The sequence below is a fragment of the Niveispirillum sp. FG148 genome, assembly GCF_057809655.1.
Map to the genome: position 1 here is coordinate 1 of NZ_JBMDKJ010000036.1, position 57,291 is coordinate 57,291.

Consider the following 57,291-nt stretch of genomic DNA (forward strand, 5'->3'; position numbering starts at 1 on the left):
CGGCATGTGCCGCGCGGCGGCCGTCGCCGCCGGATGGAAGGTCATTGATCATGACCTTCCATCTGATCTGCCCCCACTGCCTTTCCATCAACCGTCTGCCCGCCGACCGGCCGGCGGATGGGGCCAATTGCGGTGCCTGTCACAAGCCGCTGTTCACCGGCAAGCCGGTGGCCGTCGATGGCGCTGCCTTTGAAAAGCATCTGACCAAGGGCAATCTGCCCCTGCTGGTCGATCTGTGGGCGCCCTGGTGCGGGCCTTGCCGGCAGATGGCGCCGCAGTTCGAGATGGCGGCCCGCAAGCTGGAACCGGCCGTGCGCCTGCTGAAGCTGAATGTGGATGAGGAACCGGCCCTGTCCAGCCGGCTTTCCGTGCAGTCCATCCCCACCCTGATGCTGTTTGCGGGCGGCCGTGCGGTCGCGCGCCAATCGGGCCTGATGTCCGCCGACCAGATCGTCGGCTGGACCCAGACCCATCTGCCCCACCGGGCCTGACCCGGACAAAGTCACGAAAACGGAGCAACCATCATGAATATCGACAAAGCCGTCCTTTCCTTCGCCGGTGCCATGGTCCTGGTCAGCCTGGCGCTGGGTTATTTCATCAATCCGGCCTGGCTGCTGCTGACGGCGTTCGTGGGGCTGAACCTGCTGCAGGCGGGCGTCACCGGCTTCTGCCCGGCCGCCATCATCCTGAGCAAGCTGGGCCTGAAGCCGGGCTGCGCGTTCCGGTAAGCCACGGGAGGGGGGCCTCTCCGCCCCCCCCCCCCACACACAAGCGCCGTCAGCCCGGCACCAGCCAGTGGGCGAAGGCCAGCCAGGCCGGGGTCTGGAAGATCGCCAGCGGCAGGGCCAGCGTGACCACCGCCCAGAATCCGCCCCACAGGGACGCGGGATGCGGGCGGCCGCGCGTGCGCCAGTCCCAGATGATCTGGGCCAGCACCAGCAGCGTCGGCATCAGCACCATGCCCACCGGCCCCGCCAGAACGGGGATGCGGGCAAAGGCCGGCGCCATCATCACGCACATGCCCATCACCATCAGGCGCTTATGCGTCTGCGGGTCGCGGCGGCGGTGAAGGGCCAGCGCGAACAGCGGCACAAAGCCCAGCAGCGCCAACAGCGGCACGGCCAGAAAGGCGTGCGGATCGATGCCCGGCGGGCCCGACGCCCGGCCCACGCCACCCAGGGCGGAGATGGTCCCGGACACCAGCATGGCCGGCACCAGCACCGCGCCCAGCATGCCCAGACGCCGGTGCAGGTCGCGCCGTCCGCTGCGCACCAGGGCCACCTGCGCCGTGAACAGCGCCACCCAGGCCGCATAAAGCACACCATGCAGCAGCACCAGCGGTGTGATCGGCTTTACCCAGTCGGGCGACCCCAGCAGGGGGCGCAGGAAAAAGCTGGGGGCAAAGCCCACCAGCACGGCCACCATCATCACGGCAGCCATGGTGACGTAAAAACGCCGCTCCGCGGCGGCAGAGGGGGCGGAAACGCCCCGGTCGATCACTGTGCTCATGTCCGAAACCTGCAGGATTGCCCCTGTCTTCCGGGCGCCCCCGGAAACATGGTTAACAATTCCTATACAGACAGACCTGTGACCGGACCACCACGAAAGCGGACAGGTCCCTTCGGATTATTCGGCAGCGGCACCATCGGCCTGGCGGCGGTAGCGGGCGGCCAGCCAGGTGCAGACGATCAGCTGGATCTGGTGGAAGATCATCAGCGGCAGGATCATGGCCCCGACCTGGGCGGCCGGGAACAGCACGCCCGCCATGGGCACACCCGACACCAGGCTTTTCTTCGACCCGCAGAAGACCAGGGTGATGATGTCGGCCCGTGAGAAGCCCAGCGCCCGGCCGGCCAGGCCCGATGCCGTCAGCACCAGGGCCAGAATGGCGGCGCCGGCAATGATGATCACGGCCAGATCGCCGACATCGATCTTCTGCCACAGCCCTTCGACAATCGCGGCGCTGAAGGCGGCATAGACCACCAGCAGGATCGACCCGCGGTCGGTATAGCCGATCACCTGCTTGTGCCGGGCGACAAAGCCGCCGATCCAGGGCCGCAGGAAATGCCCGGCCAGGAACGGCACCAGCAATTGCAGCACGATGGAGCGGATGGCGCCGAGCGACACGCCCCCCTGCCCGTCCACATGCATGAACAGCCCCACCAGCACGGGCGTGATGAAGATGCCCAGGATGTTGGATGCCGATGCCGAACAGATGGCCGCCGGCACATTGCCACCCGCCATGGAGGTAAAGGCAATGGAGCTTTGCACTGTGGAGGGCAGCAGGGTCAGATAGAGGATGCCGGCCCCGATCGACGGGTGCAGCAGCCAGTCCGGCAGCAGGCCGAAGCCCAGCCCGATCAGCGGGAACAGCAGGAAGGTAAAGGACAGCACCGTCACATGCAGCCGCCAATGGCCGATGCCCGCCAGCACCGCGTCGCGCGACAGCTTCGCCCCGTGGAAGAAGAACAGCAGGGCAATGGCCGCGTCCGTGACATACCCGAACAGGCCCGCCGCCTGTCCCTGGATGGGCAGCAGGGCCGCCAGCCCCACGGTCCCCAGCAGCAGCAGCAGAAACGGATCGATCACGGCGGAAAGAAAACGGGGCATGGGACGGCACCGGCAATGTCGCACGGCCCCGATTTAACGGCAGCCCCCGCACTGCACACAAGCCATAGCGAAAGCCGGACGCGCAGGTCTGGCCTGTGCGGACCATGATGCCGGGAGCGGTGGAATATGGCTCCCGGCATCATGGCCCCTGCCGCGGCGATTACCCAATATTCAGGTTCAGATACTTGATCTCCAGATATTCATCGATGCCATAGCGGCTGCCTTCGCGGCCCAGGCCGCTTTCCTTGACACCGCCGAACGGAGCCACTTCGGTGGAGATCAGGCCTTCATTGATGCCGACCATGCCATATTCCAGCCCCTCGGCCACGCGCCAGACACGGCCGATATCGCGGCTGTAGAAATAGGCGGCCAGACCGAAGGGCGTGTCATTGGCCCGCGCGATCACTTCTTCTTCGCTGCTGAACCGCTGCACGGCGGCGACGGGGCCGAAAATCTCCTCATGCGCGATATCCATGTCGGACGCGATGCCGGTCAGGATCGTCGGCTCATAGAAGCAGCCGCCCAGCGCATGGCGCTGACCGCCAATGACCACGGTGGCGCCCTTGGACCGCGCGTCCTGGACCAGTTCTTCCACCTTGTTCACGGCCTTGTCGTTGATGAGCGGCCCCTGGTTGACGCCGGCATCACAGCCATTGCCGACCTTCAGCGCCTTTACCGCCGCCGTCAGCTTCTCCACGAACCGGTCATGGATGCCGTCCTGGACATAGAAGCGGTTGGCGCAGACGCAGGTCTGGCCGGAATTGCGGTATTTGGACCCCATGGCCCCGGCGATGGCCGCGTCGATATCGGCATCGTCGAACACGATGAAGGGCGCATTGCCGCCCAGTTCCAGCGACAGGCGCTTCACCGTGCCGGCGCACTGTTCCATCAGCAGCTTGCCGATCTCCGTCGACCCGGTGAAGGACAGCTTGCGCACGATCGACGATGCCGTCAGCGCCCCGCCGATGGCGGATGCCTTGCCGGTGATGATATTGATGACACCGGCCGGAATGCCCGCGCGTTCGGCCAGGACACCCAGTGCCAGGGCCGAATAGGGGGTTTCCGCCGCCGGCTTGACCACGGCCGTGCAGCCCGCGGCCAGGGCCGGGCCCAGCTTGCGCGTGATCATGGCGTTGGGGAAGTTCCAGGGCGTGATCGCGGCGATGACGCCCACGGGCTGCTTGATGGTCAGCAGGCGGGAATTGCCCTTATAGGTGGGGATGACATCGCCATAGGCGCGGCGGCCTTCTTCGGCGAACCAGCTGATGAAGCTGGCGCCATAGGTGATCTCCCCCTTGGCCTCGGCCAGCGACTTGCCCTGTTCCAGGGTCAGCAGCAGGGCCAGATCATCGGCGGCCGCCATCATCAGATCGTGCCAGCGCCACAGGCGCGTGGCGCGTTCCTTGGCCGTCAGCGCACGCCAGGCCGGCAGGGCGGCGGCCGCGGCGGCAATGGCGCGGTCGGTTTCGGCTGCCCCCATCTGCGGCACATGGCCCAGGACCGTGCCCGTGGCCGGATTGGACACAGGCGTAGCGGCGCCGCTGTCGGCATCCAGCCATTGCCCGCCGATCAGCGCCTGCTGGCGAAACAGCTCGGTATCGGAAAGCCCGGGCGGGCAGTGCGTCACAGTCATTTTCCATCCCTTTCCATGCCTTCATGGCTGGCCGGCATCCTATCGCAAAGCGATCCGTCGGGAAGGGCCATGATCGGATTGGCCGGATGGTGGACAGGCTTCGCACCGTCGGGCAATGACATGTGCCAGCGCAGCAATGCCGCTCCTGTTCGGAGAGCGGCCTTTCTTTCTTCCTATTTATCATATAAAATATCGACCTCTTTCGATCTTCTCCGACCCTTCCAAGCCAGCATCCATGCCCCCTCCCACCACCTTCATCGCCGGCGACTGGGGCACCAGTGCCCTGCGCCTGTGGCTCTGCCGTGACGGGGTGCCCGTCGACCGGGTGGACGGGCCGGGTGTGGCCGCCGCCGCCGGGCGGCTGGACCGGATTTTCCTGGCGGCCACCCTGCCCTGGCGGGAGGAGGAGGGGGAGTTGCCGGCCCTGCTCTGCGGCATGGTCGGGTCCAGCATCGGCTGGGTGGAAGCGGCCTATCAGCCCTGCCCCGCCGACCTGTCCAGCCTGGCGCGTGGACTGACGCGATTCCAGGCGGAAGGGGAGGATGTGGCCATCATCCCCGGCCTGTCCTGCACCAACCCGCTGGGCGCCCCCGATGTGATGCGGGGGGAAGAGACCCAGATCCTGGGCGCGCTGGCCCTGGACCCCGAACTGGCGCGCGGCCGCCGTCTGCTCTGCCTGCCCGGCACGCACAATAAATGGGTGCGGCTGGATCATGGCCGCGTGGTGGATTTCCAGACCAGCCTGTCGGGGGAGATGTTCGCCCTGCTGCGCCGGCACAGCGTGCTGGGCCGCGATACCGACGGGCTGTCGCCACAGACGGGACCGGCCTTCGCCCTGGGGGTGGAACGGGCCCTGACGGGGGCGCCCCTGACCCATCTGCTGTTCGAGGCGCGGTCGCGCCGCCTGCTGGAGGGGGTGTCGGCGCAGGATGCGCTGTCGTTCCTGTCCGGAATGGTGGTGGGCAGCGATGTCGCTGGCGCGGGGGTGCTGGCCGATGGCCTGCTGGACGGCCCCATCCTGCTGATCGGCAGCCCGGCCCTGACCGATGCCTATTGTATTGCGCTGGCCGTCGCCGGCCTGGACGCCGTTGCCCGCGATGGCGACGATCTGGTGCTGGCGGGGCTGTGCGCCCTGCACAACGCCCTGACCCGAACGAACTGATACCACATCATGCCCCATCCGCTTGCCCACCATCTGGACGCCCTGCCCCTGGTCGCCATCCTGCGCGGCCTGACACCGGCAGAGGCACCCGCCATCGGCGATGCCCTTTTCGACGCCGGCATCCGCGTCATGGAAGTGCCGCTGAACAGCCCCGACCCGCTGGACAGCATCGCCATCCTGGCCCGCCGCTTCGGCAATACAGCCCTGATCGGCGCCGGCACGGTGCTGCACAGCCACGGCGTGGATGATGTGGCGGCGGCCGGCGGGCGCCTGATCGTGACGCCCAATACCGACCCGGCCGTCATTGCCCGTGCCGTGGCGCGGGGCCTGCTGCCCATGCCGGGTTTCGCCACCGCGACGGAGGCCTTTGCCGCCATCGCCGCCGGGGCCACGCATCTGAAGCTGTTCCCGGCCAGCACCTATGGCGAGGGGCATATCAAGGCCCTGTCGGCGGTCATGCCGGCCGATGTCCGGCTTTATGCCGTGGGCGGGGTCGGGGCCGGCAATATGGGGCCGTGGCGGGCCGCGGGGGCCGCGGGCTTCGGCGTCGGCACCGACCTTTATCGCCCCGGCCGGCCAGCGGCGGAGGTGGCATCCCGGGCCCGCGATCTGGTGGCCGCCTGGAAGTCGGGAGCCTGACGGTGGGGCGCTGATAGCGCTAACTTGTCCGTGTGGAGGACAAGGCGGATATGATATCGATAAGCAGGGGACGGGAAGGAAGCGTCGAATAATGGCGGAACGGGGCGCAAACGGTCGAAAGGGCAGCGGACTGCGGAGCGATCCGGGCCGCAACTTCACCTATGGCATTCTGCAGCAGCTGGGCGTGGACATTGTCACCGGGGTCTATGGCCAGGCCAATCCCTTTCCAACGGAAGCCGAACTGTGCAAGCGGCTGGGCGCCAGCCGGTCGGTGCTGCGCGAAGCGGTGAAGATGCTGACGGCCAAGGGCCTGTTGAAGGCAAGGCCGCGCCAGGGCACCTGGATCGAGCCGGAGCGCAACTGGAACCTGATGGACCCGGATGTGCTGGGCTGGCTGCTGGAACGCAAATTCTCGCCCAGCCTGCTGCTGGAATTCACGCAAGTGCGGCTGGCGATCGAACCGGTGGCGGCCTCGCTGGCCGCGCGCGGCGCCACGGCGGAGGCCAAGCAGGCCATCGCAGCGGCACTGGCCCGCATGCAGGCGGCCGAACTGGGCGATGATGATCCGCTGACATCCGACATCGCCTTCCATGTCGCCGTGCTGGAGGCGACGGATAACCGCTTCTATATCCAGCTGCGCGACATTATCGATGCCGCCCTGCGCATCTCCATCCGCCTGACCAACCGGCGCAAGGGTGTGCGGCTGGCCAGCGTGGCCGACCATCAGAAGGTGGCTGACGCCATCTTTGCCGGCGACGCCGACGGGGCCGCCCTGGCCATGCGCCACCTGATCGAAGAAGCCATGGCCCTAATCGAAAGCGCCGTGCAGGAAGGGTGAGGGTGGTGCCCCCTATGCCGGCCGGTCCCGCTGTTCGATCAGGCTGATGCCCAGCGCCAGGCACGCAGCCAGCACGCGCGGGTCCCGCGGATAGATCGCCACGATCCGATCCACGCCGAACCGCGCCATCCAGTCCGGCAGCGGCGGCGCCCGCCCCTGATCATCCAGGGCCAGCCCGCCAATATCCAGTTTCAGGTAATCGACAGCCGACAGCGGCAGATATCCCGCATCGGCATGGCGCAGCGACAGATGGTCGATGGCGATGCGGCAGTCCCACAGGCGCAGCACATCCACCGCATCAGCCAGCCCCGCCTCCGTCAGGTCGGGATCGGTGGCCGCGATTTCCACAATCAGGTTGCGGCGCTGGTCATAGGTCAGGTCGGCGACGAATTCCTGGAACACCGGATCGACGATGGTCCGCCATTGCAGATTGATCGAATGCGGCCGATGCAGGCGGGTCGGTTCATACTGGAAATGGCGGATGGTGCGCCGGTCCAGAATGGGGGTGATCTGCTGCAACAGCCAGGGGTCGCGGCGCAGCGGCGTGCCCACGGCCCGTTCCAGATGGTCGATGGCGACCGTGACTTCGGAGAAATCCAGTTCCCAGCCCGTCTGTTCGCGCCAGCGCCACACAGGCGATTCCCGGATCAGCGCGGAGACGTCCGCCCCCACCAGCACCTGTTCATAGACGGCCAGCTTGTGCAGGCCGGCCAGCTGCTGCTGTTCCACGGGCGACAGGGCCGGCGGCGGTTCCTCCACCGCCGTGCCATCGGGGGCCAGCCGCTTCAGCAGGGCGGCCAGACGGGGGGCATCCTGGGGCAGATGAAAAATGCTGACGCGCGGGGCCGACACATGCTGATCGGCGAAATCGGCCGCTACGGCCTTCAGCTTATTAATGAAGGGATGGGCGTTGGTGTCCTGGAACAGGAAGGCCTGGGCATAGCGGCCGACATCCACCACTTCGGGCAGGAACTGCGCCGCAAACCGGTCCAGCAACTGCACGATCGATTGCCGGAACAGCGGATTTTCCGCATACGGCACCTCCCGCAGGTCCACGACCACGGCCGTTCCCCGGCTATCCCCACTGTTCAGCAGCCGCAATAGACCGCCTGCGCCCGTCAGCATCCAACCAACCCGTCATTGCCCCAGACTGTCTGCAACTCTAACAGAGTTGGCGGGGCGGACGGAATATGACGAAGGGTGATGGGACGGCGGCCGCATGCCGGCATGACATGGGTGCCGCCAAGGTCGGCGCGCCCCGTCAGTAGACATCCCGGCGATACCGGCCGTCGGCGGCCATTTCCTCCAGCATTTCCGCGCCCAGCATATCGGTCAGGGTGCGGTGGACGCCGGCCGCCATGCCGTCCAGGCTGCCGCAGACATAGATGGCGGCACCATCGGCGACCCATTCCGCCACCTGGTCCATGGATGCCGCCAGCAGATGCTGGACATAGACCGGCATGTCCTGATCGCGGGAAAAGGCCAGGTCCAGCCGCGACAGGTGACCCGACGCCGTCCAGGCCGACAATTCATCGGCGAACAGGCTGTCATAGAGGCGGGTGCGTTCGCCGAACAGCAGCCAGTTGCGCCCCTGGCCTGCCGCTTCCCGCGCCTTCAGATGCGCGCGCAGGCCGGCGACGCCCGTGCCATTGCCGATCAGGATCAGCGGCCTGTCGTCGGGCGGCGGATGGAATCCCGGATTGCGGCGCAGGCGCAACCGTACCTCCCCGCCCAATGCGGCATGTTTGGTCAGCCAGCCGGAACCCAGGCCCAGGCGCCCGTCCGGCCCCGCCATCTGCCGCACCACCAGATCCAGCGTGCCGTCGCCGGGCAGCGAGGCGATGGAATATTCGCGGTGCGGCAGGGGGTCCACCCCGTCGGGCAAGGCGCATTCGGCCAGCCAGCGCGACAAAGGCCGCGTCACGCCGCCCCGCGTTTCCGCACGGTCCCCGCCCCGCAGGACCAGCAGCGCCGCCACGTCCTTGGGCGGGTTGCAGGGGCCGATCTCGGCAATGTCGCCCGCCTGCCAGATGGGTTTCTCTCCCGCCGGCGGGGTCAGACGCAGGTGATAGACGGGGCCGCCAGGGCTGCCGGGGTTGAGCAGGCGACGGTCAGCCAGCAGCCAGCGCCCATAATCGGGCGCCGTCCAGTCCGGCAGATGCACATGGCCCGCCATCTGTCCCAGATGATATTGCCAATGGCGCAGCGCGCCCGCATCGCCATTATCGACCAGCACCGGGTCGAACAGGGGCGCCGCCCCCTGATGGCGCAGCCAGCCATCCAGGGCCAGGCCGAAGGCGCAGAAATGTGCGTAGGACCGGTCGCCAAGCGCCAGCACGGCATAGCGCAGGCCCGACAGGTCGGCCCCGCCGCCCATCACCTTGCGCACGAAGCCGGCCGCGTGGTCGGGCGCATCCCCCTCCCCCGTCGTCGACACGATGAACAGGGCCTGTGATGTGGCCGACAGGCGGGCGGCGTCCACCCGGTCCAGCCCGGCCAGGATGGCGGGACGGTCTGCCGCCACCAGCCCCTCCACCGTGCGTTCGGCCAATTGCCGGGCAAAGCCCGTCTGGCTGGCAAAGGCGACCAGGATCGCCCCGTCACCCATGTCGGCCGGCGGGCGGTTGCGCGCCCGGTGCCGGTGCCAGATGACAGCGCAGAAGGCCAGATAGGCCAGCAGCACGGCCAGCACCCACAGCCAGCGCTGAAGCACGGGGTCCATCTACACCATCTCCGCCAGAGCGGTCAGGGCGGGCGTGGCCTGTTCCCGGATCAGGCCGCCGTCGCGGGTGGCGAACAGGGCCATGATACCGCGGTCCGCCGCCCAGCAAGGTCCCGCCACCGGACCCAGCACGGTCAGCGCCGTGGCCAGGGCGTCGGCCATCATGCAGTCTTCATGCAGGACCGTGACGGATGCCATGGTGTCGGGCACAGGCCGCCCCGTGCGCGGGTCCAGACTATGCGACAGGATGCGGCCGTCCGGGGCGCGGATGGCGCGGTTGCGGTCACCGCTGGTCGCCACAGACAGACCGTGCAGGGCGATGCGGGTGACGGTGCCGCCCGCCCGCCCGTCATGCGTCAGGGGCGGTTCCAGATCCACCCACCAGGGGGTGGCATCATGCTTGATGCCCCAGCCGCGCAGTTCCCCGCCAATATCGACCAGATAAGACAGTGCCCCCCGGCCGGCCAGATGGTGGGCCACCCGGTCCACGGCGTAGCCCTTGGCGATTCCCGACAGGTCCAGGCGCACGCCGCCCGGCTGCCACAGCCGCCCGTCTTCCACCCTGATATCGGGCCAGCGCGGGCCGGACAGCAGGCGGGCGATGGTCGCCATGTCCGGCGGGACCGCCACCGGTCCCGGCGGGCCGAAGCCCCATTCATCGACCAGACCGCCGATGGCGGGGTCATAGGCACCATCACTGTCGGCCGCCACGGCCAGCCCCGCCGCAACCACCTGGGCCAGGGAAGGATCGACCGTGACCCAGCCGCGATCGGCGCGGTTGTACCGGCACAGGTCCGATCCCGGTTCCCAATGGCTCATCGCGGCGATGATGCCATCCAGGATATCCACCACCTCCCGCCGCAGAACCAGCGGCGGGGGTGCGGCGGGCGCAATCAGCGCCACGGTCCAGTAGGTACCCATACTCTGCCCCGACAGCCGCACGACCGGCGAACCGGGCGGCGGCAAGGCTGCCTCCGGCGCGTCGGCCGGCAGGATCAGGCGCAGGGGGGCGGGCTGAAGCGCCGGGATCACTGCGCCAGCACCTCGAACGTGGCGGTGTAGCTGGCGCTGCGCTTGGCGGCCTGCGGCACGCTGGTCTTGTTGTCCTCAACTTGTGCATTCAGCCAGTACTGGCCCGGTGCCGGCCAGGTGACGGTGAAGGCGCCATCCTTGCCCGTCTTCACCTTGATCTCGCCCAGATCATTGCGATAGCGGATGCCGCCGGGGATGATGGTGACATCGACATCGGCCGCCGGTTTGCCATCCAGCACCAGCTTGAAGCTGGCCTTCTCACCCGCAAACAGGTCGTTGGGATGGGTGACCGGGGCCAGTTCCAGGCCCTTGCCGGTGGGCTTCAGCACATTGTCGGTGGGCTTGCCGGCCGTGACGAAGAATTCCAGGCGGCGGCTGTTTTCCATGACCTGCAGCTTGTCGGCCTTGGCCGGCACTTCCTTGGCGAAATTCTCCGCCGTGCCGCGCCAGCGCTTGCGTTCCCCATTCTCTTCCCAGTTGGCGAACAGGCCGCCGCCGGCCTGGGCCACCTTATAGGTGCCGGGCTGGGTCAGATGAACGTCGAAGGTGGTGCGGAACCGACCCGTGGCCATGTTCTCCGCCGTGCCCTGGGTGCCGTCGGGCTGGGTTACGGTCAGCCCTTCCACGCGCAGCGGCTGATGTTCGAAATAGAACAGATCATTGGACACGGCGGCATCCACCGTGATCCACGGGTCCTGCCCCGACAGCACCGTGGCCGAGGGCAGCATCCAGGTGCGGTGGGCGGCGGCCGGCAGGGCCATGGCGGCAGACAGGGTGACGGCCAGGGCGGCGCGGGTCAGAAGCGATTTCATGAGCAGTGGCCTCCGGTGGGCGGGATGGATGGGTGCGATAGGGTGGACGGGTAACGGCGGGGCCTCAGCCCTTCACGTCCAGGGCGATGCGGCCCAGCTCGGTCTCGCCCTTGGCTTCAACCTTGCCGGTCTTCAGCGGCCAGTCGAAGGGCAGGCGGATCAGCTCGCGGCCCCCCACTTCCCGCGCGGCCTCCACCACCAGGGCGTAGGAGCCGGGCTTCAGGGTCGCCAGCGGGCCTTTGCCCGTGTCGAAAGCCAGCACATTTTCGCCCACGGGCAGGGTCGGGGCGGAGATGCCATCGACGGGCATGGTCAGGTCGCGGCCGGACTTGCGCCACCATTGGCGCATATCCTTCAGCCATTTCGTCCCCTCATTGTCGCGCTTCTTCACGTCGTAGCGGACGGTCAGATTGGTGACGAACTGCTGGTCGGCGGTTTCCACCCAGGCGGCCAGATAGGGGCGGTGATATTCCGCCACGTCCAGCTTGGGGATCTCCACCGTCACGGCCAGTTCGCCGGCCAGGGCCGGGGTGACCACGAGGCCGGTCAGGGAAAGCGACAGAAGCGTGCGCATGGGTTTAAATCCTGATTTCAGTGGATCAGAAGGATCAGCAGAATGACGGGTGCCACCAGCCCCAGCCCGACCAGCGGCCAGGTGGCGGGGCGGTTGCCGGCATGCAGATGCAGCAGGAAAAGACCGGTGATGCAGAAGACCAGGCAGGCGACGGCGAAGATGTCCAGGAACCAGGACCAGACAGCACCGGTCCCGCGCCCCTTGTGCAGGTCGTTCAGATAGGAGACCCAGCCGCGGTCGGTGCGTTCATACAGAACCGCGCCATCCTCACGGCTGATGGTGGCCCAGGCATCGCCGCCGGGCTGCGGCAGGCCGATATAAAGCTCGTCCGGCGACCATTCCGGCACGCCGGCCGTGGCATCGACCGCCATCTCCCCGCCCATCCAGGCGATGACCGCCGCCGGCACCGGCCCCTCGCCGGCCGTCAGCAGCGGGCGCAGATCGGCCGGCAGCGTGGCTTCCAGGGTCACGACCTTGGGCTTGGCCTCGATGATGCGGGCATTGTTCAGGGTGATGCCCGTGATGGCGAACAGCAGCATGCCAATCAGGCACAGGGCCGAGCTGACCCAATGCCATTGATGCAGATGCTTCAGCCAGAACGCCCGCCACCCCTGATCGATCCCCGATGCCATTCCCGAACCCGTCCCACTTTCCGGCAGGAAGGTATGCACGATTGCGAGTTATTCGCAATATCGAATCAGCGGGCGGGGTATTCACAAAAGCGGTGCAGGGTTTGGTTGGATGGGGCGTAGGGGGGTCAGGCCACGGCGGAAAGGCCGCGTCGCGCCACCAGGGACAACAGCTTCAAGGATGCGCCCTGGGGGTGCTTTTCCCCCCGCTCCCACTGGCTGACCAGGCCCACCGTCACATTCAGGTAGCGGGCGAAAACGGCCTGGCTTGCCCCCTCCCGTTCGCGCAGCGCCCTGATCTCCTCTCCGGTCAGAGATTGTACCGGCGTCAGGCAGGCCTCATCGAACTGGCGCATCGTCTGCTTGTCCATCAATCCGGACTGGCGCAACGCCTCGGCCGTCTCGTGAATCGAGGCCAGGACATCGCTTCGATACTGTTTAGCCATTGCCACACACCTCCGTGAACACGCCGGCCGCCAACGCAACCTCCAGTTCCTGGTCATTGAAGGCCAGGATATGGGCCGCCAGCATCTTGAAAGCCGCCAATTCATCCGGGCGGATATTGCCCAGATCGCTCTTGGCGAAACCATGCACAAAGAAGGCCCGCTCCCCCACGCGCAGCAGGATGATGGTGCGGAAGCCACCGGACCGGCCGGCGCCGGCGCGGGCAATCCTCTGCTTGATCACCCCACCGCCAAGATCGGCGTCCACCAACCCCGTTTCGGCGCGACAAACCGCCTCCCACAGGTCGGTGTCATCAATGTCCGCCTTTCGGGCGAAACGGGTGAACGCCTTGTTCTTGAAGACCCGCACATTGACCTGCCGTCACCTCTGCGCGCCAAAACTATAACACCAGGTATTATAGGAAGACAATCACCCCCGCACCCCCAACACCCTTTCCACCAGCCCTTCCAGGATGGCCGTGGCGTCGATCAGGTCGTCCAGCGGCACATATTCGTTGGCCTTGTGGCCCTGCCAGCCGGCACCGGGGCCGAAATTGACGATTTCGATGCCGTCATCGGCGAAATAGCGGCCGTCGCTGGCGCCGGTATCCTTCAGGAACCGGGCCTGCGCGCCCGTCACGGCCGCGATGGACGCGCACAGCGCCGTGACCAGCGGCCCGTCATGCGGCGCACGGAAGCCGTTGGTGCCGGTTAGCAGGCGGCAGGTCAGGTGGTCGGCCTCCGGATGGGCCTTCACCAGCGCCTCGATCTCAGCGAAGGCTTCTACGATCTTTTCTTCGGGCAGCAGGCGGCGGTCGATTTCCACGCGCGCGAAGTTGGGCACGACATTGGTGTTTTCACCGCCGCGGAAGATGCCGACATTGATCGTGGATTGCTGTTCGCCCACGCGGCGGTCCCGCAGCCTTTCGGCCATCACCGCGTCGATCTGGCTGACCAGACGCATCAGGCGCAGGATGGCATTGTCGCCAGCGGCCGGGTTGCCGGCATGGGCGGACTGGCCGCGCGCCGTCAGTTCCACCCACATCACCCCACGTTCGGCCGTGATCAACTGGTTTTCCGTCTGGGTGCCGACGACCAGCATGTCAGGCTTCACCGCCCCCACCTCCCGCAGGAAATAGGCGCCGTCAGGGCCCAGATTTTCCTCATCCCCGCAGAAGGTGAAGACCACGCGGCCCCGCGCCGGCCCGCCGCGTCTGGCCAGCCTTTCCGCCAGCCAGAGCTGTGCCGCCATCGACCCCTTGCAGTTGCCGGCCCCCAGCCCGTGCACCCGCCCGTCGATCAGCGTCGCCACCAGCGGGTCCGTCTCCCACGCCGCGCGTTCGCCGATGCCCACGGTGTCGGCATGGGCGTTGAACATCAGGGTGGGGCCGGGGGCGGCACCATCCCATTCGGCCACGACATTGGCAATCGCCGGCCGGTCCCGATGCAGGATGCGAACGCGATATCCGGCCCGGTCCAGCCGGTCGGCGGCATAGGCGGCAATCGCCGCCGTGTCACCCGGCGGAAAGGGTGACGGAATGGCGATCAGGTCGGTGAGGATGGCAAGGACGGGATGGGTCATGGGGGGTTCCTGGGGGATGGGGAAGGGCTACCATTTCCCCGTCATCCCGGCGAAAGCCGGGACCCAGGGGCCAGGCGCCCGACCCAAAGGCAGCTTTGATCTACACAGCGTCGACGGTTGAACTTGTGGCCCCTGGGTCCCGGCTTCCGCCGGGATGACGGAAGAGAGGACGAAACAGAGAGCCCCCCTACCGCGCCAGCCGGAACAAAGTTTCCGCCAGCGCGGCCGCCCCGGCATGGCAATGTTCGGGGCTGGCATATTCCACCTCATTATGGCTGATCCCATCCTTGCAGGGGATGAAGATCATGCCGGTGGGGCAGCGCGGTGCCATGAATTTGGCGTCGTGATTGGCGCCCGACGGCATGTCGCGGTGGCTGTAGCCCAGGCCGTGGGCCGCCGCGCGCACGGCGTCGATGACAGCCGGGTCGAAATCGACGGGTGCGGTGGTGGAGGTTTCCTTGACCACCGCCGAGCAGGGGGCGGCCAGCGACAGGATCAGCGGGGCCACGGCGTCGCCGCGCGCCTTGACCAAAGCCGCGTCGGGATGGCGGAAATCGATGGTGAAGATCACCTTACCCGGCACGGTGTTGGGGGAGCCGGGCAGCACCTCGAACCGGCCGAAGGTGCAGCGGATGATATCATCCGGATCGTGCATCAGATCGTTCAGGGCCGTGACCATGCGCAGCGCCGCCTGAAACGCATCTTTCCGCGCCCCGTGCGGTGTGGTGCCGGCATGCGCTTCCTGGCCCGTCACCTCCACCTGGAACCAGCGGCTGCCCTGGATGCCGGTGACCACGCCGATGGTCTTGCCCTCGGCTTCCAGGCGCGGGCCCTGTTCGATATGGGCTTCCACATAGGCCGCCGCCTCCTGCCCGAAGGCGCGCACGGGCATGGGCGGAGCCAGCGACAGGGTTTCGGCCAGGGCGTCGCGCACGGTAATGCCCTTGGGATCGGTACAGGCCAGGACCATGTCCAGATGCATCTTGCCCGCAAACAGCGCCGATCCCATGCAATAGGGCTGAAAGCGGGAGCCTTCCTCGTTGGTCCAGGCCACGACCTCCACCGGGTGTTTGGTCACCGCACCCGCATCCTCCAGCGCCTCCAGAACCTCAAACCCCGCCAGCACGCCATAGACGCCGTCATAGCGGCCGCCCGTGGGCTGGCTGTCCAGATGGCTGCCCGTCATCACCGGCGCCAGGGCATCGTCGCTGCCGGCGCGGCGGACATACAGGTTGCCGATCCCGTCCGTCGCCACGGTAAAGCCGCGATCCTGCGCCCAGGAGGTCAGCAGGGCGCGGGCCTGCCCGTCCTCCCGGCTCAAGGCCGGCCGGTTCACGCCCCCCTTCTCCGTCGCCCCGATGGCGGCCATGTCGGCCAGCCTTTGCGCCAGCCGGTCGCGGCTGACATAGGAGGCGATGGTGCCGAAGGCCGGCCCGGCGAGTTTTGTCATGCTGAAGTTCCCTGTTGTTCATCTTCTCAGCGCTGTCACGGCGCCGGGGGTCTTTTCGGCCCCCAAACAAAATGTTGCACCGCGTCATGCCCCTGTAAAGCGGCTTGACATGGGGCCGTTCCTGTTCTGCCATGCTTTCTTTTGGAACGACTGGATGAAGATGAGCGATCGCGTCCGCTTCGTACACCGGGGTCAAGTGGTGACCCTGTCCGATTTCCCGCCCACCCGCACCGTGCTGGATTACCTGCGCGAGGATCGGGGGCAGCGCGGAACCAAGGAAGGCTGCAACGAAGGGGATTGCGGCGCCTGCACCATCGTGCTGGGCCGGATGGAGGGGGACCGTCTGGCCTATCGCGCCGTCAATGCCTGCATCCTGTTCCTGACGGCCCTGGACGGGCAGGAACTGGTGACGGTGGAGGATCTGGCGAGACCGGATGGCAGCCTGCATCCGGTACAGCAGGCCATGGTCGATGCCCATGGCAGCCAATGCGGCTTCTGCACACCCGGCATCGTCATGTCACTGTTCGCGCTTTATCACAGCGGCGACGCGCCCGACCGGGCCCGCATCGACACGGCGCTGGCCGGCAATCTGTGCCGCTGCACCGGTTACCGCCCTATTGTGCAGGCGGCGCAAACCATGGGGAACGCGCCCGACGCGTTCAGCGCCAAGTCCCTGGAAACGCTGACTTTGCTGCGCAGCATTTCGCGTGACGACACGGCCTGTATTGGCGACGGCCGCGCCTTTGCCCCGACCAGCGCCGACCAGCTGGCGGCAATCCTTCTGGCCCATCCCGACGCCACCATCGTGGCCGGCGGCACCGATGTCGGCCTGTGGGTGACCAAGCAGATGCGCGATCTGGGTCCCATCATCCATATTGGCGGCGTGCGCGATCTGGCCCGGATCGAGCGAAGCGACGGGTTTGTGCAGATCGGGGCGACCGCGACGGTCAATCAGGCGGCCGACATGCTGGGCCCGCTTTACCCCGATCTGGCCGACCTGTTCGGGCGCTTTGCCAGTGAACAGGTGCGCAATTCCGCCACGCTGGGCGGCAATATCGCCAATGGTTCGCCCATCGGCGACAGCATGCCGGCGCTGATGGCGCTGGACACGCGGCTGGTCCTGCGTCGCGGCGACCGGGTGCGGGAAATGGCGCTGGAAGCTTTCTTTATCGCCTATCGCCGCACGGCCCTGGAAAAGGGAGAATTCATCGCCGCCATCCGCGTGCCCGACCCCAGCCCCGACCGGCGCTTTGCCTGCTACAAGATCTCCAAGCGCTTCGACCAGGATATCTCCGCTGTGATGGCCGGATTCAGCCTGACGCTGCGCGACGGGATCGTGGTGGACGCACGCCTGGCCTTCGGCGGCATGGCGGCTATCCCGAGGCGGGCCACAGCGGCGGAGGCGGCGCTGATCGGCCAGCCCTTTGATGCAGCGGCAGCCCGCGACGCAGCCGCTGCACTCACCCGCGATTTCCAGCCCCTGACCGACATGCGCGCCAGCGCCGAATACCGGCTGAATGTGGCCGGCAACCTGATCGTGAAATTCCAGATGGAGGGGGCGTTGCAAAGGACAGAAACCAGGATACACTCCCTAAAAGGAGTTTATTAGTGGGGTTGCGCCCGTGAACGAAATTATCTTGAGCCAGGAAGATGCAGACAAACTTCTGGCAATGCCCAAAACCTGCATAGACGATAAATTATATCGTGCGCCGGAGTTCGGCGGAAAGATAATAGTGCCACTTTCCTCATTGGATGGGCGCGAGCAGTTCACCCTGGATATTCACAGAAGCAGTATCAAGATCGAGAAGGGAACCTATCAGCATAGAGGGCGACGCACCATTATTCTGGCACGCTTGGATTTCGGCGGAGCACCGCATCGGAATCCGGATGGGGTTGAGATCGGCGTTCCTCACCTTCATCTCTATCGTGAAGGCTATGGCGACAAATGGGCCTTTCCAGTACCGGTCGATCCCTTTGCTGGTAACGTCGAGCCATGGCCCTTGCTGCTGAATTTTATGGCATACTGCCAGATCGTGAAGCCACCCAAACTTGATCGCGGATTATTCTCATGATGGAATTGAAAAACCTCATTGATGATTACCATAGGTGGCTTCGGGACAAGACCACCCTGAAGCCAATCCATGGCGATTGGAATGAAATCACTACGCCGTTCCTGGATCGGCATAATGATTATATCCAGATCTTTGCAAAATTGTCAGAAGACAATATTTTACTTACAGACGACGGATATACGCTTAATGATCTGGAGATTTCTGGCGTATCGATCGACAGTCCGAAACGTACTGAACTTCTGCGTATGGCGCTGAACGGGTTTGGTATCAAGCGTGAAGGCCAAGCATTGACAGTTCACGCGACGAAGGGGAATTTTCCCCTTCGCAAGCATAATCTCATTCAGGGAATGCTCGCCATCAATGACTTGTTCTACGTCGCCTCCCCTCATGTCAGCAGCTTGTTCTATGAAGATGTCGCCAACTGGCTGGATGATTCCGATATCCGGTATTTACCGCGCGTGAAGTTTGCCGGCACCACAGGGTACGATCACATGTTTGACTTCGTTATCCCGAAGTCGCGGCAAAAGCCGGAACGTGTGATCCGCGCCCTCAACAGCCCGACACGCGACAAGGCCGAGAGCTTTGCGTTCGCTTGGCATGACACGAAGGATGCCAGAGATGGTGCTGCAACAGCCGTGGCTATGGTGAATGACAATGAAAGGCCTATTCCCGGTTCCGTCCGGGAGGCTCTGTCGGCCTATGACATCACCGTAATTCCATGGAGCGAAAGGGCAAATATCCAACGGGAACTGGCGGCATGAGCCCCCGTCCGTCGCGCGCCCCGGCGCCCGTCCCCTTCCCTGCCACCCATCGCGGCATCCGCCATGACAGCGCACCGCTGCATGTCACGGGCGCGGCGCGCTATGTCGATGATATGCCGGATCCGGCGGGCCTGCTGCATGTGGCGCTGGGGCAGAGCGAGCGGGCCCATGCGCGCATCCTGTCCATGGATCTGTCTTCGGTGGCCGCATATCCCGGTGTTGTCGCCGTGCTGACGGCCCGCGATGTGCCGGGGATCAATGATGTCGGGCCGGTGGTGGCCGATGATCCCCTTTTCGCCGACGGGCTGGTCGAATATGTGGGCCAAAGCCTGTTCGCCGTCGCCGCTGAAACCCGGCTGGCCGCCCGCGCCGCGGCACGGCTGGCCAAGATCGTTTATGAAGACCTGCCCGCCATTATCACCATCGCCGATGCCCGCGCCGCCGACAGCCACATCCTGCCACCCAAGCGGGTTGAACGCGGCGACCCGGATGCGGCCATCGCCGCGGCCCCGCACAGCGTCAGCGGCCATATGACGTTGGGCGGGCAGGATCATTTCTATCTGGAAGGCCATATCTCGCTGGCCACACCGGGGGAGGAAGGGGACATGCACATCCTCTGTTCCACCCAGCATCCGTCGGAGGTGCAGCATCTGGTGGCCCGCGCGCTGGGCCGACCCGACAATCAGGTGACGGTGGAGGTGCGGCGCATGGGCGGCGCCTTTGGCGGCAAGGAGACGCAGTCCAGCCTGTTCGCCGCAGCCGCTTCCCTGGTCGCCGACCGCACGGGACGGCCGGCCAAACTGCGCCTGGACCGCGACGACGACATGGAGATGACGGGCAAGCGCCATGATTTCGAAATCGACTATCGCGTCGGCTTCGATGATGACGGGCGCATCCTGGGGCTGGACATGACGCTGGAAAGCCGCTGCGGCTATTCCACCGACCTGTCGGGCGCCATCAATGACCGCGCCGTGTTCCATTGCGACAATTGCTATTTCCTGCCCGCGGTCCGCATCACCTCCTACCGCTACAAGACCCATACCGTGTCCAACACAGCCTTTCGCGGCTTCGGCGGGCCGCAGGGCATGGTCGCCATCGAACAGGTGATGGATGACGTGGCCCGGCATCTGGGGCTGGACCCGCTGGCGGTGCGCCGCGCCAATCTTTATGGCGGGCCCGGCCGCAACGTGACGCCGTTCGGCATGGTGGTGGAGGATTTCATCGCCGACGATCTGATGGCAAATTTGGCCGACAGCGCCCGCTACCGCGAACGCCGGGCGGAGATCGCTGCCTTCAACGCGGCCAGCCCCGTGCTGAAACGCGGCATCGCCCTGACGCCGGTGAAGTTCGGCATCTCCTTCACCACCAGCTTTCTGAACCAGGCCGGGGCCCTGATCCATCTTTATGCCGATGGCTCGGTCATGCTGAACCATGGCGGCACGGAGATGGGCCAGGGCCTTTATACCAAGGTGACGCAGGTGGTGGCCGATGTCTTCGGCATCGGGCTGGACCGCGTGCGCATCACATCGACGCGGACCGACAAGGTGCCCAACACATCCGCCACCGCCGCATCGTCGGGTGCCGACATGAACGGCATGGCCGCCTTCAACGCCGCCCGCACCATCCGTGACCGGCTGGCCTTGTTCCTGGCCGGGCGCTGGGGCGTGGAACCCGCCGCCATCCAGTTCGCCCACGGCATGGCGGCGGCCGGCGACCACAGCATCGCGTTCGATGACCTGGCGCGTCAGGCCTATCTGGCGCGCCTGTCGCTGTCGGCCACGGGTTTCTATGCCACGCCCAAGATCGACGTGGACAAGGAAACCCTGATCGGCCGCCCCTTCTATTATTTTGCCTATGGTGCGGCCGTGTCAGAGGTGGCGATCGACACAATGACGGGCGAAACCCGGCTGCTGGCCGTGGATATCCTGCATGATTGCGGCACGTCGCTGAACCCCGTGCTGGATCGGGGACAGGTGGAAGGCGGTTTCGTCCAGGGCTATGGCTGGCTGACCATGGAGGAACTGGTGTTCGACGCGGCCGGCCGGCTGCGCACGCACGCGCCCAGCACCTACAAGATCCCCGGCTGCGGCGACGTTCCCGACCATTTCAATGTCACCCTGACCAACCAGCCCAATGGCGAGGAGACGATCCACCGGTCCAAGGCCGTGGGGGAGCCGCCGCTGATGCTGGCCATATCGGCCTTTCACGCCATCCGCGATGCGGTGGCAGGGGTGGGCGGGACAGGGCCGGTGATGCTGGACGCGCCGGCCACGCCGGAACGCATCCTGACAGCGGTGATGACGCGACGGGGGGCCTTGGCATGAGTGCCGACTGGATCCAGGCCCTGGCCGATTGCGACCGGGAAGGACGGGCCGCCGTGCTGGTCACTGTGCTGGACACGGCCGGCAGCACGCCGCGCGCCGCCGGGACCAAGATGCTGGTCACGGCCGATGATCTGGCCGGCAGCATCGGCGGCGGCGCCCTGGAATTCACCGCTATCGAGACGGCGCGCGCCCTGCTGGATGGCGATGTAACGGAATTACGCACCCAGACCTATCCGTTGGGCCCCAAACTGGGCCAGTGCTGCGGCGGGCGCGTCACCCTGCTGTTCGAACCCATCCACCCGCCGGCCCTGCGCATCGCCCTGTTCGGGGCCGGCCATGTGGCCCGCGCCCTGGTGACGCTGCTGGGCCAGTTGCCGGCGCGCGTCACCTGGATCGACAACCGGGCCGACGCGTTCCCCCCGTCCCTGCCCGGCAATGTCACGACCAGGATGCTGGAGGAACCGGCGGCGGCACTGGGGCCCGGCTTTTCCCATGTGCTGATCATGACCCATGACCATGCGCTGGATTACCGGCTGGCGGCCGCAGCCCTGGCCCTGCCTGATCGGCCCTTTGTCGGGGTTATCGGGTCGGACAGCAAACGCGCCCGGTTCCAGGGCCGGCTGGCGGCGGCGGGGCTGGAGTCCGGCCGGCTGGTCTGCCCCATCGGCCTGACCGCCATCCAGGGCAAGCATCCCGGCGAAATCGCCGTGTCGGTGGCGGCACAGATCCTGGCCGGCTCCACGGTCCCGGACCGGCCCCGGACAGTACCCACGGCGGCGGACAGCGCCGACCCTGCCTGTACCGCCTGCCCCAACCCCTGCACGGGTCATGAATAAATAGCGTTACACAAAATTGTTTCCACCGGAAATCACATGGCTTTAGCGCTGTACGTAGTGAAATTACCGCCTTAACCTGATCTCCATAAACCGATCGCCGGCCCCAGGGACCGGCGGCGGGAATGGGGGAAGCGAACGAGCAAGGCAACCCAGACGGCGGCACCGCCCCCGTCCAGCTTTGTGAGGATCGCGATGAAGAATTTTCGTTCCGGCTTGATCCTTTCCATCCTGGCCCTGCTGGCCACCGGCCCGGCGCTGGCCGATCTTTCCGCGCTCAACGCCGCCTGCGGCGGTGTGCCGGCCGCCCCCGCCACGGTGCCGGGCGACAAGGCCGACGAAGCGGCGATGCGGGCCTATGGCGCCGGCATGCGCGATTACACCAATAAGCTGATGGGTTACCTGACCTGCCTGGACAACAGCCCCGTCAGCAGCGCGGAACTGTCTTCGGCCAGCTATCGCCGCGAAGTGATCGCCCATCGCCGCACCTTGGCCGACCAGCTGGAATCCTCCGTCAACCGCTTCAACATCGAACTGCGCAGCTTCAAGGCAGCACATCCGCAACTGGCGGCGATGCAGTGACGGGCCTGGGGCGGAACCGGGCGTGGCCGCCCCGCTTCCGCCCCAACCCATGCGACAAGCGCATGGCTGAGAATCATGTCAACGGTGTCAGTTAACCATCAAACAGACTTCCATCGCATCGCAGCATAATTATACTGCAACGCACAAGAACAGGGTTCGGCACTGATCCGGACCGTACCGAAGGGAGCGAACGTACAAGGCCCGAAATGTCGGTGGCATCCCGCCCCGCTTCCAGCTTTGTGAGTATCGCTATGAAAAAGCTCTATTCCGCACTGATCCTCTCCGCCCTGGCTCTGCTGGCCGCCGGCCAGTCCCAGGCCGCCCATCCGATCATCAAGCGCGTCTGTGGCGAAGCCCCGGCCGCCCCCGATCTGGTCAAGGGTGCCACCGCCACCGAACAGTCGATGCGTCAGGTCGCCGGCACCGTCCGCGGCTTTGCCGACAAGTCGATGGAATATCTGACCTGCCTGGACAATCAGCCGGTCTCCACCGCCTATATGGCCCAGCCCTCTTTCCGGGCCCAGCTGGCAGCGCAGCGCGATCAGGTCGCCGATCGCCTGGAATATACGGTCAACGCCTATAATTCCGAACTGCGCAGCTTCAAGGCCCAGCAGCCCCAGGTCGCCCAGAAATAATCCGGGCACCGGCGGCAAGGCATGTGATCAGGGGGCGGGTGGCAACATCCGCCCCTTTTTCGTTCACGCCCCCAGCAGGAACCGCAGCGGAACGGGCACGCGTTTGCGCCAGGCCGATTCATTATGCGGTTCGCCGTCAAACAACCGCGTTATCCAATCCCGCCCCTGGACATAGCCCAGTTCCGGCAGGAAAGCGTCCACCTTGGCCTGATAGGGCGGATAGACACTGTCCAGTTCGGCATTGCCCAGATCGAAATAAAGCCGGTGCCGTCCGGCTCGCGGCAGATGGGCCCGTACATAGGCGATGAAGCTGTCGGCCACGATGCCCACCCGCGGATCACCCGATTTGATCCAGTCGAAATGGGTGACACAGGGCCAGTGGGTGGAGACGCACCCCGCCCCGCTGAAAACCGCCGGATAACGCAGCAGGGCGTAAAGGGAGATCAGTCCGCCCATGCTGGACCCCATGATGAACGTATCCGCCTGTCCGGACCGTGTCCGGTAGGTGGCGTCGATGAAGGGCTTCAGTTCCCTGACCAGGAAATCGACATAGAAATCGGACAATGCGCCACCGCCCAGGGTTGGGGCGTAGGCGGCCCGGATATCGGGCGGTACCTGCGCATAGGATGCCTGGGGCAGATATTCGCGCGACCGGTATTTCGTGTTCCACACGCCCACCACCATGGTAGGCGGCACCGCCCCGTCGGCGATCAGGCGCGACAGCGTCTCATCCACCCCCCATTCCCCAAAGGGGGTGGAGGCGGGATCGAACAGATTCTGCCCGTCCTGCATGTAAAGCACCCGCAGCCGGTCCGTCCCGCCCTCATATCCCGGCGGCAGCCAGACATCGACACGGCGTGGTTCCGTCAGTGCGGACGGCATCAGGTCATACCGCCACAGGCTGCCGGCCGATACGGACACCGGCAGCGGAGTCGGCGGGGTCACGGCGGCCAGGACCGGAAAGGGCAGCAGTGGCAGAGACAGCGCCGCCAGCACGGTGCGGCGGTCCGGACGCTTATTCATGGATCATCCCCCCTGGGTCCTGTTTGCCCCCAGGATCAACCCAACCGCGTCGGCGCCAACACTAAATACGTATGCGTCGCAGCGCAGCACGCCATCGCATACGTATGTGAAGCATACCCGTCGGCGGCGTGCAAAATTACGATAAGGGACCATAAGAAAAGCAAGGCCCCGGGGGGATCGAAATGACAATGACGGCGGATACGCGACAGGCCGACGGCCAGGCCGGGTCAGGCCAGCGGGCAACGCCGCCATGGTGGCAGGGCGCCACCATCTATCAGATCTATCCGCGCAGCTTCGCCGACAGCAATGGTGACGGGATCGGCGATCTGGCCGGCCTGCTGACCCATCTGGACCATGTGGCCGAATTGGGTGTCGATGCCATCTGGATATCGCCCTTCTTCAAGTCACCCATGGATGATTTCGGCTACGATATATCTGATCATTGCGATATCGATCCGATTTTCGGGACCATGGCGGACTGCGATGCCGTCATCGCACGGGCGCATGCGCTGGGGCTGAAGGTCATTATCGACCAGGTCTATTCCCATACTTCCATCGCCCATCGCTGGTTCCAGGAAAGCCGGCAGAGCCGGACCAATCCCAAGGCGGACTGGTATGTCTGGCACGATGCCAAGCCCGACGGCACCCCGCCCAACAACTGGCAATCCGTGTTCGGCGGCCCGGCCTGGACCTGGGACGCGCGGCGGCGCCAGTATTACATGCATAATTTCCTGGTCTCGCAGCCCGACCTGAACCTGCACCACCCGGAGGTGCAGGAGGCGATCAAGGATGTGGCCCGGTTCTGGATGGATCGGGGCGTGGATGGTCTGCGCGTCGATGCCGCCAATTTCTTCATGCATGACCGGTCTTTCCGCGACAATCCCATCAACCGGGAGGCCACGGCACCCAAGCGGCCGTACGAGTTCCAGCAGCAGATCCACAATATCTCCCAGCCGGAAAACCTGACATTCCTGGAGGATCTGCGCCGGGTGCTGGATGCCTATCCCGACCGGTTCATGGTGGCCGAACTGGGGGAGGCGCCGTTCGACATGGTCGCCGACTATACGGTGCCCGAAAAGCGCTGCCACACGGCCTATAATTTCTCCTTCCTGTATCAGAAGGCGGTGGATGCGGGGCTGCCGCGCCGCGTCATCGGCGGCTGGAACCAGGCGTCGGGCGGGGCCTGGCCGTCCTGGACCTTCTCCAATCACGACGCCCCGCGCGCCATTTCGCGCTGGGGCGGCGACACGCCGCCGCCGGCCCTGGCCCGCTGCCTGAACGCGCTGCTGCTGTCGCTGCCGGGTTCCGTGTTCCTGTATTACGGGGAGGAGTTGGGCCTGCCGCAGGCACGCGTGGCGTTCGAGGATCTGGTCGATCCCGAAGCCATTGCCAACTGGCCCCACACGCTGGGCCGCGACGGGGCCCGCACACCCATGCCCTGGGTCAAGGATGCCCCCAATGCCGGGTTCAGCACGGCCAAACCCTGGCTGCCCGTCGATCCGCGCCACCTGGACCTGGCCGTGGACGTACAGCGCCCCGATCCGGCCAGCACCCTGTCGGTGACCCGTCGCCTGCTGGCCCGCCGCCGCGCGGAACCGGCCCTGCGCCACGGCACCATCCATTTCCGCCCGCCGGCCGATCCGGTGCTGGCCTTTGAACGGATGCACCCGGCCGGTGACCTGCTCTGCGTGTTCAACCTGTCGGGCGAAGCACAGCCCCATGGTCTGACCGACATCACCGACTGGCAGGTGCTGGAGCGCATCAATGGTGCCGACCTGTCCGGTTCCATCCTGCCCCCCTATGGCGCCATCATTGCCCGCCGGGCATAAAGGCGATAACAGAATCTGCGCATTTTATGGCATACTGTCCCCATCCAACGGGATGGAGGACAGCATGAACGTGTCGATCGGCAAGCGCTGGGAAGCCTTTGTGGATGCCGCCGTGGAAAGCGGCCGCTACGGGTCCGCCAGCGAGGTCATCCGCGAGGGGCTGCGGCTGGTGGAGGAGCGGGAAGCCAAGCTGCAGGCCCTGCGCGACACCCTGAACGCCTCGATCGAGCGGGGTGGGCTTATTGAGGACCATGAACTGGACGCGATCTTTGATGCCGAGGAAGAGCGTTTACGTGGGGATGGTCATTGATGCGCCGGCTTGTTCTGCTGGCCTCCGCTGTCGATGACCTGCGGTCGACCATGGCCTATATCACACAGGAGAACGGGAGCAGGGCGACGGCCCGTGCCTTTGTTGAGGCGTTGCGCGGTCATTGCCGCAAATTGGCGCGACTGTCGGGAACCCTGGGCCGGGCCCGGCCTGAATTGCGGGCGGACATCCGCAGCACGCCCTATCGCGGCTATGTGATCTACTTCCGCTACACGGCGGATCGGCTGGAAATCATCAATATACTGGAAGGCCACCGCGACGCCGGCAGCCATCTGCCCGAAGACTGAGCTTCAGTCCTCCCACTTTCCGGAAAAGCGCTGCAGAATCGGGATCAGCCCCGGCTCGCTGATCAGGGTGATGGCCTCGGCCGACGACAACCAGCGCCGCTCCCGCTGCGTCTTTTCCGGCCAGTCCTGCAATTCCTCTGCAACTTCCAGGGCAAAGACGGTCACGTCGCAGGTGACCAGCGAACCGTCATCCATGCGCTTGTCATAGCGATACTCGCCCAGCGGCTTCTTCTTCACCTTGCCGCGGACGCCCGCTTCCTCAAACGCCTCCAGGGCGGCCATCTCCTGCGGGTCCAGCGCCTTCTTGGCCCAGCCCTTGGGGATGATCCAACGTCGCGTCTCCCGCGACGTCACCAGCAAAATCTGCAGGCCCGCCGGGCCCCGCCGGTACGGCAGGGCGGCGTGCTGCACGCTGTTCTTGCGTTCACTCATCAATGGAAATCACACCCCGAACGCGATGCCTGCCAGCTACCCGTTCTTGGAGGCGACGGATAATTGTCCAGTATCCCGGTATATTATGACCGTTTGGTGACATTGACATTACAAAAATCTGGCATTCAATGCTACATGATCGGCAACCGGGACTGTCTTCCGGTGCGCCTGACAATTCCTATCGGGAACCAAGATGCTGAGCCTGTTCCGGGCCCTGATGCCCCGTGAAGAGCGGTTTTTCGACCATTTCACCCAACATGCCCGCCTGACGCTGGCCGCCGCAGAGGCGCTGCGCGATCTGGTCAAGAACGGGGACGAGCTGGAGATGCGATTCCAGCGCATCCACCAGGCCGAAAACGACGCTGACAAGATCACCAAAGAGATCCAGGCGGCCGTCCACCGTTCCTTCATCGTCCCCTTCGACCGGTCCGACATCCAGGACCTGGCCAAGCGCATGGACGATATCATCGACCTGATCCAGGACGTGGCCCGTCACATGACGGAAGCCGGGCCCATGGAATATACGCCCGAGATGCACGCGCTGTCCGACCTGATCGTGCGCGCGGCCGCCATCCTGCCCGACCTGTTGCCCAAGATGCGCGACATCCCGCGTAATGTGGCCGATCTGACCCGCATGACGCGGGAGATTTCCGAGCTGGAAAGCGACAGCGACAAGATCCTGCGCGCCGGCAAGGCCCGGCTGCGGCGGGAAGGCGGCGGGCTGGATGCCCCCATCACCTACCGCCAGGCCCTGGCCCGCGAGATCCTGGAACTGATGGAGGCCGTGCTGGATGCCGGAGAGGATGTCGCCGACATCATCGACAGCATCATCGTGGACAATGTGTGAGTTGTTTTCTTGTGTTCCCTCAAGTGCCGGGCGCCCGCATAGGCGGGCTTGGCTTGACGAGCGCACGAGCGCCGGGCCGGCAGTCGCCGGCCTGGTTGAGTTGTCCGTCGGCGTCGGGCCTGGTGGCCGCGCTGGCGTCGTCCCCTGTCCCTGATCCCTTCCGGCCGATCCCTTCGGAACCCACCCCATGGAACTCATCTCCCTGCCTGTTCTGGTCGGCCTGATCGCGCTGGCGCTCGCGTTCGATTTCCTGAACGGGCTGCATGACGCGGCAAACTCCATCGCCACCGTCGTGTCGACGCGGGTGCTGTCGCCGCGCAACGCCGTCATCATGGCGGCCTTTTTCAACTTCATCGCCTTCGTTTTCTTCGGCACCCATGTCGCCAACACGATCGGCAAGGGCATCGTCGATGCCAGCATCATCGACGCGTCGGTGATCTTCGCGGCCCTGATGGGTGCCATCATCTGGAACATCGTCACCTGGCTGGGCGGCATCCCCTCCTCCTCCTCCCACGCGCTGGTCGGAGGATTGGTCGGGGCCGGTGTTGCCAAGGCGGGCACCGATGTGATCGGCAGCGGCCTGATCAAGACGGCGGTGGCCATCGTCGTGTCGCCCACGGTGGGCTTCATCCTGGCCATCATCATCATGGCCCTGGTCTCCTGGATCTTCCGCCGGCAGTCACCCTTCAAGGTGGACAAGCTGTTCCGCGGCCTGCAGCTGATTTCAGCCTCGCTCTACAGCCTGGGCCATGGCGGCAATGATGCGCAGAAGACCATGGGCATCATTGCCGTGCTGCTGTTCAGCCAGGGCTATATGGGCAGCGACTTCCATGTGCCCTTCTGGGTCGTCATCTCCTGCCAGACCTGCATGGGGCTGGGCACCTTGTTCGGCGGCTGGAAGATTGTGCGCACCATGGGCTCCCGCCTGACCGACCTGAAGCCGGTCCATGGCAGCTGTGCAGAGACGGCGGGCGCCATCACCCTGTTTGCGGCCACCTATCTGGGCGTGCCGGTCAGCACCACCCACACGATCACGGGCGCCATTGTCGGCGTGGGGTCCGCCCGCCGCGCCTCCTCGGTGCGCTGGGGTCTGGCCCAGGGCATCCTGGTGGCCTGGGTGCTGACCATGCCGGCCGCGGCGGCCGTGGGTGCGGGCTTCTACTGGTTGACGCGCATCCTCTGACAACGCCACCATGGCCGGCCTCCTCCCTTGGAAAGCCGGCCATGCCCCGTCTCGCTTGCGTGCTGTTCGCCCTGTCCGTCGCGCTTCTCGCCCTGCTGCCGGCACGGGCTGCCGATGACCCGCCGCTGCTGACCTATCGCCAGATGCTGGCCCGGCCCGTGGTGACGGGGGGTGTGCGTCTGGCCTATGGGCCGGAACCGCAGCAGTTCGGCGAATTGTGGGTTCCGGACGGGATCGGGCCGCACCCCGTGCTGGTCCTGATCCATGGCGGCTGCTGGCTGTCGGAATATGACGGCTTCAATCTGATGGGCGGCATGGCCAAGGCGCTGCGCAATGCCGGCATCGCCGTCTGGAACATCGAATATCGCCGCCTGGGCGAAGCCGGGGCGGGCTATCCCGGCACGTTCCAGGATGCAGGTGTGGCCATCGACCATCTGCGCGTGCTGGCCCTGACATATCCGCTGGACCTGCAACGGGTGGTGCTGTCGGGCCATTCGGCGGGCGGGCATCTGGCCCTGTGGGGGGCCAGCCGCAACGCCCTGGACAAGGCCAGCCCCGTGCGCGGCGCCGATCCGTTGCCGGTCCAGGGCGTTGTCAGCCTGGGCGGCATCGTCGATCTGCGCGATTACCGCGCAACCGGGCCCGACGCCTGTGACGGGCCGGAAACGATCGACCGGTTGACGGGGGCGGCGACGCGCACAGGCAATGTCTTTGCCGACACCTCGCCCGGCGACATCCCGGTCCGGGATGTGGCGGTGACGCTGGTTTCGGGCACGCGCGACGCCATCGTGCCGCCGCGCTTCGCCCAGCAATACGCCACCAGAGCCAATGCCGCCGGGCAGACCGACCTGCGCGAGCTGGAGATTGATGGGGCCGGCCATTTCGAGCTGATCGACGCGACCTCGGGTGCCTGGCCCGTGGTGCTGGCCGATATCCGCGACCGGCTGCGGCGTCAGAAAAATCCGTGAGCGTCGCGGATGAAATTCCGGACCCGCGCGTTCGTGGGTCAGAAGGCGTTGAGGCGCCGCCCAAGGACGCATCCGGGATGAGTGACGATCCGTTCCATCAGCAATTGACGGCGCAGCTGACGGCGCTGCGTCGTTATGCCTTCGTGCTGGCGCGCGGAAGCGAGGATGCGGAGGATCTGCTGCAGGATTGCCTGACCAAGGCGGTGGCCTCGGCCGACCAGTGGCAGCCCGGCAGCGACCTGCGGGCCTGGCTGTTCCGCATCCTTTACACCTGCCATATCAGCCGGCAGCGGCGCCGTCAGGTGCAGGCGCGCGTGATGACGGACATTGATGGTGCCGACACCGCCCAGCCGCCCGACCAGCTGGCACGGGTGGAGGCCGGACGCGTGCTGGCGGCGCTGGACAAGCTGCCGGACGCACAGCGTCAGGCCATCCTGTCCGTCGCGGTCGACGATCTGCGGTACGAGGAGGCGGCGGGGCGCCTGGGCATCCCCATCGGCACCTTCATGTCGCGCATTTCCCGGGGGCGGGAGGCGCTGCGCAAGGTGCTGGAAGGAACCGAGAAGCCGAAACTGCGGCTGGTCAAGGGGGGCGGCGATGGACGGTGAGGATCAGAACGGGATTGAGGAAAGCGACCTGCACGCCTTTCTGGACGGGGCGCTGGACCCCGGACGGGAGGCGCTGGTCCGCGACTGGCTGATCCGCCATCCCGACGCCATGGAGCGGGTGGCGCTTTATGCCGAACAGCAGCTGGCCCTGGTGGTGGCCAGGAACGAGCCGTCGCTGCCGCAGCTGCCGGCTCCGCTGGTGCGCGACCTGGAACGCGGCTTGCGCCGTGGCATCTGGCGGCAGCGCGCGACCCGCGCCGCGGCCATGGTGGTGATGGTCGGGGCCGGCTGGGTGGCCAACGAGCTGTTGCGCCAGCCCGTCTTTGCCGGCCTGCCCCTTTATGCGCAGGAAGCGGCGGACGCCCATGAGGTCTTCGCCAACGACCCCGCCCGGCCCGTGGAAATCCCTGGCACGAAGCCCGATGAGATCCGCCGCTGGCTGTCGGCCAAGCTGGGGGAGAATGTCGCCTTGCCGGAACTGCACCGCATCGGCCTGCGCCTGGTGGGGGCACGGGTGATGGGTGGCAATAACGGCGCCATCGGCCAGCTTCTGTATGAGGATGCGATGGGCCGGCGCATGACCCTGTCACTCAGCGCCGACGAAAACCTAGCCCCCAGCCATCCCATCCTGTCCGAATATGACGGGCTGGAAGTGGGGTGTTGGCGGAACGAGGAATTCGCGCTGGCCGTGGTGTCCATCGACCTGCCCATGGAACTGGAGCAGCTGGCCGGCACCATCGATATCGCCCTGCAGGAGCGGCCGGGAAAAAATCCGTTCTGAGGCAGGGATGAATTTCCAATCCGGCGCGTTGGTGGGGGATATGCGTCCTTCACCTGCGGCGTTTCAGCCGGATGGTGAGGACTGCGTGTCAATTCCGGTTTTCCACGCAGGCAACACCATGACCTTCCTTCTTTCCGATACCGACCGCCCCGGCATCGGAGAAATGCTGCCCCTGATCGTTGCCCCTTGCGGCACCAATCCGCAGTTCCAGCTGGGCAGTCTGGCCGGCCGGCATGTCGTCCTGTGCGTCGCCGGCACGCTTGCAGCGACAGCCACCGCCCTGGACCTGCTGAGCCGGGCCGCCGCGACCCTGCCCCTGGACCTGATTGCCTGCCTGGGCGTGGTGCCGGAAATGGACGCTGCCCGCTGGCATGCGGGACATCCGGATCTTCATCTGCTGCGGGATAGCAATGGTGGGCTGAGCCGTGCGCTGGGCTGCGGTGCCGCAGGCGGAGTCCTGCTGCTGGACCCGATACAGCGGGTGGCGATGCGGGGCGGACTGGCCGACCTTCCGGCCATCCTGGACCATGCGGCCACCCTGTGCCGGGCCGACACACAGCCGGGCATGGACGGGGTCGCCCCGGTGCTGGTCGTGCCCAATGTGTTCGAGCCGGCCTTCTGCCGTCAGCTGATCGAGATTTTTCACCGCCAGGGCAGCGTGGAATCGGGCTTCATGCGCGATATCGGCGGTCGCACGGTCGGCGTCATCGACCCCGGCTTCAAGCGCCGCCGCGACATGGAGAACATGCCCGAGGCGGAACGCATCGCCGCCCGCCAGCGCATCGAACGCCGGCTGATCCCCATCATCGGCCGGGGCCTGCAATTCCGGGTGACGCGCATGGAGCGTTACATCGTCGCCTGCTATGACGGGGCGGAGGGCGGTTTCTTCGGGCCCCACCGCGACAATACCACCCGCGCCACGGCCCATCGCCGTCTGGCCGTGACCATCAACCTGAACAGTGAAGAGTATGAGGGGGGCGACCTGCGCTTCCCCGAATTCGGTCCCCGCACCTATCGCGGACCGACGGGCAGCGCCATCGTCTTCTCCTGCTCCCTGCTGCATGAGGCGCTGCCGGTGACGCGGGGCACCCGCTATGCCTTCATCCCCTTCCTCTATGACGAGGCGGCCGCCCAGCAGCGGGAGGCGAATGCCGGCGCGCTGGACGCGAATACGCCACCCCATCGGGTCTTGCCGGTGGTGATGCCAGCAGCAGGGCAGACTGGCATCACTGGGTAGCGGACCCCTTGGCCTCAGCCAGGATCGGGCGGACTTGCGTCGCACGGAAGCTCCGGTCAAGCCGTCCCTGCATGACCAGTCCCGCGCGCAGCATCCAGCGACTTTGGGTCCCCAACAGCGGAATCCAGGCCGTGTCGCGATAGGCGGTCTCCGCCAGCTCACGCGCCAAATGGTCCCACTGGTCGCCGACACCGTCGGTTCGGGCGGCCGCCAGAATCCGGTCCAGGTCCGGATTGGCATAGCCGCCGTAATTGGCCGCTCCCTGTCCCGCCTGCGTGTCCCTGGACCCCAGCAGCGTGGCAAAAGATCCTGGAATGTCGGACGGCGTGAATATCCAGCCTGCGCAATAGATCTGAAAATCGCCGGACGACAGACGGGACATCAGCGCCCCCTGTGGCTCCACCTGCACGGTGGCATCAATACCGACATCCGCCAGGAAATGGGCGGCGGCCGTTGCCACCCGCGCCTGCGCCTCACCGGTCAGGATGGTCATGCCGAACCTGTCCGGATAACCCGCCTCGGCCAGCAACCGTCGGGCGGCGGCCGGATCATACTCGTCATCGGGAATGTCGGGCGCATAGGCGCCGGTCGCCTTCAGGGCCATCTGTCCGGTGGCCACGGCCGTGCCATTCAGCACGCGTTGGGCCAGGATGCCACGCGGGATGGCCAGCATGATGGCCCGCCGTACCCGGGCGTCGTTGAAATCAGGCATCCCTGGACGTGGCCTTGTATTCACCTGCAGGTACATCAATGATGAAGACGGCCAGGACAGCAGCGTGGCCGTGCCGGTCTTCTTCAGGAACGACAGGGCCTCGGGCGGCGGACTGTCCAGGATGTCGACACGCCCGTCCATCATGGCCCGCACCTTCGCCCGATCCGGCAGCCGCACCAGTTCAAAACGCTGCCAGACCGGCTTCTCGGCCCAATAATCGGAATTGCGGACCGTCACGATGTGATCATCGCCATAGATGGCCAGTCGGAAGGGACCCGTGCCGGCGCCCAGCGCCGGATCGGCGAAATCCGTCCGGGACGACCCGGTGTCGCCGTCGCAGCCACCCGGCCGATACTGCCAGCTCAACGGCTCCGGCGGCGCCGACACGATCGGAATTGTGGCGACGGCCAGCGGAAATACGCTCCCCCTCCCCTGCAGGCGCAGCAGGATGGTGAACGGGTCGGGCACCTCCACCGCTGTCACCGCCGACAGCATCCCCGCGAACGGCCTGGCGCCGCTGGTGACCGCGTATGTGCGGCAGAAACTATAGATGACGTCACGCGCCGTGAACGGGCGACCATTCTGGAACCGCACATTGCGGCGAAGATGGAACAGCCACGCGCCATCGCCGGTCCGGTCCCAACTTTCAGCCAACCTGGGCACGGGCTGCTGGCGCTCGTCCGTATCAGCCAGTCCTTCATAGACCTGACTGTGCAGGAACTGCTCCATACGCGAGGCACCGAAATGCGGATCGGCACTGCGCGGCAGGGCAGAGACACCAACCTTCAGGTCGTCCGCCCCGGCCGGCAGGATGCCCGACAGCAGGCAGGCCAGAAGCACCGTGATGCGACATGAAAGCGATGTGCATCCAGACACCAATCCAGGCGAACCGCACAGCACGCGGCGCCAACGGCAACCCAAGACGGCAGTAGCCCACCCCTTTATCGCCACATACACGGCTTTCCGCATGCAGCCCCCAATCTTCAACACGACCAGTGAAAACGTACTCAGACGCGGATAAAGTTATTAGACAACGCTGTCAAGAGAGATTCCGAAAGAAATCGCTTAATGGCTGACAGCGAAATAAAATATAATTTCTTTGAAATTATCTTCTGCTGCCGAGAATATTTAGATCTATTTTAATTACAAAGAGCTGACGCTACGGCATGTACCGAAAAGGGATCTTGCCGGGATATGTATCCAGGGCAATCGGGTGGAGGACTAGAATCATGCAAAGGGTTCTCCGTCATCCCGGCGAAGGCCGGGATGACGGTGCTCCAATTTCGGGATGGTTCTCCCGATTGCCCTGGATATGGCGTTAATCGACCGTCGCCAAAACCGCGCGGATCGTCTCCACGATCTGGTCGATCTGCGCCTTTTCAACGATCAGCGGCGGCGACAGGGCGATGATGTCGCCTGTGGTGCGGACCAGCAGGCCCTTCTCGAAACATTTCAGGAAGGCGCTGAAGGCCCGCCTGGTCGGCTGGCCGGCCAAGGGTTCCAGTTCGATGGCGCCGATCAAGCCCAGATTGCGGATATCCACGACATGGCGCGCATCCTTCAGCGAATGCACCGCATCCGTCCAATAGCCATCCAGGTCCGCTGCGCGCGTCAGCAGCCCTTCATCCTGATAGACCTTCAGCGTCGCCAGACCGGCAGCGGCGGCCAGCGGGTGGCCCGAATAGGTGTAGCCGTGAAACAGCTCGATCATATGGTCGGGGCCGGTCATGAAGGCGTCGTAGATCTTCTTCTGGAAGAACACGGCCCCCATGGGCACGGTGGCGTTGGTCAGGCCCTTGGCCGCCGTGATGATATCGGGCACGACGCCGAAATAATCGGTGGCGAACGGCGTGCCCAGGCGGCCGAAGCCGGTAATGACCTCATCAAAGATCAGCAGCAGGCCATGCTTGTCACAGATGGCGCGCAGCTTTTCCAGGTACCCCTTGGGCGGGACCAGCACGCCCGTGGAACAGGCCACCGGTTCCACGATGACGGCGGCGATGGTGCTGGCATCATGCAGGGCGACGATGCGTTCCAGCTCGTCCGCCAGATGCGCACCCCATTCCGGCTGGCCACGGGTGAAGGCCTGATGCGCCCGGTCATAGGTGTGGGGCAGATGGTCCACGCCCGGCAGCATCGCGCCGAAGGCCTTGCGGTTGGTGACGATGCCGCCGACGGAGATGCCGCCGAACCCGACCCCGTGATAGCCGCGTTCGCGCCCGATGAAGCGGGTGCGCTGCCCCTCACCGCGCGCGCGGTGATAGGCCAGGGCCACCTTCAGGGCGGTATCGACCGATTCCGACCCGGAATTGGTGAAGAACACATGGTCCAGCCCGGCCGGCAGCAGGGCTGTCAGTTGCGAGGCCAGCTCAAACGCGCCGGGATGGCCCATCTGGAAGGCGGGGGCATAGTCCATCTCCGCCGCCTGGGCCTGGATGGCGCGGGTGATTTCCGGCCGGCAATGGCCGGCATTCACGCACCACAGGCCCGCGGTGCCGTCCAGCACCTGGCGGCCATCATCTGTGCGGTAATACATGCCGCTGGCGCCGACGAACTGGCGCGGGGCCTGCTTGAACTGCCGGTTGGCCGTGAACGGCATCCAGAAGGCGTCGAGATTGTTCGTGGCCTTATGCGGGGCGATATCGGGCACGACACATGTCCCATGTTGTTACAGACCGGGACAGGATGACACAGAAGTCACTTGCCGCCTCTATGATCTTGGTCGATGACAAGGTTGAAAGAAGGGGCCGCCCCGACATTGGAATGGCGGTTGTGCGGGTGGATTGAACGACCATGACGCAGAGTTTGATGCCGACGGAAACGCCCGCGCGCTGGCGCGGATGGGTGAAGGGCGGCCTGACGGGCGCCATCATCCTGGCTGTGGCGGCCCTGGCCTGGACCGCCCTGTCGCATCTGGCCGCCGAGATTTCGTATCAGGAAGTGGTCGATGCGCTGCGTGACACGCCGGGCTGGGCCATCGCCGTCGCACTGGGCTGCACCGCACTGTCGTTCCTGGCGCTGACGCTTTATGACTGGTCAGCACTGGCCTATGTCGGCGCACGCGTGCCCTATCCGGTCATCGGCCTCACGTCTTTCTGCGCCTATGCCGTCGGCAATACGGTGGGGTTCGGGCCACTGACGGCGGGGGCCATCCGCTACCGCTTCTATACGCCGCACGGGATCGAGCCGGAGGATGTGGCCCGCATCGTCGGCTTTGTCACCGCCACCTTCGGCATCGGCGTGGCCGGCACCACGGCGCTGGGCCTGCTGGTGGCCGGCGATGTGACGGGGCTGGGCCTGCCGGCATGGCTGGCCCATGGCACGGGGGCCATCGGCGTGGCGGCGCTCGTCCTGCTGGTGCTGCTGGCCCGCAAACATGACAGCGTGCCGGTGGGCCGCTGGCGGGTGGACCTGCCGCGCCCGCATCTGCTGCTGACCCAATATGCCGCCACCTTGGCCGATATCGCGGCGGCCGGCGCCACGCTCTGGGTGCTGCTGCCATCGACCGACATCACCCTGCCGGGCTTCATCGCCATCTATGCCGTGGCCGTGGGCCTGGGTGTGCTGTCCCATGTGCCGGCTGGTCTGGGCGTGTTCGAAACGGTGGTGATCGCCGCCCTGGGCGGGCGAGCCGATACCGAACAGGTGCTGGGCGCGCTGCTGCTCTACCGCGTCATCTATCATGTCGTGCCGCTGCTGCTGGCAGGTCTGCTGGTGGCGCTGCTGGAAACACGCCGGGCCGCGCAATTGCTGGCGGAAAGCCGGGTGGTGCAGGTCGGTACGCGCCTGGCCCCGCCCGTGCTGGGGGCGCTGACCCTGATCCTGTCCATGATGCTGGTCTTTTCCGGCGTCACCCCGGCCGATGAAGGCCGGCTGGACCTGCTGGCCGACTGGCTGCCGCTGCCGCTGGTGGAAGGGGCGCATTTCCTGTCATCGGTGCTGGGGCTGCTGCTGTTCGTGGTGGCGCGCGGCATCACCTACCGGCTGGACGGGGCCTGGTGGGCGGCCGTCACCATCCTGACCGCCGCCATCGCCCTGGCCTTCGCCAAGGCGCTGGCCCTGACCGAGGTGGCGCTGCTGGCCGTGCTGCTGTCGCTGCTGCTGATCACGCACAAGGAATTCACCCGCCGCGCCAGCCTGCTGCATCAGGCGTTGAGTGGGCGCTGGCTGGTGGCGGTGGGCCTGCTGCTGATCGCGGCGGCCGCCATCCTGTTCTTCGTCTACAAGGACGTGGAATATGCGCACGAGTTGTGGTGGCAGTTCGAATTTTCCGAAGAGGCGCCGCGCGGCCTGCGGGCCCTGCTGGGCATTACGCTGCTGGCGGGATTCGGAGCGGCCTGGGTGCTGCTGCGTCCTGCCGCGCAGAGGGTGGAAGGCCCGCCCGATGCCGCCGCGCTCGCCCGCGCCCGCGCCATCATCGACGCGCAAGGTCGCACCTCGGCCCAGCTGGCGCTGCTGGGCGACAAGCATCTGCTGTTCTCCGACGATGGCGACGCCTTCATCATGTATGCGCGCCAGGGGCGGTCCTGGATCGCCCTGTTCGATCCCGTGGGGCCGGTGGAGGCCTGGGCGCCACTGATCTGGCGGCTGGTGGAAATGGCCCGCGCCTCGGGCGGCCGGGCCGTTTTCTATCAGGTGGCGCCGGAGAATCTGGCGCTTTATGCCGATGCCGGCCTGGTCGCCTTCAAGCTGGGGGAGGAGGCGCATATCGATCTGGCCGGCTTCGACCTGAAAGGGTCCAGGCGCGGCAATCTGCGCAATGCCTGCAACCGCTGCGAACGCGACGGGCTGGTGTTCGAACTGATCCCGGCCGAACGGGTGCCGGAGACGCTGGACGCCCTGCGCACCGTCTCCGACGATTGGCTGGACGCGCATAATGTCCGGGAGAAGCGTTTCTCCCTGGGGGCGTTCGTGCCGGATTACCTGAGTGCCCGGCCCGTGGGCGTGCTGCGCCGGGATGGACGGATCGTGGCCTTTGCCAGCCTGATGCTGACGGACCGCAAGGATGAAGCCAGCATCGATCTGATGCGCTTTTCCACCGCCGCTCCCGCCATGGCCATGGAATATCTGCTGCTGCGCCTGATGCTGCATTTCAAGGCCGAAGGCTATGGCCGTTTCAACCTGGGCATGGCGCCCCTGTCGGGCCTGTCTTCCAGCGCCGTCGGCCTGTGGCAGCAGGTGGGCCGCGCCGTCTATGACCATGGCGACCGGTTCTATAATTTCAGCGGCCTGCGCGCCTTCAAGTCGAAATTCGGGCCGGAATGGGAGGCGCGGTACATGGCCGTGCCGGGCGGCATCAACCCGATGCTGGCGCTGGCCGACATCACCGTGCTGATCAGTGGCGGCCTGTGGGGAGTGGTGGGCAAATGAAGCGTCACAGCCTTATCATGACGGGTCTGCTGGTCCTGCTGGCGGGTCTGGCCGGCGTGGCAACCATCATCCATCGCTACGACCTGCCAGCACCGGCCGTGACGATGGACCAGGACCCACTGCTGGGCACGCCGCGGCTGGTGGCGGCCCGCGCCAACAAAAGCCGGGCGACGACGGTGCTGTTCTCCGGCGCTGACGGGTTCGATGCCCAGTTCCGGCGCATGGCCTGGCGCCTGTCGTCGCGCGGGGTCACCGTGGTCGGCATCGACCTGCGGCAGGCGCTGGCCGGTCTGGCCAGGGCGGAAGGCCCCTGCATCGACCCGCACTGGGCCGTGCAGGCCGTGTCACAGGCCGCCCAGAAGGGGCTGGGCCTGCCCCGTTATGATCTGCCGATCCTGTCCGGTATCGGTCCGGGCGGGGAACTGGCGCGGCGCATCGCCAATACGGCCGCGCCGGCCGTGCTGGGCGGGGCCGTCGCCATGGACCCGCAGCCCCTGCCGCCCCTGCCCTTCCCCTTGTGCAATGAGGACGCGGCCGGCCATGGCGTGCCGGTCACCCTGCTGAAGCCCGGCGGCGTGTCGCCGGGCGACGCGCTGGTTGCCGAACTGGTGCGCCAGGCCAAGGTCGACCGGCCGGAAAATGACGGGGAGGATGGCATCAGCGATCTGCCCGTCGTGGAACTGCCGACCCAGCCCGCGCACGGGGCCGTGGCCATCGTCTATTCCGGGGATGGCGGCTGGCGCGACATCGACAAGGATATCGCGGGATATCTCCAGCAAAGCGGCATGCCCGCCGTGGGGGTGGACATGCTGCGCTATTTCTGGACCTGGCGTGCGCCCAAGGAGGCCGCCGTCGATCTGTCGCGTCTGATCCGCCATTACCGGAAGACCTGGCAGGTGGAGAAGGTGGTGCTGGTGGGATACTCCTTCGGGGCCGACGTGCTGCCCGCGCTCTACAATGAACTGCCGGCGGAGGATCAGGCTTCTGTCGTCCAGATGTCGCTGCTGGCCATGGGCGGCAACGCCAATTTCGAGGTCACGGTGGGTGAATTCCTGGACAGCGGGAATGAGAACGCCCAGCCGACACGGCCCCAGCTGGACCGGATCGACCCGAAGCTGCTGCAATGTTTCGACGGCAAGGATGATGAGGAGTCGGTCTGCCCCGCCCTGACCGCCCAGGGGGTGGAAGTCATCACCACCGAAGGCGGCCACCATTTCGACGGCGATTATGAAGGCCTGGCCCGCCATATCCTGGACGGGCTGAAGCGGCGGACGGGAATGTGATGCAAGGCCGGCGGCCGGCACTGCGGAATGCACTTCCTTGCTGCATGGTATTATGATTATTTAAACCACAGGATTTATCTGGAACAGCGCTGTCCGCCATGAGGGATTACTCGCTCCGGTCCACCAAGACTGACCAGTCCGTTCTTGGCAAACGCACCAGCGGCAGTTCCACCGCCAAGGGCCCCACCATACGCCCCATCCTGACGGTGGACAGCGCCAGCCGGAAGCGGGACGAAGACGCCTATGAGCCCCGCACCAAGAAGGTCGTGAGCAGCAAATTGAGCAGTCCCCAGCCGTCCGCCATGGTGGATGAGGCAGAGGATGAAGACAGCGACCAGGAGGAAACCAAGGTGGATGCGGTCCAGCCATGGAAGGGCCGGACCCGCGCAAGCAATGCCAACAGTGTCGGGAAATGCAAAATATCCGGATCCAGGAACCGGAAAGGCGGCTTTCACATCGACCGCAGCAAATACGAACAGCAGATCGATTTCCAGCCTGACAGCCTGGGCGCCATGACAGACCTGGGCAAAAAACTGTACCAGGAACGCGTGCGCCCCAATATGGGCGAAAAGATCACCAAAAAGATGCTTCAGTCAAAGGTGGCGTCGAAGACGCAAGCCGCCAAGCTGATCAAGGATCAGTATGTCGACGGCGGGAAGGTGCCGAAGCTGACCTATGTGGATAAAAGCACAGGCGAGACGGTGGCCATTTCCCGCAATCACAAGATTGCTGACAGCCAGATCACCCGCCTGCTTTATGAGATGACGGCCCGCCTGTCCAAAAGCCCCGATGTCGACACGGCGTTGGACGAAGACAAGTCCAAGGCGGTGCATGGCTTCTTCAAAGCCTTTGGGACGGAAAACCCCGATGGACACCTGCAGACGATCAAACAGTCGGCCCTGCTGTTGCACGATAATCCCAAGGCAAAAATCCTGCGGGAGACGGCGGCCAATCTGGGTAATATTTCCAACGAGCTTTCCTTGTCCGATTTGAACCTGAAATTCGGATTTTCGGAAATCAATTCATTGATCGGCAATTCCAGCGACCCGCATATCAAGAATGGGACCACGACGCCCACCAGCACCGGGCTGATCAATTCCATCGTCAATCTCAGCAATGTCGGTCTGGTCAATGCCAAGCTTACCGACGCCATCACGAAGCCGGCCGTGGACCGGGCGACCGGAAAGCCCATCACCTCCGATATCGACCTGCATTACCAGCCGGACGAGGAGATGGGGCTGGCGGTCAGCAAGAAGAAAAAGAAGGGCAAGAAAAACACCGGGGGCAGTTGAGGCGCACGGGAACCCTTGCCGCCTGATCGTCTATCGTATACTAAAATCAAAAGTACCGGCGCAGGGGAAGCACACAGATGCAGCGTGAGGGGAACGGCGCCGAACGCCGGCATCCGCGTGAACTGGCCATCCTGGCCGGCGTGGAGTTCTGGGAGCGCTTCTCCTATTACGGGCTGCAGGCCAACCTGATCTTCTTTCTGACCTGGCATCTGGCCCTGCCGCGGGAAGAGGCGTACCGCTATCTCGCGGCCTTCGCGGCGCTGGTCTATATGTGCCCGCTGATCGGCGGTCATCTGGCCGATCATTGGCTGGGGGCCAAACGGACCGTCATTGCCGGCCTGACCATGCTGATGCTGGGCCATGGGCTGATGGGTTTCATGCCGCACCAGACCAGCGAAATGCTGGTCACCGATGACGGGCAGCACCTGACCCTGGAACGGCCGCTGCTTTATCCCCAGGAAGGGGCGGCGGGCCGGGTCATCCGTCTGGCCGAGGGGTCGGTGCCCGTTCTGTCCGTGGACCCGGTGGCCGGCAGCGATCAGCAGGAACTGCGCCTGCGCGGGCCCGATGGGACCGAACAGGTGCTGCGCGGGCGGCTGGAACGCGGTGACGACCGGTCGGGACAAGTGCTGTTCCATCTGGCCCTGGCCCTGGTCGCGGCCGGGGTGGGCTTTCTAAAACCCAATATCTCTGCCCTGGTCGGCGCACTGTATGGCCAGGGCGCGGCCCTGCGTAACCAGGGCTTCACTCTATTCTATATGGGCATCAATGCCGGCGGGCTGCTGGGCAGCCTGGTCTGCGGCTGGCTGGCCTTCCGTTATGGCTGGGAACCCGGTTTCGGGGCGGCGGGGCTGGGCATGGTGGTGGCCCTGCTGCTGATGCGGGCCGGCAAGCGGGTGCCGGCACCGGCACCGACGCGGACATTGGCCCGGCCGGGACTGGCCGCCATGGCCGCCGGGGCGCTGCTGGCCGGGGCCTGCTGGGCGCTGCTGGACAGCCCGGCCGTCGTCGAACGGCTGCTGGATGCGGCCGCCCTGTCAGCCGTGCTGTATGTGCTGTGGCAGGCGCGCACGCTGAACGCGGCGCAGCGGCTGGATCTGCTGGTGCTGGTCCTGCTGATGCTGGGGTCGGTGCTGTTCTGGACCCTGCTGGGGCAGAGCCCGGGATCACTGAACATGTTCACGGCCGAATGGGTGGACCTGCACCTTTGGGGCCTGGAAGTGCCCGCCCCGTCGCTGCAATTCCTGCCCTTCGCCTTTGTCATGCTGCTGTCCCTGCCCGTGGCCGGACTGTGGCGGCTGCTGGACCGGCGCGGGCTGTCGCCGCATCCGGTCACGCTGTCGGGTCTGGGCGGCATGCAGATGGGGGCCAGCTTCCTGGTGCTGGTGCTGGGCATCGCGCTGTTGCCCGATGGTCAGCATCTGGGCCTGCTGTGGCTGATCGCGCTTTATCTGATGCAGGCCAGCGGCGAGTTGTTCCTGTCGCCCATCGGCCTGTCCGCCATCACCCGCCTGTCGCCGCCCGCCATCACCGGCACCATGCTGGGCCTGTGGTTCCTCTGTACCGCCTATGCCCAGAAACTGTCGGGCCTGATCAGCCGGGCCACGGTGGCCGATGCCGCCATGAACCCGGCCGACCGGCTGGACCGCTATGCCCAGGTCTATCAGCAGGCAGGGCTGGTCACGGTCGGCGCAGGCCTGGCTATCCTGCTGCTGGGGCTGGTTGTGCGCCGTCTGGGCCGGCGGTTGAACGCGGTGTCGGGTGGGTGAGGTTTGATCCTGAAGCATCCTCTTCGCCTTCCCGGCTTGTCGCCGGGAAGGCGAAATCTTTCTTGGAGTTTGTCCGGCTTAAATAGAATCGGTTTGGGCCTCCCCACCGTCACCCCGGCGAAGGCCGGGGTGACGGTGGGGATTGCTTCAATGTAAACCTGACAGACCCTAACTGAGCGCCTATAGGCGACCTCCGGCGGCAACCGTCGCCACATTACAGATTGTCTGACTTAATCATGGCCCGACGCCATCATCGGTACGCCATCACCGCCGATGCTGGGGGCCGCAGCTACGCTTGCCGTCTTTCTTCTTTATTCTCTGCGACTTAACGTCCCTCGCTCCACAGGCTTGGGTGAGGGGGTGCGACCCTCATGTCACATAACTCCTACAATACGACCATATATCGTATAAGATATTTGACATACGGCCTCGCTTCAGGGATTTTCCGAAACAGGCGCGAAACGGGGAGCGCTTGTTGAGGGAGAACAATCAATGACACGCGTAATGAACAAATTTGGCCTGCTGGCCGGCACGGCCATCGCCCTGGCCGGTATGGTCGCCCCGGCGGCCCTGGCCCAGGATGCTGAACTGGCGGAAATCGTCGTTACCGGCACCCGCATCAAGGCGCCGAACCTGCAGACGGCCAGCCCGCTGACCGCCGTCAACCAGGAGGAGATCAAGTTCTCCGGCGTGACCAGTGCGGAAAGCCTGCTGAACCGCCTGCCGCAATTCACGGCCGACGCCAATGACAATGTGTCGAACGGGTCGGATGGCACGGCGCGCGTCAACCTGCGCAATCTGGGTTCGGTGCGCAATCTGGTGCTGATCGACGGTCAGCGCATGCTGCCGCCGGAAACCGCCGACATCAATTTCATCCCCAGCGCCATGATCGAGCGTGTGGATGTCGTGTCGGGCGGTGCCTCGGCCGTGTATGGCTCCGACGCCATTTCCGGCGTTGTGAACTTCATCATGCGCAAGAACCTGGACGGCGTTCACGCCGACATGCAGTATTCCATCAACCATACGCGCAACGACAATGACTATGTCCGCTCGCTGATGACGAAGAAGGGCTTCGACCTGGCGCCCAAGAGCGTCTGGGACGGCGCCAAGAAGGACGTCAATGTCGCGATGGGCTTCAATTCCGACGACAAGAAGGGCAATGTCACCTTCTATGCCGGTTACCGCGAGGCCAAGCCCGTCACCCAGGACAGCCGCGATTATTCGGCCTGCGCCCTGAACCTGGATGGTCCGGACGCCCTGGTCTGCGGCGGGTCTTCGAACAATTCATACGGTCTGTTCACCCTGCTGACCGGCCCTAATTCCGGCAAGACGCTGAACAACACCAAGGACGGCAACAAGACCTGGGTGCCGTATGACAGTTCCTTCGCCTATAATTACGCGCCCACCAATTACCAGCAGCGGTCCGACAGCCGCGTGACGGCCGGCGCCAATGGCCATTATGAGCTGCTGCCGGAAGTGGAACTCTATGGCTCGTTCATGTTCATGGACGACCATACCTATTCCCAGGCGGCCCCGTCGGCCCTGTTCCAGGGCACGGTGTTCCAGATCAACTGCAACAACCCGCTGATGTCGGCGGCCCAGGCGCAGATGCTGTGCGGTTCCGCCGCCGGCACCGCCACCAACCAGGACACCTTCATCGGTTATCGTCTGACCGGCCCCGGCAGCCAGCCGCGCCGCGACGACCTGCGCCATACGGCCTATCGCGTCAGCAGCGGCGTGCGCGGCAAGCTGGGCGACAACTGGACCTATGACACCAACTTCCTCTATTCCAGCATCCGCCTGGAAGAGAGCTATAAGAACAATGTCGACAATGCCAAGGCCCAGAGGGCCCTGCAGGTCGTCAATGTCAACGGCGTGCCGACCTGCGTGTCCAAGGTCAATGGCACCGACCCGTCCTGCGTGCCGATCGACGTGTTCAAGTATAACGGCATCTCCCAGGCCGGTTACGAATATCTCTACGCCCCCACCTATACCCGCGGCGTGCAGACCGAACGCGTGTTCAGCGGCGGCGTGACGGGTCAGCTGGGCGATTACGGGCTGCAGAGCCCGCTGGCCGATGACGGCCTTGCCGTGGCGTTCGGCGCCGAACACCGGGACGAGACGCTGGACTTCCAGGCCGATGCCCTGGCCCAGGCCGGCGGCACCAAGCCCAATAACGGCAAGCTGAATGTCGAGGAATTCTACGGCGAATTGCAGGTGCCGCTGGTCCAGGACAAGGAATTCGTCAAGGAGCTGTCGCTGAATGGCGGCTACCGCATGTCGCGCTATTCCAATGCCGACGAGTGGACGAAGACCTACAAGACCGAACTGCAATATGCGCCGACGGGTGACATGCGCCTGCGCGGTTCGTACAATCGCGCCGTCCGTGCCGCCAATATCAGCGAACTGTATGCCCAGCAGGCCCTGGGCAATGTGTCGGGCCAGGACCCCTGCTCCGGCGCCAATCCCACCGCCTCGCTGGCCGCCTGCCAGAAGTCGGGCGTGACGGCGGCCCAGTATGGCCACATCCCGGAATGCCCGGCCGATACCTGCGTGGCCCAGGGTGGCGGCAACCCGCTGCTGAAGCCGGAAGAGGCCGATACCTATACGGCCGGCGTCGTGCTGACGCCGGAATTCATCCGCGGCTTCTCCCTGACGGTTGATTACTTCCATATCAACATCAAGGACTATATCGGGTCGGTGGACGCGCAGACCGTCATCAACCAGTGCATCCAGACGGGCAACCCGTTCTTCTGCAACCTGTTCCACCGCGATCCGGCCATCGGCGTCCTGTTCGGCAACAATGGCTATATCGTATCGACGAACCAGAACACGGGCTTCCTGCGCACCGACGGCCTGGACATCCAGGCCAATTACGCCTTCGACCTGGAAGACGTGATCAAGGAAGACATGGGCCGCATCGATATCGGTCTGGTCGGCACCTATCTGCTGAGCCGCGAGACGGAACAGCTGCCGGGCCTGGGTTCCTATGACTGCAAGGGCCTGTTCGGTCCGACCTGCGGTCAGCCCAACCCGACCTGGCGTCACCAGTTGCGCACCACCTGGCAGATGCCGTGGATGGATGCCAGCCTGTCCGTCAACTGGCGCTATTTCGGGTCGGTCACGCTGTCAACCAACACGGACAATCAGTTCCTGGCGGGCGACAAGGTCAATATCAACGGCAAGATCGGCGCCTACAGCTATTTCGATCTGGCCGGTTCGATGACGGTGACCGACGGGCTGAAGCTGCGCGCCGGCATCAACAACATCTTCGACAAGGCGCCGCCGGCCATCGCCGCCGGCCTGCTCAGCTCGTTTGGCAATGGCAATACCTATCCGGGTGTCTACGACCCGCTGGGCATGAACATGTTTGTCGGCCTGTCGCTGGACTTCTGATTTCACCCCCGTCCCGCTTGGGACGTCCTCAGCCTGCCCTGTCCGGTTCGCCGGACAGGGCGCCTTTTTCGGCTGGGGCAATAGCCGTCAGGTGGTCAGGGGAACTTGTGCCATCCCGGCATGGTAACGGGGCGCTGACATATCCCCCTGGAGCAAAGGTGCCTCCCCCGCGAAAGCGGGGGTCCAGGGGCCAAGCGCCCGACGCAGCAGCAGCTCAGGTCAAGGCAGCGTAGAGGTTTTTCTTGTGGCCCCTGGACCCCCGCTTTCGCGGGGGAGGCAGGGAAACGCAACTGGTTAAGTTGGCGCCTGCCGGTCGTAACCGAGGCACCCCCCTCACCCTTCCAGCTGTTCCTTCAGATCATCCAGGGTGGCGCCGATATGGAGGGCGGTCAGGGTTTCGACCTGGGCGCCGTCGCGGGCCAGCCAGGCTTGCAGGATCTGGCGATGTTCGCGCCGTGCCCGTTCCTCCCGCCCCTGTGGGGCCAGATGCACGCGGACATAGCGTTCGGACAGGATGTGCAGCCGCTTCAGCAGGGTATAGGTCACGGGTCCGGCCGGGCGGATCAGGGTCAGGTGGAACAGGCGGTTGCCGGTGACATGGTCGGTGCCGTCGGCAATGTCCTGCTGCTGTTCCAGGGTGGTCAGAGCCAGTTCGGCCGCCTTGCGGTCTTCGTCGCCGGCATTGCGGGCGCCGTCGGCCGTGGCGAACGGTTCCAGCCGCAGGCGCAGCGCGAAGACTTCCGTGGCTTCCGCCGCCGACAGCGGGCGCACGACATAACCGCGATTGGGATAGGAGGTCAGCAGACCATCCTGTTCCAGGCGCCCCAGGGCCTCGCGCAGGGGGATCTTGCTGACGCCCAGTTCATTGGCGATCACGTCCTGACGCACAGGCGTGCCCGGCGCCATCTTCCCGGTCAGGATATGGCGTTTCACCACGTCGTAGGTCTGGTCGGAAAGCGTTCTGACAATGATGCTCATTCTGGTCCACTCGGGCGACACCGGGTCCAACTTCAGAGGGATGCCGCAGCCTTGTCAATCCATTTCAATGGCTCTTTCGCGCTGCGGCAGGCAACCGGCCGTCCCCAGGGGGCGGGTGCCGGTCACGGTATGGTTGCCTGCGGAAACAGGGTCCGGCGGCATTCCCTGTTGCGATCCCCGAATATTCGTCTAAAGTATACGAAATCACTGCCCGCCTTGGCGTGGCCCCATCCTGATCCGGCATGGAAGGAAAGTGGCGTGGTGAAGATGTTGCGGCGTGTCGTTCCCCGGGGCCTGCAGGCCCTGCTGCTGACGACCGCTCTGGTCCTGTCGCCGGCAGCCCTGGCCGGGGCGGCGGACTGGTCCGGCCTGTCGGCCGATTACAGCCGTTTCCTTTCGGATATTGACCCGGTCACGGCCGGGCAGCGCGGCGATCTGGCCGCCGCTTCCCGCTGGCCCGATGACAGCCCCGCCGCCATCCAGGCAAGGCGCGCCGCCCTGGAGGTCTTCCAGAAACGGCTGGAGGCGGTGCCCGCCGCGGACCTGTCCGAACAGGACGCGTTGAGCCGTGCCATCATGGCGCGTCAGGTTTCCATCGCGCTGGACGCCATTCAATTCGGGGAGGAACGCATCCCCTTCGTCGATGGCGAGGGCTTCTATACCGTGCCGGAAACGCAGGCGGCCATGACCGTCCTGTCGGGTGAGGCGGCAGCGGAAGCCTGGATCACCCGCATCGCGTCGGTACCCGGCTATTTCGACAATGCCATCACCAATATGCGCCGGGGCGTGAAGGACCGTTTCACCCAGACGGGCCAGACGGTGGACAAGGCCGTGAAGGTCCTGCGCGAGCTGTCGCGCGAGCCGGCCGACAAAAGCGCCCTGCTGATCCCGTTCGACACGCTGCCGGCCACGGTGGACGCGGCCCGGCGCCAGGCGCTGCGCGACCGGGCCATTGCCCTGATCACGCAGAAGGTGCGCCCGGCCCAGGCGGCGGCGGCCGGCTTCCTGGAGAAGGAATACCGGCCGAAGGCGCGGGCCGCCCTGGGCGCCGGCACGCTGGACCAGGGGCGCTATTACGCCTTTCTGATCCGCCGCTTCACCACCCTGCCCCTGGACGCCGCCTCCATCCACGCCCAGGGCAAGACGGAAATCGCCCGCATCCGGGCGGAAATGGAAAAGCTGCTGGCCGATAATGGCATCCATCAGGGCGTGCGCGACTATCTTCTGTCCATGCGGGCCGATCCGGCGCTGCGGGCCGCCAGCACCCAGGCCTATGCCGAACGCGCGGCGGAGATCGGCAAACGCACCGACTATCTGCTGCCCCGCTATTTCGGTCTGCTGCCGCGCCTGCCCTATGGCATCCGGCAGAAGCCGCCGGGTCTGGACAGCATTTCGTCTGGATATCTGCCGGGCAGCCCGGAAGCGGGCGTGGCCGGGGCCGTGGTCTATGGCGGCGGGGCCGGCAATGATCTGGCGGCCCTGCCCGCCTGGCTGCTGCATGAAGGGGTGCCGGGCCACCATCTGCAGATCGCCCTGGCCCAGGAAAATACCACCCTGCCCGATTACCGCCGCCTGGATGATGTGACCGCCTTTGTCGAAGGCTGGGCGCTGTACAGCGAACGGCTGGGGGTGGAGATGGGCATCTACCAGTCCGTGCCCGAACATATGGGCCGCCTGTCCATGGAAATGTGGCGCGCCTGCCGGCTGGTGATGGATACGGGCGTGCATGCCATGGGCTGGACCCGCGATCAGGCGGCCGCCTGCCTGCTGGAAAACACCGCCATGTCGACCGAAGGCGCCTATCGCGAGACCGACCGCTATATCGGCTGGCCCGGCCAGGCGCTGGCCTACAAACTGGGGGAGATGAAGATCGTCTCCCTGCGGCGGGAAGCCGAGGCGGCCCTGGGCCCCCGGTTTGACCTGCGCGCCTTCCATGATCTGGTCCTGTCGGGCGGCGCCCTGCCGCTGGACATGCTGGATGCCCGCGTCCATGCCTATATCGCCCGCCTTAAACCCTAGTGTCTGTCAGATGAACCTCGAAGCCTCTTCTACCGTCATCCCAGGGAAGGCCCATGAGCGCTAAGGTAGTCAATTGCACCTTCCTTGCCTCCCCCGCGAAAGCGGGGGTCCAGGGGCCAAGGGCACTGAAGCCTGGTTGCTTGTGGCCCCTGGATCCCCGCTTTCGCGGGGAAGGCACCTCATTCCAAGGGACTAACTTAGCGCCTATGGGCCTTAGCCGGCGTGACGCAAGCAAGAGCCAGCCCCATTCCCCCTAAGCCTGACAAACCCTATAAAACGGGAAAGAAGATCTGATGAGCAATCCCCGCATCCCCACCGCTTCCGGCCGTCTGCGCAGCCGCATGCTGGCCCTTGGCACCGGCATCAGCCTGGCCCTGCTGTGCGCGACCAGCGCCCTGGCCACCCCGGTTGACGACCTGCGCGCCACCCTGTCCGACTATGACAGCTTCCTGAACCAGGCCGATCCGATCGGCGCCGGACAGCGCGGCGATCTGGAAGCCGCCAAGCGCTGGCCCGATGACAGCCCCAAGGCGGTGGCCGACCGGCAGCGCGCCATCGCCCAGTTCCGCGACCGGTTGAACGCCATCCCTGCCGCCGGCCTGACGGGCCAGGATGCGCTGAACCATGCCCTGCTGCTGCGCCGCGTGACCCTGGACCTGGAAGGGGCCAAGTTTGACGAGGAGCGCATCCCCTTCAGCAATGACAGCGGCTTTTTCAGCGTGCCCGGCTATATCGCCGACGGCACCCGCCTGCACAATGCGGCGGAGGTGGAGGCCTATCTGGTGCGCATGGCCGGGCTTCCGGGCTATTACGAGACCGAGATCGCCAATATGCGCCGGGGCCTGAAGACGGGCTTCGTGCAGCCGCGCCTGATCGCGGAAACGGCCGTGCGCATGACCAAGGTGCTGGCCGAGGTGAAGCCGGAGGATAATGCCCTTCTGGCCCCGCTGAAGCAGCTTCCCGCCACCATCCCCGCCGCCGACCGCGAGGCGTACCTGAAGCGCGGGCTGGAGATCGTGAAGACCAAGGTGAAGCCGGCGGAACTGGCGCTGGTCGATTTCTTCGCCAAGGAATATCTGCCGAAGTCGCGACCCACGCTGGGCGCGTCGTCCCTGCCCAATGGCAAGGACTATTACGCCTACCGCGTGAAGCGGGAGACGACGACGACCATGACCCCCGACCAGATCTATGATCTGGGCCGGTCGGAGATCACCCGCATCCGGGCGGAGATGGACAAGACCATCAAGCAGACGGGCTTCAAGGGTGATTTCAAGGAATTCCTGGCCTTCCTGCGCACCGACCCGCAATTCTACGCCACCTCGCGCGAACAATTGCTGGAAAAGGCCAGCCGTCTGGCCAAGCGCATCGACGACAAGCTGCCCGAATATTTCAGCCTGCTGCCCCGCCTGCCCTATGGCGTGCGCCCCGTGCCGGCAGAGATCGAGGAGGGCTACACGTCGGGCCGCTACAATCCCGGCAGCCCGGAACAGGGCGTGGCCGGCGGGTTGATGATTAACACCTCGCACCTGAACATGCGCCCGCTGTACGAGATGCCGGCCCTGGTCGCGCATGAGGGCGTGCCCGGTCACCATTTGCAGATCGCCTTGGCCCAGGAACAGAAGGATGTGCCGCAGTTCCGCCGCCAGGACGATGTGACCGCCTTTGTCGAAGGCTGGGCGCTCTATTCCGAACAGCTGGTCGAGGATATGGGCATGTACAGCACGCCCTATGAGAAGTTCGGCCAGCTTTCCATGGAGATGTGGCGCGCCTGCCGTCTGGTCATGGATACGGGCATCCACTGGAAGGGCATGGGCCGCGAGGAAGCGGCAAGCTGCCTGCGCGACAACAGCGCGCTGGCGGAAAAGAACATCCAGAGCGAGACGGACCGCTACATCGCCTGGCCGGGTCAGGCCTTGGGCTACAAGATCGGTCAGTTGAAGATTTCGGAACTGCGGGCCAAGGCCGAAAAGGCGCTGGGGCCGAAATTCGACATCAAGCAGTTCCACGCCCTGGTCCTGAATGACGGGCCCATGCCCATGACCATGGTTGAACAGCGCATCGACGGCTGGATCAAGACGGCCGGGGGGAAGTAAGGGCGAGGGGGGGGGAAGGCGCCAACTTGCCCCCTGGCCCAACAGTGCCTTCCCCGCGAAAGCGGGGATCCAGGGGCCAAAGGCACCGGACGCCGTGATTATCCCCCCTGGCCCCCCGCTTTCGCGGGGGAGGCACTGTTGGACGAGGCCCGCAGGCAGTGCCCGACGCTTCCTCCTCCCCCCCCCAAACGACAGCAGTTGGAATCGTCGCGCAAAAGTCGGACAAGTTCCCCTTCAACCATGACCATGCCGGGCGAACCGGCGCTGAATTCGGACAGGAGCGAAGTGAATGAGTTTCTGGGGTCGTCGCAAGTCACTGGATTCCCAACTGCATGTCGATCATGACCGGCAACTCAAGCGCACGCTGAGCTGGCCGCATCTGATCGCGCTTGGCATCGGGGCCATCATCGGCACGGGCATCTATACGCTGACGGGGATCGGGGCGGAACGCGCCGGCCCGGCTGTCGTGCTGGCCTTTGCCGCCTGCGGCGTCCTCTGCGTCTTTGCCGCCTTGACCTATACGGAGATGGCGACGCTCGTGCCCGCCGCCGGCAGCGCCTATACCTACACCTATTCGGTGCTGGGCGAAGGCTTGGCCTGGCTGGTGGGGTGGAGCCTGGTGCTGGAATATGCCGTCACCTGTGCCGCCGTCGCCGTGGGCTGGTCGGGCTATATGGTGGGGTTGCTGGAATCGGCGGGCATCCATCTGCCGACCTGGATGCTGTCGGGGCCGCATGCGGGCGGGCTCATCAACCTGCCGGCCGTGCTGATTACGCTGGCCGTCACCGCCATGCTGGCACGCGGGGCCAAGGAAAGCGCCACGCTGAACATCGCCCTGGTGGCCATCAAGATCATGGCGCTGGCCGTGTTTGTCGGCATCGCGGCCCCGGCCCTGGTGCCCGATAATTTCAGCCCCTTCATGCCCTATGGCTTTGCGTCGCACACGGTTGACGGCCATGCCCGCGGCGTGATGGCGGCGGCCGCCATCGTCTTCTTCGCCTTTTTCGGGTTCGATGCCGTGTCGACTTCGGCCGAAGAAGTGAAGAACCCGACGCGCGACCTGACCATCGGCATCATCGGGTCCATGGTCGTCTGCACCATCATCTATATGATCGTGGCCGCCTGCGCCGTCGGCGCCTGGCCCTTTGCCGAGTTCGCCGCCTCGGGCGAGCCGCTGGCCTTCATCCTGCGCGGCCTGGGCCATCCGGGGGCCGCCTTTGGCATCGGGGCCGCCGCCATCATCGCCCTGCCGTCGGTCATCCTGGTCATGATGTTCGGCCAGACCCGCGTCTTCTTCGTCATGGCCCGCGACGGGCTGCTGCCCCGCAGCCTCAGCAAGCTGGACGCGCAGAAGCGCGGGCCGGTGAAGCTGACCCTGATCGTCGGCGCCTTTGTCGCCCTGGTCGGCGGCTTCTTCCGCCTGGACCAGATCGCCGAACTGTCGAATGCCGGCACCCTGACGGCGTTCATCGCCGTGTCGGTCTGCGTCATGGTCCTGCGCCGCACGCGGCCTGACCTGCCGCGCCTGTTCAAGTGCCCGGCCGTGTGGGTGGTCGCCCCGCTGGCCGTCATCGGTTGCCTTTATTTCATGATTAGCCTGCCCACGGGCACGCTGGTCCGCTTTGCCATCTGGAACCTGATCGGTATCGCCATCTATCTCGCCTATGGCCGCAAGCGCAGCCTGCTGGCCCAAGCCGAAGGGAAGTAACCATGTCCAACCCGCGTTCAACCCAGCACGGCCTGTCCAGGCGCCTGTTGCTGGGAACGGCCCCGGCTGTCCTGTTGCTGGGCACCACCCCCGTCCTTGCCGCCCCCTTCACCGGTGCCTTGAGGCCGAAAATGGAGCCGTTCCCGCTGTCGTCCGTGCGGCTGCTGCCGTCGCCCTTCCTGACGGCGCTGGAAGCGAACCGGGCCTATCTGCACAAGCTGGAACCCGACCGCCTGCTGCATAATTTCCGCACGCAGGCGGGGCTGCCGGCGAAGGGCGAGGTCTATGGCGGCTGGGAAAGCGACACGATCGCGGGCCATACGCTGGGCCATTACATGACGGCGCTGGCGCTGATGTACGCCCAGACGGGCGATGCGGAATGCAAGCGCCGCCTGTCCTACATCATCGACGAACTGGCGCTGTGCCAGGCGCAAAGCCCGGACGGTTTCGTCGCCGGCTTCACCCGCAAGAATGGCGACAAGATCGAACATGGCAAGCTGGTGTTCGACGAGGTGCGCAAAGGCGATATCCGCTCGCGCGGGTTCGACCTGAATGGCTGCTGGGTCCCGCTTTATACCTGGCACAAGATGTTCGCCGGCATCCTGGACGCGCAGGAACTGTGCAACCTTGACCACGGCATCCCCGTGGCGGAAAAGCTGGCCGCCTATATCGACGATGTCTTTGCCGGCCTGAATGATGAGCAGATCCAGAAGGTGCTGGACTGCGAACATGGCGGCATCAACGAGAGCTTTGCCGAGCTTTACGTGCGCACGGGCAATCGCCGCTGGCTGGCGCTGGCGGAGAAGATCTATCACCGCAAGGTGCTGGAACCGTTGAGCCAGGGCATCGATAGCCTGCCCAACATCCACGCCAACACCCAGATTCCCAAGATCATCGGCCTGGCCCGCCTGCACGAGATCACGGGCGCGGAGCGTCACGGCAAGGCCGCCAGCTTCTTCTGGGAGACGGTGACGCGGGATTATTCCTATGTCATCGGCGGCAATGCCGACCGCGAATATTTCCAGACGCCGCGGTCAGTGTCCAAGCACATCACCGAACAGACCTGCGAGAGCTGCAACACCTACAACATGCTGAAGCTGACCCGGCATCTCTATGCCGGCACGCCGGACGCGCGCTATTTCGATTATTACGAGCGCGCACATCTGAACCATATCATGGCGCACCAGAACCCGAAGACGGGCATGTTCGCCTATATGGTGCCGCTGATGTCGGGCACGCATCGGGAGTTTTCCACGCCGTTCGACGATTTCTGGTGCTGTGTCGGCAGCGGCATGGAAAGCCATGCCAAGCATGGTGAATCCATCTATTGGCAGGCCGGCGCGGATGTGACGGTCAATCTCTATATCCCCAGCACGCTGGCCGCCGGCCAGTCGACGCCGGGGCTGCGGCTGGAAACCCGCTATCCGTTCGCCGACGATGTGACCATCACGGTGACCAAGCCGGCGGGCAAGGGCGCCTTGATGCTGCGCGTGCCGGGCTGGTGTACGGGCGCGACGGTCGCTGTCAATGGCAAGCCGGCCGATGCCACCGCGCGCAATGGCTATATCCGCGTGTCCGGGCCGTTCAAGGCCGGCGACACCATCGCCCTGACCCTGCCGCGCAAACTGCGGATCGAGGCGACGGTGGATGACCCCAACACGGTCGCCCTGCTGCACGGGCCCTTGGTCCTGGCCGGCGATCTGGGCCCGGCGACGGAGACCTGGAAGGGTCTGCCGCCCGTGCTGGTGGGCAGCGACCTGCTGGCCGCGATGCAGCCCACGGGCGAGGCATCGGTGTTCCAGACAAAGGGCATTGTCCGGCCGGGCGACCTCACCCTGCGGCCCTTCACCTTCCAGCATGAACGCAACACCGCCGTCTATTTCAAGCGCTTCACGGATGCGGAATGGAAAGTCGAACAGGCGCGGTTCGAGGCGGAGCAGGCGCGGCTGAAGGACCTGCAGGAACGCTCGGCCGACATGATGCATCTGGGCGAGATGCAGGCCGAGCGCGACCACGACCTGGACGCCAAGATCTCCTACCCCGTCACCTATCGCGGCCGCAACGGCCGCGACGCCCGCACGGGCGGCTATTTCGAATTCACCATGAAGACGAAGCCCGGGCCGCTGGTGCTGCAGGCGACATACTGGGGGGAGGAGCGCAGCCGCAAATTCTCCATCCTGGTCGACGGTAAGGAGATCGCGAAGGAAGAGCTGAACGCCGAAAAGCCCGGCGAGTTCTTCGAACGCGATTACGCCATCCCCGAGGCCCTGACCAAGGGCAAGGACAAGGTCCGCATCCGCTTCGAACCGGAAACCGGCTTCTCCGCCGGCCCGTCCTTCGGCGTGCGCCTGTTCGCGGGCAAGGGGGCGTAAGGGGGGTGACGTTCGGAGCGGGTGGGGTGCCCGCTCCGAATGCGGATGGCCGATTAAGAAGTCATAAGTCGGCCTGGGATTGGGTTAACGTGATCACCCCATGTCGTCCTGACTTCTGCCAAGTCAAAAACTGACTGTCTCCGTCCTTCGAGAGGGGCGGATGTGAACACGGCGTGGAGATACTTCTCGACCGCTGATATAGAATTTCACGGGATGTGACAAACAAGCGTCAAAAATGTTAAAGGGCGACTGAGCCCGCCCCCAACCCCAAAATGGCAATATTTTTGCACTATTACTGAAACAAAATAGGCCTACACTATATCTAGTTTCCTTCCGGCACATTCCACCCTTAATGAAGGAGTGTGCCATGACCTACTTATCAATATTTGCCGCGATTGAACTGCTCCTCGTCGTCCTTGAGGCGCTGTCCAGCAGATTTGCCCAAAAGCTTCCTCTGGGCGGATCACATGTAGCGCAAATCGGCATCCTGTTCGGCGGCGGTTTTGCGCTGATCGAACTGTCGGAAGCGATCAATCACATATTCGAGTGACATCAGCGCGCCATTCAGTTCGGAAGACCGAATTGGTGGTGAGCTGATGTCGTTTCGAGTTTGTCAGCTTGATGTCGCGACACGCGTCACCATGGGGTGATTAAAAGCGCCAAGTCCGCCTCAATCGGCGCGACCAGGGCGGTATCCCCATGTTTGAGATGGTCCACTTACACTGACCTGTCGAGCAGCACGATTTGCATCGCTGCCCTCCCTACTCGTGGAATTCCGCCACTACCACCCGTTCGCCCAGCAGGAAGGCGTCGGCCACCAGCTGCAGGGGTGTCAGGTCCACATCCGACTGGCCGGCGGCGATCAACTGGGCGAAGCGGGCGTAGAGGCGGCGATATTCATGGTCGGGGGCGGCCAGACGCTGTTCGCCGGCAAAGCTGAGCCGGGCGCCGCCATCGGAGAGGACCAGGGGGCCGTCGGTCGTTTCGACACGGATGTCCCAGGTCTGCGGCCCCGTCTGGCGGAAATCGAAGGCCGCGCTTACGGGCACGCCGTCGCGGGTGGCCAGCGTCAGGTCGGCGGCGATGGGGGCCTGCTTGTTGGCGGGAAAGGACAGCACGGCCGACAGCGGATGCACGGGCGACGGCATGATGCGGGTCAGGATCGACAGGGCGTTGATACCGGGGTCGAACACGCCCAACCCGCCCGGCTGCCAGATCCATTCCTGGCCGGGATGCCAGCGGCGCACATCCTCCTTCCAGATGATTTCCACCGACAGGACCCTGGTGCCGGTCAGGATGTTGCGCGCCGTCTCCACCGCCGCCGCCTCACGCGAATGCCAGGTGGCGAACAGGGTCAGGCCCTTTTCCCGCGCCAGCGCGGCCAGCGCCACCACCTCTGATACCGACGCACCCGGCGGCTTTTCCAGCATGACATGGCGGCCG

50 protein-coding genes (1 of these 50 only partly in view) are annotated in these 57,291 nt (G+C 65.3%); 31 read left to right on the top strand and 19 right to left on the bottom strand.

All coding sequences use genetic code 11. The annotated features are described in order from the left end of the window. The first annotated feature begins 50 nt into the window (after positions 1-50). Positions 51-491: a thioredoxin TrxC gene (trxC, locus tag ACODTW_RS24720; RefSeq protein ID WP_488948801.1), complete on the top strand. Its 441-nt coding sequence runs from the start codon at positions 51-53 to the stop codon at positions 489-491. 33 nt (positions 492-524) lie between these two features. Continuing rightward, complete coding sequence (locus ACODTW_RS24725; protein ID WP_488948802.1) at positions 525-728, top strand: YgaP family membrane protein; 204 nt, start codon at positions 525-527, stop codon at positions 726-728. 49 nt (positions 729-777) lie between these two features. Here the strand turns inward: ACODTW_RS24725 and ACODTW_RS24730 are convergent, their stop codons facing one another. The 3 genes from ACODTW_RS24730 to ACODTW_RS24740 form a co-directional block, all read right to left on the bottom strand. Beyond that, positions 778-1,509 (bottom strand): hypothetical protein, encoded by a 732-nt coding sequence (locus ACODTW_RS24730; RefSeq protein WP_488948803.1) that lies wholly within the window; start codon positions 1,507-1,509, stop codon positions 778-780. A gap of 117 nt (positions 1,510-1,626) precedes the next feature. Beyond that, positions 1,627-2,610 (bottom strand): bile acid:sodium symporter family protein, encoded by a 984-nt coding sequence (locus ACODTW_RS24735; RefSeq protein ID WP_488948804.1) that lies wholly within the window; start codon positions 2,608-2,610, stop codon positions 1,627-1,629. 160 nt (positions 2,611-2,770) lie between these two features. Next, a complete protein-coding gene (locus tag ACODTW_RS24740; RefSeq protein ID WP_488948805.1) occupies positions 2,771-4,243 on the bottom strand; it encodes an NAD-dependent succinate-semialdehyde dehydrogenase in 1,473 nt (490 codons plus the stop codon). A gap of 235 nt (positions 4,244-4,478) precedes the next feature. Here ACODTW_RS24740 and ACODTW_RS24745 point away from each other — a divergent pair, with 235 nt between their 5' ends. From ACODTW_RS24745 to ACODTW_RS24755, 3 genes are all read left to right on the top strand, one after another. Beyond that, on the top strand, positions 4,479-5,405 hold the full coding sequence (locus tag ACODTW_RS24745; protein WP_488948806.1) for a 2-dehydro-3-deoxygalactonokinase: 927 nt from the start codon (positions 4,479-4,481) through the stop codon (positions 5,403-5,405). A 9-nt stretch (positions 5,406-5,414) separates the two neighbouring features. After that, entirely contained in the window at positions 5,415-6,044 is a 630-nt protein-coding gene (locus ACODTW_RS24750; RefSeq protein ID WP_488948807.1) for a 2-dehydro-3-deoxy-6-phosphogalactonate aldolase, read from the top strand. A 91-nt stretch (positions 6,045-6,135) separates the two neighbouring features. Beyond that, entirely contained in the window at positions 6,136-6,882 is a 747-nt protein-coding gene (locus ACODTW_RS24755) for a FadR/GntR family transcriptional regulator (protein WP_488948808.1), read from the top strand. A 12-nt stretch (positions 6,883-6,894) separates the two neighbouring features. On the opposite strand, the gene ACODTW_RS24760 is transcribed toward ACODTW_RS24755, so the two are convergent. The 10 genes from ACODTW_RS24760 to ACODTW_RS24805 all read right to left on the bottom strand — a co-directional run bounded on the left by ACODTW_RS24760 (position 6,895) and on the right by ACODTW_RS24805 (position 16,126). Further along, complete coding sequence (locus ACODTW_RS24760) at positions 6,895-8,007, bottom strand: hypothetical protein (RefSeq protein WP_488948809.1); 1,113 nt, start codon at positions 8,005-8,007, stop codon at positions 6,895-6,897. A 136-nt stretch (positions 8,008-8,143) separates the two neighbouring features. Continuing rightward, positions 8,144-9,604 (bottom strand): sulfite reductase subunit alpha, encoded by a 1,461-nt coding sequence (locus tag ACODTW_RS24765; protein ID WP_488948810.1) that lies wholly within the window; start codon positions 9,602-9,604, stop codon positions 8,144-8,146. Then, entirely contained in the window at positions 9,605-10,636 is a 1,032-nt protein-coding gene (locus tag ACODTW_RS24770; protein ID WP_488948811.1) for an FAD:protein FMN transferase, read from the bottom strand. Then, positions 10,633-11,448 carry a DUF4198 domain-containing protein gene (locus tag ACODTW_RS24775; RefSeq protein WP_488948812.1) on the bottom strand — a complete coding sequence of 272 codons (816 nt, stop codon included), beginning with the start codon at positions 11,446-11,448 and terminating at the stop codon, positions 10,633-10,635. Before ACODTW_RS24775 ends, ACODTW_RS24770 begins: the two co-directional genes overlap by 4 nt. A gap of 64 nt (positions 11,449-11,512) precedes the next feature. Further along, entirely contained in the window at positions 11,513-12,022 is a 510-nt protein-coding gene (locus ACODTW_RS24780) for a DUF2271 domain-containing protein (RefSeq protein ID WP_488948813.1), read from the bottom strand. 17 nt (positions 12,023-12,039) lie between these two features. Further along, on the bottom strand, positions 12,040-12,654 hold the full coding sequence (locus ACODTW_RS24785; RefSeq protein WP_488948814.1) for a PepSY-associated TM helix domain-containing protein: 615 nt from the start codon (positions 12,652-12,654) through the stop codon (positions 12,040-12,042). Between the two features lie 125 nt (positions 12,655-12,779). Continuing rightward, entirely contained in the window at positions 12,780-13,097 is a 318-nt protein-coding gene (locus tag ACODTW_RS24790) for a helix-turn-helix domain-containing protein (protein WP_488948815.1), read from the bottom strand. Further along, positions 13,090-13,464, bottom strand: a complete 375-nt coding sequence (locus tag ACODTW_RS24795) for a type II toxin-antitoxin system RelE/ParE family toxin (protein WP_488948816.1) — start codon at positions 13,462-13,464, stop codon at positions 13,090-13,092. The genes ACODTW_RS24790 and ACODTW_RS24795 overlap by 8 nt, the downstream gene beginning before the upstream one ends. A gap of 60 nt (positions 13,465-13,524) precedes the next feature. Then, positions 13,525-14,676, bottom strand: coding sequence for a M20 family metallopeptidase (locus ACODTW_RS24800; RefSeq protein ID WP_488948817.1), 1,152 nt, complete (start codon positions 14,674-14,676; stop codon positions 13,525-13,527). A 187-nt stretch (positions 14,677-14,863) separates the two neighbouring features. Beyond that, on the bottom strand, positions 14,864-16,126 hold the full coding sequence (locus tag ACODTW_RS24805; RefSeq protein WP_488948818.1) for a M20 family metallo-hydrolase: 1,263 nt from the start codon (positions 16,124-16,126) through the stop codon (positions 14,864-14,866). A 160-nt stretch (positions 16,127-16,286) separates the two neighbouring features. Here ACODTW_RS24805 and xdhA point away from each other — a divergent pair, with 160 nt between their 5' ends. The 7 genes from xdhA (at position 16,287) to ACODTW_RS24840 (ending at position 23,333) form a co-directional block, all read left to right on the top strand. After that, a complete protein-coding gene (gene xdhA / locus ACODTW_RS24810; protein ID WP_488948819.1) occupies positions 16,287-17,735 on the top strand; it encodes a xanthine dehydrogenase small subunit in 1,449 nt (482 codons plus the stop codon). Between the two features lie 13 nt (positions 17,736-17,748). Next, complete coding sequence (locus tag ACODTW_RS24815; protein ID WP_488948820.1) at positions 17,749-18,198, top strand: DUF6978 family protein; 450 nt, start codon at positions 17,749-17,751, stop codon at positions 18,196-18,198. Then, complete coding sequence (locus ACODTW_RS24820) at positions 18,195-18,959, top strand: DUF1829 domain-containing protein (RefSeq protein WP_488948821.1); 765 nt, start codon at positions 18,195-18,197, stop codon at positions 18,957-18,959. The genes ACODTW_RS24815 and ACODTW_RS24820 overlap by 4 nt, the downstream gene beginning before the upstream one ends. Beyond that, on the top strand, positions 18,956-21,283 hold the full coding sequence (xdhB, locus tag ACODTW_RS24825) for a xanthine dehydrogenase molybdopterin binding subunit (RefSeq protein WP_488948822.1): 2,328 nt from the start codon (positions 18,956-18,958) through the stop codon (positions 21,281-21,283). The genes ACODTW_RS24820 and xdhB overlap by 4 nt, the downstream gene beginning before the upstream one ends. After that, positions 21,280-22,119: a xanthine dehydrogenase accessory protein XdhC gene (gene xdhC, locus ACODTW_RS24830; RefSeq protein WP_488948823.1), complete on the top strand. Its 840-nt coding sequence runs from the start codon at positions 21,280-21,282 to the stop codon at positions 22,117-22,119. The genes xdhB and xdhC overlap by 4 nt, the downstream gene beginning before the upstream one ends. 192 nt (positions 22,120-22,311) lie before the next feature. Continuing rightward, entirely contained in the window at positions 22,312-22,698 is a 387-nt protein-coding gene (locus ACODTW_RS24835; protein ID WP_488948824.1) for a hypothetical protein, read from the top strand. Between the two features lie 251 nt (positions 22,699-22,949). Continuing rightward, entirely contained in the window at positions 22,950-23,333 is a 384-nt protein-coding gene (locus ACODTW_RS24840) for a hypothetical protein (RefSeq protein WP_488948825.1), read from the top strand. A gap of 63 nt (positions 23,334-23,396) precedes the next feature. Here the strand turns inward: ACODTW_RS24840 and ACODTW_RS24845 are convergent, their stop codons facing one another. Further along, positions 23,397-24,356, bottom strand: coding sequence for an alpha/beta hydrolase (locus tag ACODTW_RS24845; protein WP_488948826.1), 960 nt, complete (start codon positions 24,354-24,356; stop codon positions 23,397-23,399). 182 nt (positions 24,357-24,538) lie between these two features. On the opposite strand from ACODTW_RS24845, the gene ACODTW_RS24850 reads away from it, so the two are divergent. From ACODTW_RS24850 to ACODTW_RS24860, 3 genes are all read left to right on the top strand, one after another. Continuing rightward, entirely contained in the window at positions 24,539-26,185 is a 1,647-nt protein-coding gene (locus tag ACODTW_RS24850; RefSeq protein ID WP_488948827.1) for an alpha-glucosidase, read from the top strand. A gap of 64 nt (positions 26,186-26,249) precedes the next feature. Then, positions 26,250-26,495 (top strand): type II toxin-antitoxin system ParD family antitoxin, encoded by a 246-nt coding sequence (locus tag ACODTW_RS24855; RefSeq protein WP_488948828.1) that lies wholly within the window; start codon positions 26,250-26,252, stop codon positions 26,493-26,495. Continuing rightward, positions 26,495-26,800 carry a type II toxin-antitoxin system RelE/ParE family toxin gene (locus ACODTW_RS24860; protein ID WP_488948829.1) on the top strand — a complete coding sequence of 102 codons (306 nt, stop codon included), beginning with the start codon at positions 26,495-26,497 and terminating at the stop codon, positions 26,798-26,800. The genes ACODTW_RS24855 and ACODTW_RS24860 overlap by 1 nt, the downstream gene beginning before the upstream one ends. A 3-nt stretch (positions 26,801-26,803) precedes the next feature. On the opposite strand, the gene ACODTW_RS24865 is transcribed toward ACODTW_RS24860, so the two are convergent. After that, the gene (locus ACODTW_RS24865; protein ID WP_488948830.1) at positions 26,804-27,232 is read right to left on the bottom strand and encodes an NUDIX hydrolase; all 429 of its coding nucleotides are present in this window, start codon (positions 27,230-27,232) and stop codon (positions 26,804-26,806) included. A 193-nt stretch (positions 27,233-27,425) separates the two neighbouring features. Between ACODTW_RS24865 and ACODTW_RS24870 the strand changes: the two genes are divergently transcribed. The 6 genes from ACODTW_RS24870 (at position 27,426) to ACODTW_RS24895 (ending at position 32,856) form a co-directional block, all read left to right on the top strand. After that, positions 27,426-28,079 carry a DUF47 domain-containing protein gene (locus ACODTW_RS24870; RefSeq protein ID WP_488948831.1) on the top strand — a complete coding sequence of 218 codons (654 nt, stop codon included), beginning with the start codon at positions 27,426-27,428 and terminating at the stop codon, positions 28,077-28,079. 187 nt (positions 28,080-28,266) lie between these two features. Beyond that, complete coding sequence (locus ACODTW_RS24875; RefSeq protein ID WP_488948832.1) at positions 28,267-29,262, top strand: inorganic phosphate transporter; 996 nt, start codon at positions 28,267-28,269, stop codon at positions 29,260-29,262. A gap of 41 nt (positions 29,263-29,303) precedes the next feature. Further along, complete coding sequence (locus tag ACODTW_RS24880) at positions 29,304-30,230, top strand: alpha/beta hydrolase (protein ID WP_488948833.1); 927 nt, start codon at positions 29,304-29,306, stop codon at positions 30,228-30,230. Positions 30,231-30,307: 77 nt separating this feature from the next. After that, positions 30,308-30,838, top strand: a complete 531-nt coding sequence (locus ACODTW_RS24885) for a sigma-70 family RNA polymerase sigma factor (protein ID WP_488948834.1) — start codon at positions 30,308-30,310, stop codon at positions 30,836-30,838. Continuing rightward, positions 30,828-31,619 (top strand): anti-sigma factor family protein, encoded by a 792-nt coding sequence (locus tag ACODTW_RS24890; RefSeq protein ID WP_488948835.1) that lies wholly within the window; start codon positions 30,828-30,830, stop codon positions 31,617-31,619. Before ACODTW_RS24885 ends, ACODTW_RS24890 begins: the two co-directional genes overlap by 11 nt. Positions 31,620-31,737: 118 nt before the next feature. After that, positions 31,738-32,856, top strand: coding sequence for a 2OG-Fe(II) oxygenase (locus ACODTW_RS24895; protein ID WP_488948836.1), 1,119 nt, complete (start codon positions 31,738-31,740; stop codon positions 32,854-32,856). Here the strand turns inward: ACODTW_RS24895 and ACODTW_RS24900 are convergent. After that, a complete protein-coding gene (locus ACODTW_RS24900) occupies positions 32,846-34,444 on the bottom strand; it encodes an ABC transporter substrate-binding protein (protein WP_488948837.1) in 1,599 nt (532 codons plus the stop codon). The two genes, ACODTW_RS24895 and ACODTW_RS24900, sit on opposite strands and share 11 nt — an antisense overlap. 442 nt (positions 34,445-34,886) lie before the next feature. Further along, a complete protein-coding gene (aptA, locus tag ACODTW_RS24905) occupies positions 34,887-36,218 on the bottom strand; it encodes an omega-aminotransferase AptA (protein ID WP_488948838.1) in 1,332 nt (443 codons plus the stop codon). Positions 36,219-36,361: 143 nt separating this feature from the next. On the opposite strand from aptA, the gene mprF reads away from it, so the two are divergent. The 5 genes from mprF (at position 36,362) to ACODTW_RS24930 (ending at position 46,678) form a co-directional block, all read left to right on the top strand. Then, a complete protein-coding gene (mprF, locus tag ACODTW_RS24910) occupies positions 36,362-38,938 on the top strand; it encodes a bifunctional lysylphosphatidylglycerol flippase/synthetase MprF (protein ID WP_488948839.1) in 2,577 nt (858 codons plus the stop codon). Beyond that, a complete protein-coding gene (locus tag ACODTW_RS24915) occupies positions 38,935-40,221 on the top strand; it encodes a virulence factor family protein (protein WP_488948840.1) in 1,287 nt (428 codons plus the stop codon). Before mprF ends, ACODTW_RS24915 begins: the two co-directional genes overlap by 4 nt. 98 nt (positions 40,222-40,319) lie before the next feature. Then, the gene (locus ACODTW_RS24920) at positions 40,320-41,513 is read left to right on the top strand and encodes a hypothetical protein (protein WP_488948841.1); all 1,194 of its coding nucleotides are present in this window, start codon (positions 40,320-40,322) and stop codon (positions 41,511-41,513) included. Positions 41,514-41,590: 77 nt separating this feature from the next. Beyond that, on the top strand, positions 41,591-43,282 hold the full coding sequence (locus tag ACODTW_RS24925; RefSeq protein WP_488948842.1) for a peptide MFS transporter: 1,692 nt from the start codon (positions 41,591-41,593) through the stop codon (positions 43,280-43,282). Positions 43,283-43,786: 504 nt separating this feature from the next. Beyond that, complete coding sequence (locus ACODTW_RS24930; RefSeq protein ID WP_488948843.1) at positions 43,787-46,678, top strand: TonB-dependent receptor domain-containing protein; 2,892 nt, start codon at positions 43,787-43,789, stop codon at positions 46,676-46,678. A 333-nt stretch (positions 46,679-47,011) separates the two neighbouring features. Here ACODTW_RS24930 and ACODTW_RS24935 read toward each other — a convergent pair whose 3' ends face one another. Then, on the bottom strand, positions 47,012-47,656 hold the full coding sequence (locus tag ACODTW_RS24935) for a GntR family transcriptional regulator (protein ID WP_488948844.1): 645 nt from the start codon (positions 47,654-47,656) through the stop codon (positions 47,012-47,014). A 267-nt stretch (positions 47,657-47,923) separates the two neighbouring features. On the opposite strand from ACODTW_RS24935, the gene ACODTW_RS24940 reads away from it, so the two are divergent. The 5 genes from ACODTW_RS24940 to ACODTW_RS24960 all read left to right on the top strand — a co-directional run bounded on the left by ACODTW_RS24940 (position 47,924) and on the right by ACODTW_RS24960 (position 56,398). Next, positions 47,924-49,675 (top strand): DUF885 domain-containing protein, encoded by a 1,752-nt coding sequence (locus tag ACODTW_RS24940; protein WP_488948853.1) that lies wholly within the window; start codon positions 47,924-47,926, stop codon positions 49,673-49,675. A 293-nt stretch (positions 49,676-49,968) separates the two neighbouring features. Next, the gene (locus tag ACODTW_RS24945; protein ID WP_488948845.1) at positions 49,969-51,768 is read left to right on the top strand and encodes a DUF885 domain-containing protein; all 1,800 of its coding nucleotides are present in this window, start codon (positions 49,969-49,971) and stop codon (positions 51,766-51,768) included. Between the two features lie 289 nt (positions 51,769-52,057). Beyond that, positions 52,058-53,476 (top strand): amino acid permease, encoded by a 1,419-nt coding sequence (locus tag ACODTW_RS24950; protein ID WP_488948846.1) that lies wholly within the window; start codon positions 52,058-52,060, stop codon positions 53,474-53,476. A gap of 2 nt (positions 53,477-53,478) precedes the next feature. Continuing rightward, the gene (locus tag ACODTW_RS24955; RefSeq protein ID WP_488948847.1) at positions 53,479-55,848 is read left to right on the top strand and encodes a beta-L-arabinofuranosidase domain-containing protein; all 2,370 of its coding nucleotides are present in this window, start codon (positions 53,479-53,481) and stop codon (positions 55,846-55,848) included. Positions 55,849-56,215: 367 nt separating this feature from the next. After that, positions 56,216-56,398 carry a hypothetical protein gene (locus ACODTW_RS24960; protein WP_488948848.1) on the top strand — a complete coding sequence of 61 codons (183 nt, stop codon included), beginning with the start codon at positions 56,216-56,218 and terminating at the stop codon, positions 56,396-56,398. Positions 56,399-56,609: 211 nt separating this feature from the next. Here the strand turns inward: ACODTW_RS24960 and ACODTW_RS24965 are convergent, their stop codons facing one another. Further along, positions 56,610-57,291 carry the 3' portion of a Gfo/Idh/MocA family protein gene (locus ACODTW_RS24965; RefSeq protein ID WP_488948849.1) on the bottom strand. Its footprint extends 251 nt past the window's final position, so 682 of the gene's 933 nt are visible here — the last part of the coding sequence; its start codon lies off the right edge, out of view; it ends in the stop codon at positions 56,610-56,612.

Excerpts from the sequence above, each read along its gene's own strand:
- trxC (WP_488948801.1), top strand. The coding sequence starts at position 51 with ATGACCTTCCATCTGATCTGCCCCCACTGCCTTTCCATCAACCGTCTG.
- ACODTW_RS24725 (WP_488948802.1), top strand. The coding sequence starts at position 525 with ATGAATATCGACAAAGCCGTCCTTTCCTTCGCCGGTGCCATGGTCCTG.
- ACODTW_RS24730 (WP_488948803.1), bottom strand. The coding sequence starts at position 1,509 with ATGAGCACAGTGATCGACCGGGGCGTTTCCGCCCCCTCTGCCGCCGCG.
- ACODTW_RS24735 (WP_488948804.1), bottom strand. The coding sequence starts at position 2,610 with ATGCCCCGTTTTCTTTCCGCCGTGATCGATCCGTTTCTGCTGCTGCTG.
- ACODTW_RS24740 (WP_488948805.1), bottom strand. The coding sequence starts at position 4,243 with ATGACTGTGACGCACTGCCCGCCCGGGCTTTCCGATACCGAGCTGTTT.
- ACODTW_RS24745 (WP_488948806.1), top strand. The coding sequence starts at position 4,479 with ATGCCCCCTCCCACCACCTTCATCGCCGGCGACTGGGGCACCAGTGCC.
- ACODTW_RS24750 (WP_488948807.1), top strand. The coding sequence starts at position 5,415 with ATGCCCCATCCGCTTGCCCACCATCTGGACGCCCTGCCCCTGGTCGCC.
- ACODTW_RS24755 (WP_488948808.1), top strand. The coding sequence starts at position 6,136 with ATGGCGGAACGGGGCGCAAACGGTCGAAAGGGCAGCGGACTGCGGAGC.
- ACODTW_RS24760 (WP_488948809.1), bottom strand. The coding sequence starts at position 8,007 with ATGCTGACGGGCGCAGGCGGTCTATTGCGGCTGCTGAACAGTGGGGAT.
- ACODTW_RS24765 (WP_488948810.1), bottom strand. The coding sequence starts at position 9,604 with ATGGACCCCGTGCTTCAGCGCTGGCTGTGGGTGCTGGCCGTGCTGCTG.
- ACODTW_RS24775 (WP_488948812.1), bottom strand. The coding sequence starts at position 11,448 with ATGAAATCGCTTCTGACCCGCGCCGCCCTGGCCGTCACCCTGTCTGCC.
- ACODTW_RS24780 (WP_488948813.1), bottom strand. The coding sequence starts at position 12,022 with ATGCGCACGCTTCTGTCGCTTTCCCTGACCGGCCTCGTGGTCACCCCG.
- ACODTW_RS24785 (WP_488948814.1), bottom strand. The coding sequence starts at position 12,654 with ATGGCATCGGGGATCGATCAGGGGTGGCGGGCGTTCTGGCTGAAGCAT.
- ACODTW_RS24790 (WP_488948815.1), bottom strand. The coding sequence starts at position 13,097 with ATGGCTAAACAGTATCGAAGCGATGTCCTGGCCTCGATTCACGAGACG.
- ACODTW_RS24800 (WP_488948817.1), bottom strand. The coding sequence starts at position 14,676 with ATGACCCATCCCGTCCTTGCCATCCTCACCGACCTGATCGCCATTCCG.
- ACODTW_RS24805 (WP_488948818.1), bottom strand. The coding sequence starts at position 16,126 with ATGACAAAACTCGCCGGGCCGGCCTTCGGCACCATCGCCTCCTATGTC.
- xdhA (WP_488948819.1), top strand. The coding sequence starts at position 16,287 with ATGAGCGATCGCGTCCGCTTCGTACACCGGGGTCAAGTGGTGACCCTG.
- ACODTW_RS24820 (WP_488948821.1), top strand. The coding sequence starts at position 18,195 with ATGATGGAATTGAAAAACCTCATTGATGATTACCATAGGTGGCTTCGG.
- xdhB (WP_488948822.1), top strand. The coding sequence starts at position 18,956 with ATGAGCCCCCGTCCGTCGCGCGCCCCGGCGCCCGTCCCCTTCCCTGCC.
- xdhC (WP_488948823.1), top strand. The coding sequence starts at position 21,280 with ATGAGTGCCGACTGGATCCAGGCCCTGGCCGATTGCGACCGGGAAGGA.
- ACODTW_RS24835 (WP_488948824.1), top strand. The coding sequence starts at position 22,312 with ATGAAGAATTTTCGTTCCGGCTTGATCCTTTCCATCCTGGCCCTGCTG.
- ACODTW_RS24840 (WP_488948825.1), top strand. The coding sequence starts at position 22,950 with ATGAAAAAGCTCTATTCCGCACTGATCCTCTCCGCCCTGGCTCTGCTG.
- ACODTW_RS24845 (WP_488948826.1), bottom strand. The coding sequence starts at position 24,356 with ATGAATAAGCGTCCGGACCGCCGCACCGTGCTGGCGGCGCTGTCTCTG.
- ACODTW_RS24850 (WP_488948827.1), top strand. The coding sequence starts at position 24,539 with ATGACAATGACGGCGGATACGCGACAGGCCGACGGCCAGGCCGGGTCA.
- ACODTW_RS24855 (WP_488948828.1), top strand. The coding sequence starts at position 26,250 with ATGAACGTGTCGATCGGCAAGCGCTGGGAAGCCTTTGTGGATGCCGCC.
- ACODTW_RS24860 (WP_488948829.1), top strand. The coding sequence starts at position 26,495 with ATGCGCCGGCTTGTTCTGCTGGCCTCCGCTGTCGATGACCTGCGGTCG.
- ACODTW_RS24865 (WP_488948830.1), bottom strand. The coding sequence starts at position 27,232 with ATGAGTGAACGCAAGAACAGCGTGCAGCACGCCGCCCTGCCGTACCGG.
- ACODTW_RS24870 (WP_488948831.1), top strand. The coding sequence starts at position 27,426 with ATGCTGAGCCTGTTCCGGGCCCTGATGCCCCGTGAAGAGCGGTTTTTC.
- ACODTW_RS24875 (WP_488948832.1), top strand. The coding sequence starts at position 28,267 with ATGGAACTCATCTCCCTGCCTGTTCTGGTCGGCCTGATCGCGCTGGCG.
- ACODTW_RS24880 (WP_488948833.1), top strand. The coding sequence starts at position 29,304 with ATGCCCCGTCTCGCTTGCGTGCTGTTCGCCCTGTCCGTCGCGCTTCTC.
- ACODTW_RS24885 (WP_488948834.1), top strand. The coding sequence starts at position 30,308 with ATGAGTGACGATCCGTTCCATCAGCAATTGACGGCGCAGCTGACGGCG.
- ACODTW_RS24890 (WP_488948835.1), top strand. The coding sequence starts at position 30,828 with ATGGACGGTGAGGATCAGAACGGGATTGAGGAAAGCGACCTGCACGCC.
- ACODTW_RS24895 (WP_488948836.1), top strand. The coding sequence starts at position 31,738 with ATGACCTTCCTTCTTTCCGATACCGACCGCCCCGGCATCGGAGAAATG.
- mprF (WP_488948839.1), top strand. The coding sequence starts at position 36,362 with ATGACGCAGAGTTTGATGCCGACGGAAACGCCCGCGCGCTGGCGCGGA.
- ACODTW_RS24915 (WP_488948840.1), top strand. The coding sequence starts at position 38,935 with ATGAAGCGTCACAGCCTTATCATGACGGGTCTGCTGGTCCTGCTGGCG.
- ACODTW_RS24920 (WP_488948841.1), top strand. The coding sequence starts at position 40,320 with ATGAGGGATTACTCGCTCCGGTCCACCAAGACTGACCAGTCCGTTCTT.
- ACODTW_RS24925 (WP_488948842.1), top strand. The coding sequence starts at position 41,591 with ATGCAGCGTGAGGGGAACGGCGCCGAACGCCGGCATCCGCGTGAACTG.
- ACODTW_RS24930 (WP_488948843.1), top strand. The coding sequence starts at position 43,787 with ATGAACAAATTTGGCCTGCTGGCCGGCACGGCCATCGCCCTGGCCGGT.
- ACODTW_RS24935 (WP_488948844.1), bottom strand. The coding sequence starts at position 47,656 with ATGAGCATCATTGTCAGAACGCTTTCCGACCAGACCTACGACGTGGTG.
- ACODTW_RS24940 (WP_488948853.1), top strand. The coding sequence starts at position 47,924 with ATGTTGCGGCGTGTCGTTCCCCGGGGCCTGCAGGCCCTGCTGCTGACG.
- ACODTW_RS24945 (WP_488948845.1), top strand. The coding sequence starts at position 49,969 with ATGAGCAATCCCCGCATCCCCACCGCTTCCGGCCGTCTGCGCAGCCGC.
- ACODTW_RS24950 (WP_488948846.1), top strand. The coding sequence starts at position 52,058 with ATGAGTTTCTGGGGTCGTCGCAAGTCACTGGATTCCCAACTGCATGTC.
- ACODTW_RS24955 (WP_488948847.1), top strand. The coding sequence starts at position 53,479 with ATGTCCAACCCGCGTTCAACCCAGCACGGCCTGTCCAGGCGCCTGTTG.
- ACODTW_RS24960 (WP_488948848.1), top strand. The coding sequence starts at position 56,216 with ATGACCTACTTATCAATATTTGCCGCGATTGAACTGCTCCTCGTCGTC.